Origin of the sequence: Micromonospora musae (assembly GCF_003626635.1) — a bacterium.
Taxonomy (GTDB): domain Bacteria; phylum Actinomycetota; class Actinomycetes; order Mycobacteriales; family Micromonosporaceae; genus Micromonospora; species Micromonospora musae.
Genome location: NZ_RAZT01000002.1, coordinates 115,003 through 171,643 on the forward strand (window position 1 = coordinate 115,003; position 56,641 = coordinate 171,643).

Here is a 56,641-nt window from a genome sequence, read left to right on the forward strand (position 1 = left end):
AGCCGCGCGTCGGCCTTCGGGTGGTTCTCCCGATGCATCGCGATGAGCGGCTCGAGCACCTCGCTGACCTGGGAGGTCTGCCAGGGCGCGTTGAACCGGGCCAACCGCGCCCGCACCCGACGCCCGGTGGGCGCGCTGGCCAGCGCGAACCCGGCGCTCGGCACCGGCTCCCCGTCGCCGCGGGCGGCGCTCAGGAGATCGGGACGGACCGCACCCGGGCCGTGCCCCTCGTCGGGGCCGGCCACGCCGGTGTCGGAACTCGTCACCCGGGCCGTCGCGTCACCGTTGCGGTCGGCAACCGAGCCGTCCGCGTCGCCTGTCGGGTGCACCGTGCCCTCCATCGGAGGGACGACATCGTGGGACACCGGCCTCCTCACCGCTCGCCGGGATCACGCCGACCGTACGGCCGGCCTGGTCGCGTACCGCCGGACGGATCACCGTCGGCGTCAGCAAAGGGCAATGCTACTCGCACAGACGGTGTCGTGCCGCTCCCGTCGGGCCGGCCGCGCCGCGTCCCTCCGGCGGCTGGAGCCGTCAAACGGTCAGCAGGGCATGGACCGGACGCGGGGCGAGCCGCTGCCGTCCACCCAGTGCGGCGAGCTCCAGCAGCACGGTGAAGCCGGCGACCGTACCGCCGGCCCGCTCCACCAGGTCGAGGGTCGCCGCCGCGGTGCCGCCCGTGGCGAGCACGTCGTCGACCACGAGCACCCGGTGCCCGGCCGTGAACGCGTCCTGGTGCACCTCGAGGGTCGCCTCGCCGTACTCCAGCGCGTACGAGGCCGAGTAGGCGGCTCGGGGCAGCTTGCCGGCCTTGCGTACCGGCACCACACCGACCCCGGTCGCGTACGCGATCGCCGCGGCCACCACGAACCCGCGCGCCTCGATGCCGACCACGGCGTCGAACGAGCCCCGCCCGTGGTGGGCCACGATCCCGTCGATCACCTGACGGAACACCGGACCGTCGGCGAAGAGCGGCATCAGGTCCTTGAAGACGATTCCGGGCTTGGGGAAGTCCGGCACGTCCAGCACCCGGCTGGCCACCAGGCGGGCGACGTCAGCGCCGCTGTCCCCGCGCGCCTCGATGTGGTGGGTCTCCGTCACGACAGGTCCCGTATCCCTTCCGACGACGACGGCGTCCTGCTTGCTGCTCGCACAGCATGCAGGACGCCGTCAGGTCGTTTCCTACCGGGTCGGCCCCGGTACGCCGGTCAGCGCCGCTTCGCGCCGCCCGGCCGGTTTCCGCCGCCGCCGGTCGGCCGCCCGCTCCGGGCGCCGGTCGGCCGCTTGCCCGCCGGACGCGCACCCACCTTCGGGGCGGCGCCGGCCAGCGCGGCGTCCTCCGCCTCGGTGGACTCGCCGCGACCCGCCGGCCGCGGAGCGCCCTTCGGGCTCAGCTCGCCGCGGGCGATCGCGCCGCGCCGGGCCAGGACGCGCTTGTTGTGCGCCTGGATCCGCGGCTCGAAGTCCTTCAGCGTGCTCAGCACCGGGGTGGCGAAGAAGATCGACGAGTAGACCGCGATGAACATACCGACGAAGAGCACCAGGCCGAGGTCCTTCAGGGTGACCGCGCCGAGCGGAACACCGATGAAGAGCAGACCACCGACGGGCAGCAGCGCCACCAGACCGGTGTTGATCGACCGCATCAGGGTCTGGTTGATCGCGAGGTTCGCCGCCTCGCCGTACGTCTGGTTGTTGTTCGCCGTGATGCCTCGGGTGTTCTCCTGGACCTTGTCGAAGACCACGACGACGTCGTAGAGCGCGAAGCCCAGGATGGTGAGGAACCCGATGATCGTCGACGGCGTGACCTCGAACCCGACCACCGAGTAGACGCCGGCGGTGAGGACGAGGTTGAGCAGCAGCGAGGAGACCGCGCCGACCGCCATCCGCCACTCGAACCGGATGATCAGGTAGAGCATCACCAGCGCGATGAAGATGACCAGACCGAGCATGGCGCGCTCGGTGTACTGGCCGCCCCAGGCCGCGCTGACCTGGTTCGCGCTGATCTGGTCCTCGTTGAGGTTGAACTCCTGCGCCATCGCGACCTTGGCGGCGTTGGCCTCGTCGGAGCTCAGCACCGCGGTACGGAACTCGTAGAACTCGCCGCCCGCGCCGCCGACGGTCTGGGCCGACTCGACCTCGGCGCCGCCGGCCTCGTTGCCCAGGATCCCGTTGACCCGGTCCTCGGTCTGGGTCAGCGTGCCGACGCTCGCCGGCACCTGGAAGGAGTTGCCGCCCTCGAACTCGATACCGAGGGTGAAGCCCCGGACGAAGAAGCTCAGCACCGCGGCGAGCACCAGCAGCCCGGCGATGGAGAACCAGAGCTTGCGCTTGCCGATGATGTCGAGACCGGCCTCGCCCCGGTAGAGGCGGGTGGCCAGACCGCTGTGGGCCATGTCAGGCCTCCTTCACACGGGACGGGCGGGTGGTGTTGCCCTCGGTCTCGGCGGTCCGCAGGACGCGGCCCAGACCGCTGACCCGCGGCGACAGGAATGCCTGCGTCCGCGCGAACATCGTCATGATCGGGTGCCGGAAGAGGAACACGACCACCAGGTCGAGCACCGTGGCCAGGCCGAGCGCGAAGGCGAAGCCCTTCACCGTGCCGACCGACACGATGTAGAGCACGACCGCCGCGAGGATCGAGATGGCGTTGGCCGAGATGATCGTCCGGCGGGCTCGGGCCCAGGCGCGCGGCACCGCGCTACGCGGGCTGCGCCCCTCTCGGATCTCGTCCTTCAATCGTTCGAAGTAGATGACGAACGAGTCCGCGGCGACACCTAGCGAGACGATGAAGCCGGCGATACCGGCGAGCGTCACGGTGAAGCCGATCGTCCGCCCGAGCACGATCAACGCGCCGAAGACCAGCAGCGCGGAGAGGAGCAGGCTCAGGAAGATGACCGAGCCGAGCAGGCGGTAGTAGAAGAACGCGTAGATGATGACCAGCAGCATGCCGATGCCGGCCGCGAGCAGACCGGCCCGCAGGTGGCTGGCGCCCAGGGTGGCGGAGACGTTCTGCTGCTCCTGCTGCTCGAAGGTCGCGGGCAGCGCGCCGTAGCGGAGCTGACCGGCCAGCGTGCTGGCGTCCTGCTGGGTGAAGCTGCCGGTGATCTGCGAGTCGCCGGTGAGGACGCCCTGGATCTCCGGCGAGGAGACGATCTCGTTGTCCAGCACCACGGCGACCCGGCACTTGCCGTCCTGGCCGAGGGCGGACGCGTCACAGGCGTTGCCGTCGTTGTTGAACGCCTCGCGGGTCAGGCCGGTCCACTTGTCCTGGCCGCCGCCGGTGAAGTTGAGGCTCACCACCCAGGCGTTGGTCTGGTCCATGACGGCGCTGGCGTCCTCGACGTCGGTACCGAGCACCTTGGCCTGGTCGAGCAGGTACTTCGCGGCGCCACCCTCGCAGGCCACGGCCTGCTGCTTCGGGTCGGTGATCGAGCCCGGCGGGCGCTTGTCGAGCTGCTCGCAGCTGATCGTCGGCACGTTGAACTGCGTCTGCGCCGGCAGGACGGCGATCTCCTGCGGGCTCAGCGTGCTGAACGGCTTGAGCTTGTCGGCCAGCGACGGGTCGGTGCTGAGGTCCGCCGGGCCCTGCAGGCCGTTGGCGGCCGCCCAGGCGGCGGCGCCGACCTTCTGCTCGACCGCCTTGCGCTGCTCCTCGACGCTCGCCGGGACCGGCGCCTCACTGGCGCTCGCCGAGGGCGAGGCGCTCGGGGAGGCCGACGCCGACGGGGTCGGGGTGGCGCTGGTGCTCGGCGTGGGCGCCATGCCGCCCTGCCCGCCGGAGGACGAGGCGGTCACCTTCGGCGAGGCGCTCGTCGAGGGGGACGCGCTGCCCGACGGCGACGCGCTGCCCGACGGGTTCGGGCTGGCGCTGCCGGACGGGGTCGGCACCGGCGCCGGAGCCGCCGCCGCACCGCTGCCGTCGGCCGCCTTGAGCACCTTGCGGAAGCGCAGCTCGGCGGGGGTGCCCACGTCGGTCAGGTCGCGGTTCTCGCCGGGCAGGGAGATCACGATGTTCCGGTTGCCCTCGGTGACCACCTCGGCCTCGGCCACGCCGAACGCGTTGACCCGGTTCTCGATGATCTGGCGGGCCTCCTCGAGGTTCTCGGCCGTCGGCGCTCGGCCGTCGACGCTGTTCTTGGCCTCGAGTGTCAGCCGGGTACCGCCGACCAGGTCCAGGCCGAGCCGAGGCTCGAGCCGGTCCATGACGCTGCCCTTGGCGCCTCCCGCGAAGAACACCAGAAGATAGAGGACCACGAAGATGCCCGCCAGCACGGCCAACTGCCGGCCGGGGCGCATCTGTCCCTGAGGTGGTGCCACGGCTGTCCTGTCTCCCTGTAACGGTCGCGCCGCCGCACGGCGGCGACGGGGTCGGCCGGGGTCACCGGCCGACGGGTCCACCCGGGCCGCCTACAGGGCAGGCGGCACCGCGCTCCGGCGGACGGCGCGGGGCGCCGACCGGTCCGGAGCCGTGCCGACGCCCGGCGTCGACCCGACTATCCAGTTATCACGTCGTGATCCGCTGGCCCCGCCCCGGGCGGCCCCAGCCGCCCGGACGAGGGGCGGCTCACTCCTTGACCGTGTCCGCGTCCTCGGTGACCGGCGTCGCCGGAAGCTCGGCCCGGGTGACCACCCGGGCGATGGCCGGCCGGGCATACCGGGTCTGCACCCCGGGGGCGACCTCGAGCAGGACCGTCTCGTCGTCGACCCCGGTGACCGTGCCGTAGAGCCCGCCGATGGTGACCACCTCGTCGCCCGCGGAGAGCCCGGACTGCATGGACTGGGCTTCCTTACGGCGCCGCTGCTGCGGACGGATCATCATGAAGTACATGACGCCGAAGAGCAGAACGATCATCAGGATCGGCATCAGACTGCCGGACCCGCCTGCCGCTTGTGCGTGAAGCACGATGTTGACCTTCCCATTGGCCCCCACACCGAGCGCGAACGCCGGAGCGGAAGCGGATTCTCACATCCTGTACAGACCGCGGCGAGTCTAATCCCTGCACCTGGGAACGCCGAATGCGGCACAGATCACGTTCGGATCACGGCTGATCGGGCGCGCTCGAGAACAGATCGGGCACGGGAGGGGTATCGGCACCAAATGTACCATTCGGTGGCGTGCGACCCAGATGGCGCCAGGCGGCCTCGGTGGCCACCCGGCCCCGGGGCGTACGGGCCAGCAGACCGGCCCTGACCAGGAACGGCTCGCAGACCTCCTCGACCGTGTCCGGCTGCTCGCCCACCGCCACGGCCAGCGTGGAGAGGCCGACCGGGCCACCCCGGAACGAATCGACGAGCGCGGAGAGCACGGCCCGGTCCAGCCGGTCCAGACCGAGCGCGTCCACGTCGTAGACCGTCAGGGCCGCCCGAGCGGTCTCCAGGTTGACCACACCGTCGGCTCGTACCTCGGCGAAGTCCCGCACCCGGCGCAGCAGCCGGTTCGCGATCCGGGGCGTGCCCCGGGACCGCCCGGCGATCTCCACCGCGCCGTCGTCGGTGATCGGCACGCCGATGATCCGCGCGGAGCGGTGCAGCAGCGCCTCCAGGTCGGCCGGGGAGTAGAAGTCGAGATGCGCGACGAAGCCGAACCGGTCCCGCATCGGGCCGGTCAGCAGGCCCGACCGGGTGGTCGCGCCGACCAGCGTGAACGGCTCGACGTCGAGCGGGATCGCGGTGGCCCCCGGCCCCTTGCCGACCACCACGTCGACCCGGAAGTCCTCCATGGCGCTGTAGAGCAGCTCCTCGGCCGGCTTCGCGATCCGGTGGATCTCGTCGATGAAGAGCACGTCGCCCTCGGCGAGGCTGGTGAGGATCGCCGCCAGGTCGCCGGAGCGCTCGATCGCGGGGCCGCTGGTGACCCGGATGCCCGAGCCCAGCTCGGCGGCGACGATGTTGGCCAACGTGGTCTTACCCAAGCCAGGCGGTCCCGACAAGAGGATGTGGTCCGGCGGGCTGCCGCGCCGCATCGCGCCCTTGAGCAGCAGGTCGAGCTGGTCGCGGACCCGATGCTGGGCGATGAACTCCGCCAGCCGCTTCGGCCGTACGCTGGCCTCGGCGTCGAGCTCCGCCTCGTTGACGTAGGCCGAGACCAGGCCGTCGCCCGTCATCGGGTCCGGCCCAGCAGCCGGATGGCCTGCTTGAGCAGGACCGGCACGGGCGGGGTCGGACCGTCGATCGTCTCGGCGACCGCCGCCACGGCCTGGTCGGCCTGCGGGGCGGTCCAGCCGAGCCCGACGAGCGCCTGACGCACCTGGTCGGGCCAGGCGCCGCCGGTGACCCCGGCGGCGCCGTCCACGCCCACCGGCACCGGGCCGATCCGGTCGCGCAGCTCCAGCACCAGCCGCTCGGCGCCCTTCTTGCCGATGCCGGGCACCCGGGTCAGAGCCGCCGTGTCCGCGTTGGCGATCGCCTTGCGTACGGCGTCGGGGGTGTGCACCGCGAGCACCGCCTGGGCCAGCCGGGGCCCGACCCCGCTGGCGGTCTGCAGCAGCTCGAAGAGCTGCTTGGCGTCGTCGTCGGCGAAGCCGTAGAGGGTGAGCGAGTCCTCCCGGACGACGAGGCTGGTGGCGAGCCGGGCCGGCTCACCGACCCGCAGCTCGGCCAGGGTGGCCGGCGCACAGTGCACCGCCAGCCCCACCCCGCCGACCTCGATGACGGCCTGGTCGGGCCCGGTCGCGGTCACCACGCCGCGCACGCTGGCGATCATCTGACTCCTCCTCGTCTGGCCCGGTCGGCCGCGGCGGCCAGCTTCGAGCGCGTACCGCCGCGCCAGATGTGGCAGATGGCCAGCGCCAGCGCGTCGGCGGCGTCGGCCGGTCGGGGCGGCTCGGGCAGCCGCAGCAGCCGGGTGACCATGGCGGTGATCTGCGCCTTGTCGGCCTGACCGGAGCCGGTCACGGCCGCCTTCACCTCGCTCGGGGTGTACGTCTGCACGGGCAGCCCGGCGCGCGCCCCGGCGAGCACGGCGATCCCGCTGGCCTGGGCGGTGCCCATCACCGTGCGGACGTTGTGCTGGCTGAACACCCGCTCCACCGCCACACTCTCCGGCCGGTGCTCGGCCACCAGGTCGGTGAGGGAGCGGTCCAGGTGCAGCAGGCGGATCGGCAGGTCGTCGGCCGGGTCGGTGTAGACCACGTAGTAGGCGACCAGGGTGCACTGGCGCCCCGGCATCCCCTCGACCACGCCGACCCCGCACCGGGTCAGCCCCGGGTCGACGCCGAGCACCCGCACGCCGCCTCCTCCCCCAAACCGCCAGCAGTACGTGTGTTCGACACCCTACCGATGGGCGGTAACAGCGGCCCCACCGGACACGCCGGCACCGGAGGTCGCCCCCGTCACGCGCGGACCGGGGCGGCCCGCGGCGGTGTCCCGTCCCTGGGAGACCCCGACTTCACGAAGTTCGAGTGCACCCTCTCCCCACACACCTTGGGGACCGAGTATGTGTCGCCGCCCCATGTGCGCCCGACCACACAGCTCGTAACTTTGTGCGCCATGACGGCAGAACCCGTGGCGGTCCCCCACGTCGTGAACGTCGACCTGACCGGTCGGACCGCCCTGGTCACCGGGGGCGGCAGCGGCATCGGCCGGGCCTGCGCCCTCCGGTTGGCGGCGGCCGGGGCGGCCGTGCTGGTGGTGGACCGCAACGTCGAGGCCGCGAAGGCGGTGGCCGCGGAGGCCGGCGGCCGGGCCGAGGGGATCGACCTGGCGGACGCCGAGGCGGTGGACCGGCTCGACACCGATGTGGACATCGTGCTGAACAACGCCGGGCTGCAACACGTCGCCCCGCTGCCGGACTTCCCCGCCGAACGCTTCGCGTACCTGCACCGGGTCATGGTGGAGGCGCCGTTCCTGATCATCCGGCGGGCCCTGCCGCAGATGTACGACCGGGGCTGGGGACGGATCATCAACATCTCCTCGGTGCACGGTCTGCGTGCCTCGCCGTACAAGGCCGCGTACGTCTCCGCCAAGCACGCCCTGGAGGGGCTGTCGAAGGTGGTCGCGCTGGAGGGGGCCGCGCACGGGGTCACCGCCAACTGCATCAACCCGTCGTACGTACGCACCGCCCTCGTGGAGAGCCAGATCGCCGACCAGGCGGCCACCCACGGCATCCCCGAGTCCGAGGTGATCGAGAAGATCATGCTGGCCCGCGCGGCGATCAAGCGGCTGATCGAGCCGGAGGAGGTCGCCGAACTGGTCGCGTACCTCTGCACCGCGCCCGCGGCCTTCATCACCGGCGCGTCGATCGCCCTCGACGGGGGCTGGACGGCGAACTAGTGGTGCGCAGCACAATGGGCGTCATGTCCTCGCCGGTGGAGTTCCTCGAACTGCTCGCCCGGGAAGCGGCGGCTGTCGAGTTCGAGGGACCGCTGGTGGCGGCCCGCGCCGCCGGTCTCCCCGCCGACCAGCTCGCCGAGCTGGAGCAGGCGAAGACCGTGGCGCTGCGGGTACGCGCGTTGCTGGAGCGGCGGCGTCGCCGCGAGACCGAGCTCTCCGGCCTGTACGACACGGCCAGCGACCTGGCCGGCCTGCGCGACCTGGACGACGTGCTGCGGGCCATCGTGCACCGGGCGCGGAACCTGCTCGGCGCCGACGTCGCGTACATGACCCTCAACGACGACGAGCGCGGCGACACCTACATGCGGGTCACCGACGGCTCGGTCTCCGCCCGGTTCCAGCGGCTGCGGTTGCCGATGGGCGCGGGCCTCGGCGGGCTGGTGGCCCAGTCCGGCGCGCCCTACGTCACCGCGAACTACGCCGAGGACGAGCGCTTCCACCACACCGGTGAGATCGACGCCGGCGTACGCGAGGAGGGGCTGGTCGCCATCCTCGGTGTGCCGCTGCGCCTCGGCTCGACCTCGATCGGCGTGCTCTACTCGGCCAACCGCTCGGCCCGGCCGTTCGCCCGGGAGGAGGTCGCCCTGCTGGTCTCCCTCGCGGCGCACGCGGCGGTGGCGATCGACACCGCGCGGCTGCTCACCGAGACCCGCTCGGCGCTGGCCGAGCTCTCCGCGGCGAACACCACCATCCGGGCGCACAGCAGCTCCGTGGAGCGGGCGGCCGCCGCGCACGACCGGATGACCGCGCTGGTGTTGCGCGGCGGCGGCGTGGAGGACGTCGCGGCGGCCGTGACGGAGGTGCTCGGCGGGGCGCTGCTGGCGCTGGACGCCGAGGGCCGGCTGCTGGCCCGGGTCGGCGAGATCGACGAACCCGAACGGTCGGACATCGTGGAGGCCGTCGCCGCGTCCCGCACGGAGGGGCGCAGCGTACGACGGGGTTCGCTCTGGTACGCCGCAGTGGTCGCCGGGGCGGAGAACCTCGGTGCGCTGGTGCTACGCCCCGACGAGGAGCTGGTCGACGCCGATCAGCGGATCCTGGAGCGGGCGGCGCTGGTGACCGCGCTGCTGCTGCTGTTCCGGCGTACCGCCGCCGAGGCGGAGGGCCGGGTCCGGGGCGAGCTGCTCGACGATCTGATCGCCCGGCCGCTGCGGGACACCGACGCCCTGCGCAGCCGCGCCCGCCGGCTCAACGTGGACCTGGACGCGCCGCACGTGCTCGTGGCCGTCGGCGACGACGCGATCGCCGCCACCGGCTCGGCGCGGCAGCGGGTGCTCTCCTGGGCCACCACGTACGCCTCGACCCGGGGCGGCCTGGCCGCGGCGCGCGACGGTCGGGTGGTGCTGATGCTCCCCGGCCAGGACGCCGGCGGCGCGGCCCGGGCGGTGGCCCGCGACCTGTCCCGGGTGACCGGCCGGCCGATCACCGCCGGAGCGAGCGGCCCGACCACCGGGCCGGCCGCGCTCGCCACCGCGTTCCGGGAGGCCGACCGCTGCCTCACGGCGCTCGTCGCGCTGGGCCGGGCCGGTCAGGGCGCGAGCACTGCCGAGCTGGGCTTCGTGGGCCTACTGCTGGGCGCGGTCGGGAACGGCGGCGACCGGGACGTGGAGGGCTTCCTCACCGCGACCGTGGGTCCGGTGGTCGACTACGACGCGCGGCGCGGCACAGCGCTCATCCGGACGCTGGAGGCGTACTTCGGGGTGGGCGGCAGCCTGGCCCGCGCCGCCGAGCAGCTGCACGTGCACGTGAACACGGTGACCCAGCGGTTGGAGCGGGTCGGGCAGCTGCTCGGCGGGGACTGGCAGCGGCCCGACCGGGCGTTGGAGGTGCAGCTCGCGCTCCGCCTGCACCGGCTGCGCTCCCCCGGCCGCTGAGGCCGACCCCGCACCGGTCGCCAGACGCGGGTGTGCCAGGCGCGGTGCGCCGGGCACGGCCCGGCTCAGCGGGCCCGGATGCCCTCCAGCACTCCGTCGACCACCCGCTCGGGCAGCGCGTCGTCGTCCAGCTCGGGATGCCAGCGCAGCACGCGCTGGATCAGCATCGGCCCGGTCAGTAGCGCCAGCGCCAGCTCGACGTCGAGGTCGGCGCGGAGCTCGCCGGTCCGTATGCCGCGCTCCAGTACCTCACGCAGCCGGGCCCGCCGCGGCTCGACGATGCCCTGGTAGAGCTCGTAGCGGTCCTGGTTGCGGTTCACCTCGGGCAGCAGGCAGGACATGATCTTCTCGCTCCGCGGGTCGGTGTTGCGGCCGACGGCGCCGAGCAGCAGCACGAGGTCCTCCCGGACCGAGCGGCCGATCGGCGTCGGCGGGGTGCCCTTGAGAATGACCAGGGCGTCGCGCAGCAGCGCGTCCTTGCCCGACCAGCGGCGGTAGATCGTCGCCTTGCCCACGCCCGCGCGGCTGGCGATCGCCTCGATCGAGAGCGTTTCGATCTTGGCGCCCTCGGCGAGCAGGTCGAGGGTGGCCTCGATGATCGCCTCGTCGGCGCGGGTGCTCCGCGGTCGCCCGGGCGACCGCGGAGCCTCGGCTTGCGACGTCATGTCGGACATTGTCGCCGAACCTATGCGGTGCCGGCCAACTCCGGTTCGGTGGTGGTGACCTCCCGAACCGGGGCCGAGGCCGATCGACCCGGCAGCCAACGCGCCGCGACGACGATGCCGAGCGCGGCGATCAGCGCGGAGAGCGCCGCCGCCCAGTGCATGGCGGTGATGAAGGAGTCGTTCGCCGCCGCGAGCACCTTCGGCGCCACCGGCCCGAGCTCACCCGCCGCCGCGTACGCCCCGGAGATGGACTCCGTCGCGGCGTCCCGGGCCTGGGCCGGCAGGCCGTTCAGGGCCGGCTCGACGTCGCCGCGGTAGACGGCCGACAGCACCGAACCCAGCACCGCCACGCCGAGCGCGCCACCCACCTGCCGGATCGTGTTGCTGATCGCCGAACCGACACCGGCCTTCTCCCGGGGCAGCGACGACATGATCGACTCGGTGGCGGGCGGCATGATGTTGGCCATCCCGACGCCCTGGATGAAGTAGAAGATCAGCACGATCCAGATCGGGGTCTTCGCGTCGATGAAGGCGAACGCCGCCAGCGAGATCACGGTCAGCGTCAGACCGACCACCGCGACCGCCTTGCCGCCGTACCGGCGGACCATCGCCGCGCTACGCGGGGCGAAGATCAGCTGGGCGCCGGCGAAGGGCAGGAAGAGCAGGCCGGTCTCCAGCGGGGTGTAGCCCCGTACCAACTGCAGGTAGAACGAGCCGAAGAACATCACGCCCATCGCGGCGAAGAAGATCAGGCCGATGATGGCGACCGGCCCCGCGAACTGCGGCACCTTGAAGAGCCGGACGTCCAGCGACGGGTGGCTGCTGCGCCGCTCGACCGCGATGAACCAGGCGAGCACCGCCACGCCGCCCAGGATCGCCACCCACACCAGCGGCCGGCCGAAGCCGTGCTCGCCGCCGTCGATGATGCCGTACGTCAGCCCGACGAGACCGACGACGGACAGCAGCACGCCGAAGACGTCGATCCGGCCCGGCTTCGGGTCCCGCGACTCGGGCACCAGGAGTGCCACGAGGATCACGCCGACCACGATGACCGGGACGTTGATCAGGAAGACCGAGCCCCACCAGAAGTTCTCCAGCAGCGCTCCGCCGAGCACCGGGCCGATCGCCACGGCGAGACCGACGGCGCCGGCCCAGACGCCGATCGCCCGGCCCCGCTCCCGCGGGTCGAAGACGTTCGAGATGATCGAGAGCGTCGCGGGCATGATCGCCGCGCCACCGATACCCATCAGGGCGCGGGCCGCGACCAGCTGTCCGGGGCTCTGCGCGTACGCCGAAGCCAGCGACGACAGACCGAAGACCACCAGCCCGATCAGCAGGAAGCGCTTCCGGCCAGCGCGGTCCCCCAGCACGCCGAAGGTGAAGAGCAGCCCGGCGAAGACCAGGGTGTACGAGTTGATCGCCCACTCCAGCTGGCCCTGACTGGCGCCCAGACCGTGCACCGGGTCGGCGAGCGTACGCAGCGCGACGTTGAGAATCGTGTTGTCGAGGACCACCACGAGGAGGCTGATCACCAGCACCCCGAGGATCGCCCACCTCCTCGGGTGGCCCGTGTTGTCGCGGATCTCCATGTCCGTCATTCCCCCCGGTTAGTTCCCGCACAAATACGATACGGGCCATACTCGAAACGCCCGTCAGCCTACGACGCCGATTAACGATACGGAACCGATCCGTATCGTTAGTGTCCCGCGTCACGGCCCGCACCGGGTTTCCAATCCCGGCAACTCTCGACCCCGGAACGCCACCACCCGCCCAGCGAGGGCCCACAGAACCGACATCTGACACTGATCGCCCGCTGGGCCGGTGATCGACTCGGCTTCCTCGATGTCGGGGTGTCCTGGCCGCGTAATGCCCCGACTTCATGGAACCCGAGTCGATCACCGGCATTGCCTGGGCTGATTGGCGAACGGTGTCCGGTTTGCGGCCCGCACGGGCCCTCGAATGGACCTTCGCGCGGACTCAGGCCGGCATCCCCGCGCAGAGCCCGGTCGCTGGGCAACTACCCGCCGCCCCCAGGCGCGCAACCCGGACACATCGCGTTCATCGCCCCGTGTGTACCGATGATCGACTCGGTTTTCTTGATGTCGGGCTGTCCCGGCCGCGTGATGCCCCGACTTCGTCCGCACCGGCCCTCGAATGGACCTTCGGCGGATCGGGCCGGCACCCCCGGGCAGGGCCCGGCGCTGGGCACTACCCGCCGCACCCAGGCACACAAACCGGACACATCGCGCTCATCGCCCCGTGCGCGCCGACGATCGACTCGGCTTCCTTGATGTCGGGCTGTCCCGGCCGCGTGATGCCCCGACTTCAAGGACCCCGAGTCGATCACGAGCGGCGCCTAGGGTGATTGGTGAACAGTGTCCGGTTCGCGGCCGCGCGGGCCCTCGAACGGACCTTCGCGCGGATCGGGCCGGCGCCCCCAGGCAGAGCCCGGTCGCTGGGCACCCCCGGCCGGAGGCCCGGTCGCTGGGCACTACCCCGCCGCCCCCAGGCGCGCGAACCGGACACATCATCCCGACCACCCCATGCGCGCGGATGATCGACTCGGTTTCCCTGATGTCGGGCTGTCCCGGCCGCGTGATGCGCCGACTTCAAGGACCCCGAGTCGATCACGAGCGGCGCCTGGGGTGATTGGCGGACAGTGTCCGGTTCGCGGCCACACGACCTGGCACGCGGCCACCCACGCTGGGCGGTTCCGGGCGGTTTCGGGGTGTGACCGGTGGCATCCTCAGGCCGGAATCGTGGCCGGGCCGCGGGCGTTGAACACCCCCGACGGCCGAGGTAGCAGCCCGCCGCCCGGTAGCGCATCCGACCGGGCCGGGCACGGCAAAGGCCCCCGGGAATGACGGTGGGCCGCCGGTCGTTGAACACGGTCCCGCCGCACAACCCCCTCCCGGGTCGCGGCGGACCACGGTCAGTCACCAAGCCCCCCGGGCATGTCGCCGGGAATGATGGCGGGCCGTCGACCGTTGAACACCGTCCCGGCGCGGTGAAGCCCCCCAACTTCGCCCCGGGACACCGGGCCCCGCGAACCCCCTCTCGCGCAAGCGCCCACTCAGACTTTCCCCCCTTTCTGTGAAGCGCCCGAGCGTGGCGCTGACCTGCACACCCCCCCGGGTGTGGGTCATCACCCCCGAAGGAGCTTTGACATGAACACGATCATGCGTAAGAGCGTTCTCGGTATCGCTGGTCTCGCGTTCGCCGGTGGTGTCATCGGCGGCCCCGTCGCCGCCCACGCCGCCACCCCCACCATCGACACCAAGCCCGTCGCTGTCGTGCAGGCTGACAAGCCGGGCGTGGACAAGGGCAAGCTGATGCCCAACGGCACCCACGGCACCCAGTCCCGCATCGACCTGAACGACGAGCAGACGGCCAATGTGAAGGCGATCATCGCCGCCACGAAGAAGTCGGACATGAACGAGCGGGCCGCGGTCATCTCCATCGCGACGAGCCTGCAGGAGTCGAAGCTGCACAACCTGGGTCACCTGGGTGACGCCAACGACCACGACTCGCTGGGCCTGTTCCAGCAGCGCCCGACCTCGGGTTGGGGTACGCCGGAGCAGATCACCGACCCGCAGTACTCCACCACCGCGTTCCTCAAGGGCCTCAAGCAGGTCGACGGCTGGCAGGACATGCCGCTGACCGACGCCGCCCAGACCGTCCAGGTCTCCGCCTACCCCGACGCCTACGCCCAGTGGGAGCAGCAGGCCGCCGACCTGGTGAGCCAGTACTGGAACAGCTGACAACCACAAAGCAACACCTGACCGCTGGCCGGCACCCCACACGGGTGCCGGCCAGCGGCGTATCCAGCCGCGGCGCCGAGGCAGGACCGGGAGCGGAACGGCGCGTATCGGGATGCAGAGCAAGACCGACCGCAGAGCAAGACCAGGCGCAGAGCAAGACCGCCTCAAACGCTGCGCGACGCGGACCGGCGCGTATCAGGGTGCAGAGCAAGGCGAACCAGACCACCCCGGGCTGGCCGCAAGCAAGCGGCGAAAGCCCCCAAGCGACGAACGCCCGCAAGCGGCGAGCGCCGACGCGCGGCCCGGGGTCGCAGCGCTGAACACCGGACGCCGAGCACCACCCCGGGGAGGCGTCAGCGCTGGCTGCGGGCCAGCCAACGCCGGGCCAGGACGACCGCGCTTCCCCAGATGCCGCGCCGGAAGAGCAGTACGACGAGGACGAAGATGCCGCCGGTGACCAGGCCGATCGCCTCGAAGCCGGAGAAGGAGAGCCAGTCCTCCAGCCGTACGACGAGGGCCGCGCCGAGCACCGCACCCCAGAGCGTGCCGATCCCGCCGAGCACCACGACGATGACGGCTTTGCCGGAGGTCGTCCAGTGCAGCACGTCGAGGGAGACGAAGCGGTGCCCGACGGCGAAGAGTCCACCGCCGAGTCCGGCGATGAAGCCGGAGAGGACGAACGCAGTGAGCTTGTACCGGTGTACGGGGTATCCGAGCGCCCGGGCGCGGGCCGGGTTGTCCCGGATGCCGACGAGCACCCGGCCGAAGGGCGAGTGCACGATCCGCCAGGCGGCGGCGAGGCCGAGCAGCACGATCGGCAGGATCGCGTAGTAGAAGTAGTAGTCGTCGGTCAGGTCCAGCCCGAAGAGGGATCGGGGCACGCCTTGCAGGCCGTTCTCGCCCTGGGTCACCGACCGCCACTCGTTGGCCACGTAGTAGACCATCTGCGCGAACGCCAGGGTGACCATGGCGAAGTAGATGCCGGTCCGCTTCACCGCGAGGTAGCCGATGGGCACGGCGAGCAGCGCCGCGGCGAGCGCCCCGGCCAGTACGGCGGCCGGGAACGGCAGCCCGGCGTGGATGGCCACGAGTCCGGTGACGTACGCGGAGGCGCCCCAGAAGGCGGCGTGCCCGAAGGACATCAGCCCGGTGAAGCCGAGCAGCAGGTCCACGGCGACGGCGAAGAGCGCCCAGCAGAGGATGTCCACCGCCACGGCCGGGTAGAGCCCGTTCGGCAGCCACAGCGCGGCGACCAGTCCGACGGCGAGCAGCGCGTACCGGACCCAGCGGGGAGCGCGGGCCGCGGCCACCAGGCCGGACGGTGGCGTGGGCCGGCCGGCCTGCGCGGCGGGGGTGTCGACGGTGCTGGTCATGCCGGTGCCTCCTCACGGCCGAAGAGCCCGGCCGGGCGCCAGAGCAGCACGACGGCCATCACGACGAAGACGATCGTCTGGGAGACGATCGGGAAGCTGGAGAGGTACGCCTCGCCCCACGCCTGGACGAGGCCGATGCCGAAGCCGGCGGCGACGGAGCCGAAGATGGAGCCGAGCCCACCGATCACCACCACGGCGAAGACCACGATGATCAAGTCGGCGCCCATCAGCGGGTTGACGGCCCGCATCGGCGCGGCGAGCACCCCGGCGAGCCCGGCGAGCGCGATGCCGAAGCCGAAGACGGGGGTGACCCAGCGTCCGACGTTGATGCCGAACGCCGGGGTGAGTTCGGGCCGCTCGGTGGCCGCGCGGACGACCATGCCGACCCGGGTCCGGGTCAGTGTCCACCACACGGCGACGCAGACCAGCACGGCGAAGCCGAGGATGAAGACCCGGTAGGTCGGGAAGTCGAAGAGCCCGAAGTCGACCGAGCCGCTGAGCGCCGACGGGGTGGCGTACGGGCTGGACTGCACGCCGTACCGGGATTTGACCAGGTCCTGGAGGATCAGCGTCAGACCGAAGGTGAGCAGGAAGTTGTAGAGCGGATCGAGCCGGGTGAGCCGGTGGACGACCGCCCGTTCCAGCGCCATGCCGAGCAGGCCGAGCCCGAGCGGCATGATGACCAGCGCCGCCCAGAACGGCACGCCCGCCTCGCTGAGCAGCACGTACGCGCCGAAGGCGCCGAGCATGTAGAACGCGCCGTGGGCGAAGTTCACCACCCGCAGCATGCCGAAGATGACGGCGAGCCCGAGGGCGAGCAGGGCGTAGAACGCCCCGCTCACCAGCCCGTTGAACGTGTTCTGCAGGAAGCCGGTCATCGTGCCGCCCTCGTTCGCGACTGCGGGGCTCGCAGAACCGGCTCACTCCTCGCGCTCACAGCTTGCAGTCCGGCGAGGGGGCGGCGAACGCCTCCGCCGCCGGGATGGTCTCGAGCACCTTGACGTAGTCCCACGGCTCGGTGACCTCGGCCTGCGGCTTGACCTGCGCCAGGTACGCGTCGTGGATGACCCGGTGGTCCTCGGCGCGGATCTTGCCGTTGCGCAGGAAGACGTCGTTGACCTCCTTGCCCTCCAGCCCCTTGACCACGGTGTCCGCGTCGTCGGTGCCGGCGGCCTGCACGGCCTCCAGGTACTGCATGGCCGCCGAGTAGTTGGCGGCGTGGGCGAAGGAGGGCCGGGTGCCCGTCTCCTTCTGGAACCGGTCGGCGAATTCGCGGTTGGTCTGGTCGAAGTTCCAGTACCAGGCATCGGTGTAGGTGGTGCCGGCGAGCGCGGCCGGGGTGAGCGAGTGGATGTCGGTGATGAACATCAGGCCGACGGCGAGGCCGACACCCTTGTCTCGCAGTTTGAACTCGTTGTACTGCTTCACCACGTTGACCAGCTCGGCGCCGGCCTGCATGGTGCCGAGCACCTGCGGCTTCGGGTTCAGGCCCGGCGCCTTGAGCAGGTACGTCGAGTAGTCGCCGCTGGTGTTCGGGAAGGGCGCGCCGTCCTTGCCGACGACCTGCCCGCCGGCGGCGGTGATGGCGGCGGAGAAGCTCTTCTCCATGTCCTGCCCGAAGGCGTAGTTCGGGTAGAGGATGTACCAGTTCTTGCCCACCTGCTCGGTGGTCACCCGGCCGGTGCCGTTGGCGAGCATGTACGTGTCGTACGCGTAGTGGAACGTGTACTTGTTGCAGCTCTTGCCGGTCAGCTCGGTGGTGGCGGCGCCGATGTTGAAGTAGAGCTTCTTCTTCTCCTTGGCCACGTCGGCGACCTTCAGCGCGGCCGAGGAGGTGGGCACGTCGAGGATGAGGTCGACGCCCTTGCGGTCGTACATCTCGGCGGCCTTGCTGTTGGCGACGTCCGGCTTGTTCTGGTGGTCGGCGGTCTCCACGGTGATGTCCTCGGTGACCGCCTGGTCGCCGTGCTTGGCTTTGAAGTCGGCGATGGCCATCTCCACGGCCTTCACCGAGTTCCGCCCGGACAGCTCGGAGTACGCGCCGGACTGGTCGTTCAGCACCCCCAGCACGATCTTGTCGCCGGTCAGCTTCTGGTCGCCGCCCGACTGGGGGCCGCCGCCACCGCAGCCGGTGATCAGCAGCACGGTGGCCGACGCCGCGGCCACACCCACGGTCCTACGCATGCCATTCCCTCCATCCGCGCCGGAACGCGGTCAGCAGTCGACGTCAGATCCCGAGGTACGACAGCAGTTCGCGCTCCCGCGAACGCACCTCGGAGTTCTCCATCGCCTCCACGACGCGCCCCTCGGCCAGCAGGTAGTGCCGGTCGGCGACGCCGGTGGCGAAGTGCAGGTTCTGCTCGACCAGCAGCACGGTGACCCCGTGCCGCTTGGCCTCGTGTAGCAGGTCGCCGACCTGCCGCACCAGCAGTGGGGAGAGCCCCTCGGTCGGTTCGTCGCAGAGCAGCAGCCGGGCGCCCATGCGCAGCACCCGGGCCAGGGCGAGCATCTGCTGCTCACCGCCGGAGAGGGTGGTGGCGGCCGAGTCCCGCCGCTGGTGCAGGGCGGGGAACGCCTCGTACACCCGCTCCAGCGGCCACGGGTCGGGGCCGACGGTGGGCGGCAGTGTGAGGTTCTCCGCGACGCTGAGCGTGGCGTAGCTGCCCCGGTCGTCCGGCACCCAGCCGAGCCCGAGCCGGGCCCGCCGGTACGCCGGCAGCCGACCGATGTCGCGTCCGTCCAGCTCGACAGTGCCCCGCTGCCCGGGGTGCAGCCCCATGACGCAGCGCAGCAGGGTGGACTTGCCGGCGCCGTTGCGACCCACCAGGGTCACCACCTCACCGGCGGCGACGTCGAGGCTGACGTCCCGCAGCACCTGCGCCTCGCCGTACCAGGCGCTGAGGTTGTCAATGCGCAGCATCGGTGGCTCCCAGGTAGGCGGTGATGACCCGCTCGTCGGCGCGGACCTCGTCGTACGGGCCCTCGACGAGGACTTTTCCGGCCTGGAGCACGGTGACGGTGTCGGCGAGGCGGCCGACCACGCTCATGTTGTGCTCGACCATCACCACGGTGCGGCCCGGGCGCACCCGGGCGATCAGTTCGACGGTGCGGTCGACGTCCTCCAGCCCCATGCCGGCGGTGGGCTCGTCGAGCAGCAGCACCTTCGGGTCCAGGGCGAGCGCGATGGCCAGTTCGAGGGCCCGTTTGCGCCCGTACGCGAGGGCCTCGGCGGGGGCGTGGGTGAGGTCGGCGAGCCCGACCATGTCGAGCAGTTCGGCGGCGCGGTCGTGGTAGCGGGCCATCAGCTTCGCCGACCGCCAGAACCGCCAGCCGAGCCCGCTGGGCGACTGCAACGCCAGCTCGACGTGCTCTCCGGCGGTGAGTTGGGGGAAGAGGCTGGTGATCTGGAACGAGCGGGCGACACCGAGGCGGGCCACCTGCTCCGGGGGCAGCCCGGTGACGTCCCGGCCGGCCAGTTCGATGCGCCCGGCGGTGGGGCGCAGGAAGCCGGTGAGCAGGTTGAACAGGGTCGTCTTGCCGGCGCCGTTGGGGCCGACGAGCGCGTGGACGGTCTCCGGCGCGATGTCGAGGTCGACGCCGTCGACCGCCCGGAAGCCCCGGAAGTCGCGGGTCAGCCCGCGAGCCGACAGGAGCGCTTGCCCGGCCATCGCCATCTCCTCCGACGTCTCCGGCGACGGTCGGATGGGTGACAGTCGTCACATGGCCGTCGCGTTCAGGAAACGTACGGCGGCGCACATGAGTCGAGCCATGTCGATGTCCCACACATTCCCGGGCATCGACACGGCTCCATCCGCCACATCGAGCGCCCGGCACCGACTGTCCGGCGGCCCGTCCGGGCAACTCACCCACATCGATGCCTGGTCGCATGTGCGGGACCCACCCGGTTCGGGGTGCGCCTCGGCCGGGCCCACCACGGGCGCCCGGAGAGCCGGGACGCCGGGTCCGCGCGTCGGAGGGCGTACCGGCGGTCAGTCCAGCAGCGCCGCCAGGGCCAGGTCGACGTCCTCGTCGGTCGAGTAGAGGTGGAACGAGGCGCGGATCCGACCAGCCCGCACCGCCGCGCGGACGCCGGCCCGGGCCAGCCGCTCCTGCGCGTCCGGCACCTCGACGGTCACGATGGCGCTCTCCCCCGGCGTCCGGCCGAGCCCGGTGAGCAGCCGGTTGGCGAGCGCCACGTCGTGCGCCCGGATCGCCGGCAGCCCGATGTCGAGGAGCAGCTCCATGGCGGGCGCGAGACCGACCCAGCTGAACCAGGCCGGGGAGATGTCGAACCGGCGGGCGTCGTCGGCCAGCCGCAGCGGCGGCCCGTAGTAGGAGGCGTGCGGGTCGTCGCCCGCGTACCAGCCGGCCGCGTCGGGTCGCAGCCGCTCGCGCAGCGCCGGGGCCAGGTAGGCCAGCGCCGCCCCGCGCGGCCCCATCAGCCACTTGTAGGCCGCGGCCACCACCACGTCGGCCCGGGTGCCGTCGAAGGGCAGCCAGCCGGCGGCCTGGGTGGCGTCCACCACGACCTGCGCGCCGTACGCCCTGGCCGCGGCCACGATCTCGTCGTACGCGGCGATCGTGCCGTCGGCGGACTGCACGAGGCTGAACGCGACCAGGTCGGTGTCGGCGTCGATCGCGTCGACCAGCCCGGCGAGCGGCACCGTGCGCACCTGAACACCGCGCTCGGCCTGCACCAGCCAGGGGAAGAGGTTGGAGGTGAACTCCACGTCGGGCACCACCACGGTGGCCCCGGCGGGCAGCGCCGCCGCCACGGGCGCGAGCAGCTGGGAGGCGCTGGCGCCGATGGCCACGTCCCGGGCGGGCACGCCGCCGATCAGCCGGGCGAAGGCGGCCCGGGACCTGTCGACGGACTCGCCCCACCCCTCCCAGGAGGTACGCCCCACCCGCCAGTCGGCGAGTGCCTCCTGCAGGGCGGCCCACGCCGGCTCGGGCGGCAGCCCGTAGCTGGCGGTGTTCAGCCAACCGGGCTCCGGCTGCCACAGCTTCTGCGCGGTGTCGAGTTCCATGTGGCCGACGCTAGCCGCGCGGGCCGGCGCGGTGGATGGCCAAAGCGCGGCCGGCGGCCTGCGCCCTGGCGGGTGGCCGGTCAGGCTCGCGCGGCGGCGCTGATCGCGGCGGCGACCCCGTCGAGGATCAGGTCGAGTCCGACGTCGAAGTCGGCCTGGTCGGGGTCGTCGGCGGGCGGCTGTTCGAAGAGCCCGGAGGTGAAGAGCGCGGCGACCTCGGGGAAGCGCTCGGCGTCGACGAGGCCCGCCAGCGCCCGGCCGTACTCCTGCTCGACCTGGGGCTGGTCGAGGCCGCTCTCCCGCCGCCCCTCGGCCATGTCCACCCGCAGTTGGGAGGAGCTGCGCACGTAGCCGGAGAGCAGGGTCAGGATGCCGACCTTCGCGCCCCAGTCGAGGGCGGTGTCGCGGAGGGCGGTCAGGCAGGCGTCCATCCAGCTGATCGCGTTCGGGCCGCTGGGTGGGCCGCTGATCGGCAGGTGGGGCAGCCAGGCGTGGCGGGCATGCACGGCCCGGAGGGCGTACGCCCAGGCGTGCAGGGCGGCCCGCCAGCCGCCGGGGCCGGCCGGGAGCTCCGGTGCGGGGCCGGTGGCCGCGTCGCCCATCAGCACGAGCAGCTCCTCCTTGGAGCCGACGTACCGGTAGAGGGACATCGAGGTGACCCCCAGCTCCTTGGCGATCTTGCCGAGGGTGACGCCCGCAAGCCCGTCGCGGTCGGCCAGCGCCACGGCGGCCTGGACGACCTGGTCGACGTCGAGGGCGGCCGGTCGGCCGAGGCGGGACTCCGCCGGCAGTCGCCACAGCCGGGCCAGCCCCACCGGAATCTCGTCGCCCATGACCGGCAGCCACCTCCATTCGGGTCCGAGCCGAGCCCCCATCATCGCTCAGCGCCGGGGCGGGGCCGCGCCCCGACGCGACTTTGTTTACGCCATATAGTTTAGGGCGTATGGTTAGTGCTTCCAACCGGAAGAGGGGGAGACGATGACTCTCGACGTGCAGGCGCGCACCGGGGAACGGGCGGCGCCACCGGTCTCGGGCGGGAGACGGATCCTCGCGCCGGACCTGGCCCGCGGCGCCATGCTGCTGCTCATCGCGCTGGCCAACGCCACGGGGGTGTTCCTGGCCTCGACCCCGGGGGTGGACCCGACGCCGCACGGCCCCGAGCGGGTCTGGAACGTCTTCCTCTTCCTCTTCGTGCACGCCCGCGCGCTACCGCTCTTCGCCCTGATGTTCGGCTACGGCCTCGTCCAGTTCGCCCGCCACCAGGACGAGGCCGGACGCCCACCGGGGAAGGTGCGCGCGCTGCTGCTGCGCCGCAACGCCTGGCTCTTCGCCTTCGGCCTGGCGCACGGCGTGCTGCTCTACTCCGGTGACGTGCTCGGCGCGTACGGCCTCATCGGGATCGCGTTCACCGTGCTCCTGCTCCGGCGCGGCGACCGGGTCCACCGCCTCGCGCCCGGGTACCTGATCCTCGCCGCCCTCTACGTCCTCGGCCTCGCCGCGCTGGTGCTGCACGGCCTGGCGACGGGGTCCGGCGGCGCGGCCGGCGTGCCGACCAGCGACTTCCCGTCGGTGACGGAGCCCAGCTACGGCGCGTCGCTCGCGGCCCGGGTGGGCGAGCGGCCGGCGACCGTGCTCAGCATGCTCCCGATGATCCTGTTCATCTGGATCGGCGCCTGGGCGGCCCGCCGCCGGCTGCTCGACGAGCCGGCGAAGCACCGCCGCCTGCTGCGCCGGGGTGCCACCGTCGGGCTCACCGTGGCCGTCCTGGGCGGCCTGCCGATGGGCCTGCTCGCCGCTGGCTTCCTGCACGCCGACGCCGACACCGCCGGGTACGCCAAGATGCTCTACGAGACGGCCGGCTTCTTCGGCGGCATCGGCTACGGCTGCCTCTTCGGCCTGCTCGCGCTGCGGGTGTCGAGCTGGTCGGCGGCCTCCCGGCGGCAGCTGCCCGTCACCGCGCTCGCCGCGCTGGGCCGGCGCTCACTCAGCGGCTACCTGGTGCAGTCCGTCGCCTGGCTGGTGCTGGCCTCCCCGTACGCCCTCGCGCTCGGGGACCGGCTCGGCAGCCCCACCTTCGTCGCGGCCGGCAGCGCGCTGCTGGTCTGGCTGGGCACGCTGGTCGGCGCGTACCTGATGCACCGCCGGGCCCGGCGCGGGCCGGCGGAAGTCCTGCTCCGCCGCCTCGCCTACGGCCGGCGAGGCTGACCCGGCCGCCCCGCCCCCGGCAACCCGCGTCGATCATGAGGTTTGCGGCGCCGACGGTGATCGACTTCGCCGCAAACCTCATGATCGACGTCAGCGGGGGCCGGGGCGGTCAGCTCACGTTCGCCGGGCCGAGGACGCTCTTCAGGTCGGCCATCAGGGCGGTGGTGGCCGCCACCCGGAACGGACCGAGCCGCAGGGTCGTGGTCTTGCTGCCGTTGAGGAGCTTGACGTGCACCTCGGCGTCGCCGGGGTGCAGCACCAGCGTCTCCTTGAGCCGCTCGACCAGGGGCGGGGTGCACCGGGTCACCGGGATGGTGAGGGTGACGGGCTTGTTCGCCGCGCTGGTGCTGACGTCCGGCATCGACATGTCCATCGCCATGATGCGCGGCGTGTCGTCGCGGCGGTCCACCCGCCCCTTCACCACCACGATCGCGTCCTCGGCGATGTACTGGCCGATCACCTCGTAGGTGTTCGGGAAGAAGAGCGTCTCCACGCCACCCGCGAGGTCCTCGAGGGTCGCCGAGGCCCACGCCCGCCCCTGCTTGGTGACCCGGCGCTGCACGCCGGAGAGGATCCCGGCGAGGGTGACGACCGCCCCGTCCGGCACCGCGCCCTCCTCGGCGAGGGCGGTGATGGTGGTGTCCGCCGCCGCGTTGAGGATGTGCTCCAGGCCGAAGAGGGGGTGGTCGGAGACGTAGAGGCCGAGCATCTCCCGTTCGAAGGCGAGCTTGTCGCGCTTGTCCCACTCACTCTCGCCGATCACCGGCATGACGTTGACGCTGGTGGTGGTCTCCACGTCGCCGAAGCCCGCGCCGAACAGGTCGTACTGGCCGGTGGCCTCCTTGCGCTTGACGTCGGCGTACGCGTCGATGGCGTCCGCGTGCACCTGGAGCAGCCCCTTGCGGCTGTGCCCGAGCGAGTCGAACGCACCGGCCTTGATCAGCGATTCGATGGTCTTCTTGTTGCAGGCGACCGCGTCCACCTTCGAGAGGAAGTCGTAGAAGTCGGCGTAGGCGCTCTTCTCGTCGCGGCACCGCATGATCGAGGCGACCACGTTCGCGCCGACGTTGCGCACCGCGGCCAGCCCGAAGCGGATGTCCTTGCCGACCGGGGTGAACGGGCCCGCGGAGGTGTTCACGTCCGGGGGCAGCACCTGGATCCGCATCCGCCGGCACTCGGAGAGGTAGAGCGCCATCTTGTCCTTGTCGTCGCCGACGCTGGTCAGCAGCCCCGCCATGTACTCGGCCGGGTAGTGCGCCTTGAGGTACGCGGTCCAGTAGGAGACCAGCCCGTACGCGGCGGAGTGCGCCTTGTTGAAGGCGTAGCCGGCGAACGGGACGAGCACGTCCCACACCGCCTGGATCGCCTCGTCGGAGTAGCCGCGCTCGCGGCAGCCGTCGCGGAACGGCACGAACTCCTTGTCGAGGATCTCCTTCTTCTTCTTGCCCATCGCCCGGCGCAGCAGGTCGGCCTGGCCGAGGGTGTAGCCAGCGAGGATCTGCGCGGCGCGCTGCACCTGCTCCTGGTAGACGATCAGGCCGTAGGTGGGGGCGAGGATCTCCCGCAGCGGCTCCTCCAGCTCCGGATGGATCGGGGTGATCTCCTGGAGGCCGTTCTTGCGCAGCGCGTAGTTGGTGTGCGAGTCGACGCCCATCGGGCCGGGCCGGTAGAGCGCCAGAACGGCGGAGATGTCCTCGAAGTTGTCCGGCTTCATCAGCCGCAGCAGCGAGCGCATCGGCCCGCCGTCGAGCTGGAACACGCCCAGCGTGTCGCCCCGGGCCAGCAGCTCGTAGGCGGCCTTGTCGTCCAGCGGCAGGGCCAGCAGGTCCAGCTCCTTGCCGTGGTTGAGCTCGATGTTCTTGACCGCGTCGTCGATGATCGTCAGGTTGCGCAGGCCGAGGAAGTCCATCTTCAACAGCCCGAGCGACTCGCACGTCGGGTAGTCGAACTGGGTGATGATGACCCCGTCGGAGTCCCGGCGCATCAGCGGGATGTGATCGATGATCGGCTCGGCGGACATGATGACGCCGGCGGCGTGCACGCCGGTCTGCCGGATCAGCCCCTCGATGCCCTTCGCGGTGTCGATGACCTTCTTGACGTCCGGGTCGGACTCGTAGAGGCCGCGGATCTCACCGGCCTCGGCGTACCGGGGGTGCTTCGGGTCGAAGATGCCGGTGAGCGGGATGTCCTTGCCCATCACCGCCGGGGGCATCGCCTTGGTGATCCGGTCGCCGACCGCGTACGGGAAGCCGAGCACCCGGGCCGAGTCCTTGATCGCGGCCTTCGCCTTGATCGTGCCGAAGGTGGCGATCTGCGCGACCTTGTCCTCGCCCCACTTGTCGGTGACGTACTTGATCACCTCACCGCGCCGGCGCTCGTCGAAGTCGATGTCGACGTCCGGCATCGAGACGCGCTCGGGGTTGAGGAACCGCTCGAAGATCAGCCCGTGCGGGATCGGGTCCAGGTCGGTGATGCCGAGCGCGTACGCCACCAGCGAGCCGGCGGCCGAGCCACGGCCGGGGCCGACCGCGATGCCCTGGCTCTTCGCCCACTGAATGAAGTCCGCGACCACGAGGAAGTACGACGGGAAGCCCATCTGGTTGATGACGCCCAGCTCGTACTCGGCCTGCTTGAGGTGCCCCTCCGGAATTCCGTTCGGGTAGCGGCGGTGCAGGCCGGCGAAGGTCTCCTTGCGGAACCAGGACTCCTCGGTCTCCCCCTCCGGGACCGGGAAGCGGGGCATCAGGTTGTGGAACTCGAACATGCCCGCCGGGTCGACCTTCTCGGCCACCAGCAGGGTGTTGCGGCAGCCCTCAAGCCAGAGCTCCGAGGTGTTGACCCCGCGCATCTCGTCGGCGGACTTGATGTAGTAGCCGCCGCCCTCGAGGCGGAACCGGTTGGGGTCGGCGATGTTGCTGGCGGTCTGCACGCAGAGCAGCACGTCGTGCGCCTCGGCCTGCGACTCGGTGGTGTAGTGCGAGTCGTTGGTGATCACCGGCGGGATGTCGAGCTTCCGGCCGACCTCGATCAGCCCGTCGCGGACCCGCTTCTCGATGTCCAGGCCGTGGTCCATCAGCTCCAGGAAGTAGTTCTCCTTGCCGAAGATGTCCTGGTATGCGCCGGCGACCTTGAGCGCCTCGTCGAACTGCCCGAGCCGCAGCCGGGTCTGCACGGCGCCGGAGGGGCAGCCGGTGGTGGCCATGATCCCCTGGGCGTACTCGGCGATCAGCTCCATGTCCATCCGGGGCCACTTGACGTAGTGGCCCTCCATGGAGGCGCGCGAGTTGAGCTTGAAGAGGTTGTGCAGCCCGGTCTTGTTCTGCGCCCACATGGTCATGTGGGTGATCGCGCCGTTACCGGAGACGTCGTCGCTCTTCTGCTCCGGGCGACCCCACTTGACCCGCTGCTTGTGGAAGCGTGACTCCGGCGCGACGTACGCCTCGACGCCGAGGATCGGCTTGACCCCGGCGGCCATCGCCTGCTTGTAGAAGTCGTTGGCGCCGTGCATGTTGCCGTGGTCGGTCATCGCCACCGCCGGCATCTCCTGCCGGCTGACCTCGGCGAACAGGTCCTTGAGTCGGGCCGCTCCGTCGAGCATCGAGTACTCGGTGTGTACGTGCAGATGCGCGAACGAATCGCCCATGCGAGGCGCCCCCCAGGTGTGGATCTTGGCGGTCGGAGCCGACCGGGAACCACCCTACCGAGGTCAACTCCGAGGCTCCACCGTCCGCGCCGGGGCCCGTGGCCGGTGTCTCCTTTCCCTGCCCGCCGCAGCCGCACGCCTACCGCGTGTGCGACCGGTTGCAGTGGGTAATGGTCGCCGGCGCGCCGGGCCTCGACGCAGGAACCAGCCTGCGTACTTCACGGTGATCGCCGAGATGCAGCTCAGTGCGCGGCCGAACGGAGATGAGCGTGCAACCGACATGGCTCGTGATGCTCTCGTGGGCAGCGCTCTCCGTGGGATTCGCCAGCACCGCGGCCATCGTCGTCGACCACGTTGTTCTCCGATATCGTCAGCCGTCCAGGGTAATGGAGATAGTCTGGCCGACCACCGCGCTCTACTTCGGCCCGGCAGCCGTGCTGACCTACCACAAATGGGGTAGACCCCAATCTCGCCGGTGGCTGGAGCGGTACGGCAACCCGCCCAAGAGGTCGCGACACGCCGCCGGAGTGATCGAGACGTTTCACTGTGCGACACACTGCACCCTGGGCGCCATCATTGCGACGGTTACCGTCTTCAGCCTTGACCTCGAGATATTCGGTAGTGCCCGGTGGCCCGAATTCGTCGGGGACTATCTGGGCGCAGTGGCGATCGGAATCGCATTCCGATACGCCACCGAGGCTCGCACGGGTGGCCGACGAGCGCTGGCCGCGATGCGGAAGTTCTTCGCCGGCGATCTGCTGAGCGTGTCCTTCTTCGAGTTCGCGCTAATAGCCTGGCTGGTGCTGGCGGAACATTTTGTCTTCCACGAGACCCTTCGGCCCAGCAGTCCGGTGTTCTGGCTCATGGTCCAGATCGGGCTGCTCATCGGCCTCCTGGTCGCCTGGCCGCCTACCTTGTGGCTGATTCGCCGCGGCGTCAAACCCGACGTGCTTGGCACGCCTGCATAGGTAGCCGCGCCGGGCGCGCGGCGTCGATGCTCGGGCCGGTCCCGCCGAAGCCGCGCGCCGCCACCACAAGCCCACCAGGCCGCACAACATCGCCCGGGGCACACCGTTGTCAGTCACACGACACTGCATGGCTAGACATTAGTGTGTGGCACACAGTATCGTGTGATGCATGGCCAGCGACGAAGTGCTACGGACCCATCTCCAGGAGCTACGCCGGGGAACGGTCGTGGTGGCGAGCCTGATCGCATTGCGCCACCCCGACTACGGCTACTCACTGCTGCAACGGCTCACCGGGCACGGCTTCCCGGTGGACGCGAACACCCTCTACCCGCTGCTGCGCCGCCTCGAGGAACAGGGGCTGCTGACCAGCGAGTGGAACACCGAGGAAAGCCGGCCGCGCAAGTTCTACCGCACCAGCGACGAGGGCGAGTCGGTGCTCCACCGGCTCCTCGACGACCTCGCCGCCGTACAGACCTCTCTCACCGGGCTGATCGAAGGAGTAGAACGATGACCTCCCTGACCGACCGCTACCTCGCCGCCACCCTGCGGACCGTGCCGGCCGCGCGGCGCGAGGAGATCGCGACCGAGCTGCGCGGCTCGATCGAGGACATGATCGACGGCCGCCGCGCCGACGGGCGGGACGCCGAGGCCGCCGAGCGTGAGGTCCTCACCGAGCTGGGCAACCCCGCGAAGCTGGCGGCCCGCTACGCCGACCGGCGGCTCCAGCTCATCGGCCCGACCTACTACCTGGCCTGGGAGCGGCTGATGAAGCTGCTGCTCAGCTTCGTCCCGGCTGTGGTCGCGCTCGCCGTCGGCCTGGCGGAGGGGACCGACGGCAACGGCGGTGACGCGATCGGCAAGGCGGTCGTCGCCGCGATCCAGACCACTGTCAACATCGGCTTCTGGGTCACCCTGGTCTTCGCGGTGCTGGAGCGCACCAACGCCAAGCTCGACCTGCCGGAGTGGACCGTCGACCAGCTGCCCGAGGACCACACGAACCGGCAGATCGGCCTGGTCGACCTGGCCGCCTCGGTCGGCTGGCTGGTGCTGGTCATCGCCTACCTGCCGATCCAGCACTTCCGCTCGTTCGTGCCCGACAACGACGGCGGCAACCTGCCGATCCTCGACCCGGCGCTCTGGAGCTTCTGGCTGCCGTTCCTGATGGTGGTGCTGGTCGCCAGCGTCGGCCTGGAGTTCGCCAAGTACCGCGCCGGCCGCTGGACGTGGCCGCTGGTCGGGGTGAACGCGGCTCTGAACGTCGCGTTCTCGGCCCCGCTGATCTGGCTGATCTCGACCGACCGGCTGTTCAACCCGGACTTCGTCAACCGGTGGGAGTGGCTCTCCCAGCCGGAGAACCTGAACAACGTCGCCACGCTCGTCGTCGTCGGCACGGTGCTGATCGCCGGCTGGGACATCATCGACAGCTCGATCAAGGCGTACCGCAACCGGCACTGACGCGCTCCGGCGCGACGCGGCCCGGCACTCACGGGGGTGCCGGGCCGCAGCGCGTCCAACGCTAGTCGGGGGCGTGCAGGGCTCCAGTGGTGGCCGCGGCGAGGAAACCGGTCCAGGCCGCGGGGCCGAAGGCCAGCACCGGCCCACCCCGGTCCTTGCTGTCGCGTACGGCCACCACGTCGGCCAGGTTCGTCGCCACCTCGACACAGGTGGACCCGCCGTTGCTGCTGCGGGTCGACTTTCGCCAAACGGCGCCGCTCAGGTCCACCACTGCGCCACCTCCCGTATCAGTTCGCGAGACGCGCGACGGGGCAACGTCTCGCCTCGCACCCGCTCCCACGCCCGTTGAAGGCTGTTGACGTCATCAGGTCGATCAGTCACATGCGCACGTAACTGGTTATCAAGATGGGCCACCTCCGCGCCATCTGTCGTGCGCGCCAGGATGAACGGCCCGGCGAGCCCAGGATGCATGCCCGCGTCGGCAGGCACCACATGAATATCGATCTGAGGAAGTTCGCTCATCTCCACCAGATGGTTGAACTGCTGCGCCATCACGGCCGGTTCACCGATGCGCCGCCGCAGCACCGCCTCGTCGACGACGAAGACGACCTCCGGCGGGGACTCCCGGGTCAGCACCGCCTGGCGGGACAGCCGGGAGGTCACCCGCTGCTCCACCTCGGCCGCACGCAGCATGCCGCCGCCGGTCAGCACCGCGCGGGCGTACGCCTCGGTCTGCAGCAGGCCGGGGATCAGCGACGGCTCGAACCAGCGGATCAGCGTCGCCTCCGCCTCGACGGCGATCCACTCGCGTAGCCACGGCGGCGCGGCGTCGGCACGGACGAGGGTGAGCAGCCGTTCGAAGAAGCCCCGGGACTCCAGGGCCGCGTCGACGCGGGCCACGAAGTCCTGCGACGGCGTCCGGTGGCCGATCTCCACCATGCCGATCAGCGACGACGAGTAGTTGACCCGCTGGGCGAGCTCCTCCTGGCTCAACCCGCGATCCCGGCGGGCGCGGCGCAGCTCGCCGCCGAGGAACTCCAGCGTGGACAGTCGCTCGTCGCCCATCACACCTCCACCACAGCCCGGCCACCGGTCACCACCGGACGCCACCGGCGGCCGCCTCGACGCCCACCACCGGCCGGTGACCTGTCGACGCCTTCCGACCGTAGTCGGCCGGGCAGCAGAGTGTGAACAGGCACGGCGTGGAGGAGGGCGACATGGGCGGTGACGTGGTCCGTACCCCGGGAGGAGCGGTGAGCGCCGTGCGCCGACACGTCGCCGCGCGGCCGGCGTGGCGGTGCCGGGTGTGCGCGGCCCCGTGGCCGTGCCAGCCGGCGAAGCTGGCCCTGCGCGTCGAGTACGCGCACGACCCGGTGGGACTCTCCGTCTACCTGTGCGTGCTGCTGCACGACGCCGCCGCCGACTGGCTACGCCTCAACCCCCGCCCGCCGGACCCGGCGGAGCTCTTCGCCCGGTTCATCGCCTGGACGCGACCGTGCGGGGCGCACGTCGAGCGCAGCCGGGTGGAGGTGCTGCTCGCGCGGGTGGCCGCCGTGACCCGCACACCGGTGGCTCCGCCACGCCGGGGCGTCCGCCCCGGAGAAACACCCGGGCGACGAAGACCGATGGGATGACATCCTTGGCCAGGTGAGCACCCCCACACCCGGCGACGGCTGGCGCCGCCCCGGCCCCACCCCGCACCAGCAGCGGCTCGACCTGTACGCCGGACTGGCCCTGACCGTGCTGGCGCTGTTCAACCTCACCCTCACCCGCAGCACCGGGTCGTTCCTGCTGGGGCCACCGCCCTCGGTGCCGGAGCAGATCTTCTGGACGGTGGCGGTGCCGCTGCCGCTGATCTGGCGGCGGCGGCACCCGGCCGTCACCATCGTCGTCGTCTCGGCCATGTTCATCGCCGCCCAGGCGCGCTCCGCCCCGGAGGCGCAGCTCTCCTCGTGGGCGCTCTTCGCCGCGATCTACTCCCTCGGCGCGTGGGGGCCGGACCGGCGGCTGTCCCGGCGGCTGCGGATCGGGGTGATCGTGACCATGTTCGCCTGGCTCGGCGTCTACTACGCGGTCACCGTCGGCAGCATCCCGCCCGACGCGTTCGCCCAGGCGGTCGGGCCGGTGCCACCGGTGCTCGCCGCCCTGGTGAGCGGGGTGCTGGTCAACGGGCTCTACTTCGGCTTCGCGTACTTCTTCGGGGAGACGTCGTGGCTGGCCGCGTATCGGCAGCACGAGCTGGCGGAGCAGGCCGAGGAGCTGCGCCGCACGCAGGCCGAGGCGCGCGGGCAGGCCGTCGTCGGGGAGCGGGTACGCATCGCCCGCGAGTTGCACGACGTGGTCGCCCACCACGTGTCGGTGATGGGCGTGCAGGCCTCGGCGGCCCGCCGGGTCTTCGACCGGGACGCGACCAAGGCCCGCACCGCGCTGACCGCGATCGAGGAGACGGCCCGAACGGCCGTGGACGAGCTGCGCCGGATGCTCGGTGTGCTGCGCGCGAGCGAAGGCCCGCCGGAGCACGTCGAGGCGCCGGCCGGCGTCGACCGGGTCGAGGAGGTGGTGGAGCGGGCCCGCGACGCCGGGCTGCGGGCGACGTTCGCGGTCTACGGGGAGGCGACGCCGCTGCCGGAGTCGGTGTCGCAGGCGGTCTACCGGGTCGTCCAGGAGGCGGTGACCAACGTGCTCAAACACGCCACCGGCGCCGGGGTGCTCGACGTGCGGCTGCGCTACCTGGCCATGGAGGTGGAGGTCGACGTGACCGACGACGGGCGGCCCACCCGAGCCCCCAATCCGGACGGGCTGGGCCTGATCGGCATGCGCGAGCGGGTCGCCACGCACGGCGGAGTGCTGGAGGCCGGGGAACGGGTCGGCGGTGGCTGGCGCATCCGCGCCCGCTTCCCGCTCGCGGTCGTCGTGGCGGAGCCGGTATGAGCGCCGTGAACGGAGTCACCGGCGCGGACCGGCCGATCCGGGTGCTGCTCGCCGACGACCAGCACCTCGTGCGTACCGGCTTCCGGGTCATCCTCGAGGTGGAGGATGACATCGAGGTCGTCGGTGAGGCCGCCGACGGCGAGCGCGCGGTGGGCATGACCCGGGCGCTGCACCCCGACGTGGTGCTCATGGACGTGGAGATGCCCGGAATGGACGGGTTGGAGGCGACCCGGCGGATCACCGCCCCGGACGCCCCGGACGGGCCGGCGGTGCTGATCCTCACCACCTTCGACCGGGACGACTACCTCTTCGCCGCGCTGAGTGCCGGGGCGAGCGGGTTCCTGCTCAAGAACGGCACCCCGGAGTCGCTGATCGAGGCGATCCGGGTGGTGGCCCGCGGCGACGGGCTGCTCGCGCCGGAGCTGACCCGAAAGGTGATCGCCACCTTCGCCCGGCCCGGTGCGGCGGCCGGTGGGACGTCGAGGGCCGGCAGCTCTGCGGCATTGGAGGACTTGACGCCGCGTGAGCAGCAGGTGCTGGTGCTGATCGCCCGCGGTGCCAGCAACGCGGAGATCGCCGTCGACCTGAGCCTCGGCGAAGCCACGGTGAAGACGCACGTGAGCCGGGTGCTCGCGAAGCTCGGCCTGCGCGACCGGGTGCAGGCGGTGGTCTTCGCGTACGAGCACGGGGTGGTTCGCCCCGGCGGCTGACCGCCATCCGCCGCCAGACGGACGCCGGGTCTCCGTCCGCCGACTGACGGCGGGCGGCGCCCGGCGATCTAGCGTGTTGACCGTGACCAGTGTGCTTCGCCTCGACGGCGTCGACCGCAGCTTCGGCGACCGGCAGGCACTCAAGAACGTGTCCTTCGATGTGGTGGCCGGTCGGATGACCGGCTTCGTCGGCGGTAACGGCGCCGGCAAGACCACCACCATGCGGATCATCCTCGGGGTGCTCGCCGCCGACGCCGGTCGGGTGACGTGGCGGGGGGCGCCGCTGACCCCGGAGGTCCGGCGACACTTCGGCTACATGCCGGAGGAGCGTGGCCTGTACCCCAAGATGAGCGTCCGCGAGCAGGTGGTCTACCTGGGTCGCCTGCACGGCATGACCGCCGCGGCCGCCGAGCGCGCCACCGAGGCGCTGCTGGAGCGGGTGGGGCTCGCCGAGCGCGGCGGTGACCTGCTGGAGACGCTCTCGCTCGGCAACCAGCAGCGCGCGCAGATCGCCGCCGCGCTGGTGCACGATCCCGAGGTGCTCGTGCTCGACGAGCCGTTCTCCGGCCTCGACCCGCTGGCCGTGGACACGGTCGTCGGCGTGCTGCGGGAACGGGCCGCGGCCGGTACGCCGGTGCTCTTCTCCAGTCACCAGCTCGACGTGGTCGAGCGGCTCTGCGACGACCTCGTGATCATCGCGGACGGGGTGATCCGGGCGGCGGGCGACCGGGAGCAGCTGCGCAAGACGTACACCTCGCCCCGCTTCGAGCTGGTGGTGGAGACCGACGCCGGCTGGCTGCGGGACCAGCCCGGCGTGACCCTGGTCGACCTGGACGGCGCCCGCGCCGTCTTCGACCTGGCCGTCGGCACCGACGAGCAGCCGGTGCTGCACGCGGCGCTGGCACGCGGCCCGGTACGCGCGTTCCGGCCGGTCACCCCGTCCCTCACCGAGATCTTCCGAGAGGTCGCCCAGTGAACACCGTGCAGGCCACCCGCCTGGTCGCCGCCCGGGAGATCCGGGTCAAGCTGCGCGACAAGACCTTCCTGTTCAGCACCCTGTTCTTCCTGCTGATCGCCGCCGCGGCGACCATCCTGCCGCCGCTGCTCTCCGGCGGACCGTCCACGGTGGCGGTCACCGAGCAGTCGGCCGGCCCGCTGCGGGCGGCCGGGCTGGAGGTGCGGACGGTGCCCGACGACCGCGCCGCCGAGCAGGCGGTCCGCGACGACGAGGTGGACGCGGCCGTCGTCTCCGGCCCGGCCGTGCTCGCCATGGACGAGGCCCCCGACGACGTGGTGGCCGCGCTCAGCAGCCAACCGCAGGTGCGGCTGCTTGACCCGGACGCGCTGGATCCGGTGGCCGCCTTCCTGGTGCCGTTCTTCTTCGCGTTCATCTTCTACGTCACGTCGCAGGTCTTCGGCGTGCAGATCGCGCAGAGCATCATCGAGGAGAAGCAGACCCGGATCGTGGAGATCCTGGCCGCCGCGGTGCCGGTCCGGGCGTTGCTGGCCGGCAAGATGGTCGCCGGCACGCTGCTGGCCCTCGGGCAGATCGTGCTGGTGGCCCTCGTCGCGGTCGCCGGCATGGCCTTCGGGGACGGCGGTGGCCTGCTCCCCCTGCTGGGTCCGGCGATCGGCTGGTTCGTGCCGTTCTTCATCGTGGGCTTCGTGCTGGTGGCGGCCATGTGGGCGGCGGCCGGGGCACTGGTCAACCGGCTGGAGGACATCGGCGGGGTCTCCACGCCGGTGCAGCTCGCGGTGATGCTGCCCTTCTTCGCGGTGATCTTCCTGAAGGACAACGCGACGGCCATGCAGGTGCTGTCCTACGTGCCGTTCTCCGCGCCGACGGCGATGCCGCTGCGACTGTTCAACGGGGACGCCGCCATCTGGGAACCGGTGGCGGCGCTGGTCCTGCTGCTGCTCACGGCCTTCGCGTTCCTGCTCGCCGGGGCCCGCGTGTACCAGGGGGCGCTGCTGCGCACCAACGGCCGCACCTCGATCCGGACGGCCTGGCGGTCCCGCGAGAGCGTGAGCTGACCGGGTCGACCGGCTTCGGGTGGCCGAGGTGGTGGCGTTCGGGCCACCACCTCGGCCACCCGGCGGTTCAGCAGGGAACGGTGTGCCAACCGTCGGGCAGCCGGGGCACCAGCCAGGACGGGTCGGGCGTCCACGCCGCCCAGCTCTCGTCCCACCAGCGTTGCCCGGCGTCCAGCAGCGCGGCGATCCGGTCGCCCTCGGCACGGATCGCCTCGGCCATCCCCGGGTAGCGCCCCTCGACGAGGCGCTGCGCGAACAGCTCCACGTCCTTCCAGACGTACCGCTCGGCGTCCGCGCCCCACCACAGATCCAGCTCGTGGTCGAGGGTGTCCACCCCGATCGGTGTACGCCGCAGCGGGTCCTGGAGGTTGAAGTACCAACCGGTGAAGGCACGCTCCGGCCCCGACCAGAAGAGGTCCACCGAGTGCGCCTCGCCGGGGTGGTGCAGCATCAGCTTGCCGTGCCCGCTCCAGGCCTGGTGGCCGGCGAGCTGCCACGGGTGCCGGCCGGCCGGGAAGACGCCCGACTCCGGGAACCCGAACGCGGCGCCCGAGGGCAGGTAGAGGGCGAGCAGCTCCGGTGAATCCTCGACGCAGATAGTCGGGACGGCGAACCAGACCTCGCCGAGAAGCACCTCGCGCCGGACGACCACGTCGCCCGGCGCGAATCGCTGCGTGGTCACGGCCGGCTCAGCCCACCGCCTCCATGACCTCGTCGCTGACGTCGAAGTTCGCGTAGACGTTCTGCACGTCGTCGCAGTCCTCCAGCACGTCGATCAGCTTGAAGATCTTGCGAGCGCCCTCCTCGTCGAGCGGGACGTTGACGCTCGGGATCAGCGACGACTCGGCCGACTCGTACTCGATGCCGGCGTCCTGCAGCGAGGAACGAACCCCGAGCAGGTCGGTCGGCTCGGAGACCACCTCGAACGCCTCACCGAGGTCGTTGACCTCCTCCGCGCCCGCGTCGAGGACGGCCATCATCACGTCGTCCTCGCTGGTCCCCGCCTTCGGGACGATCACGACGCCCTTGCGGGAGAACATGTACGAGACCGAGCCGGCGTCGGCCAGCGAACCGCCGTTGCGGGTCAGCGCGGTGCGCACCTCGGTCGCCGCGCGGTTGCGGTTGTCGGTCAGGCACTCGATCAGCATCGCCACGCCGTTCGGGCCGTACCCCTCATACATGATCGTCTGCCAGTCGGCGCCGCCGGCCTCCAGGCCGGAGCCGCGCTTGACCGCACGGTCGATGTTGTCGTTGGGGACCGAGTTCTTCTTCGCCTTCTGGATGGCGTCGTAGAGGGTCGGGTTGCCGGCCGGGTCACCGCCGCCGGTCCGGGCCGCCACCTCGACGTTCTTGATCAGCTTGGCGAACATCTTGCCGCGCTTGGCGTCGATGACGGCCTTCTTGTGCTTGGTGGTCGCCCACTTTGAGTGGCCGGACATCTGCTACCTCCGTGTGTCGTTCCACGCCTGCGTCGACTGCCACGCCGATCAAGTGCCGCATCCGGTGATCCGGCGGCCGTCGGCTCCCGCGGGAAACGCCACGCGGGCGGATGGCCCTGCCGGACCGCGGCAATCCTACCGAGCCCGCGCCCTACCTTGTCACACCCGGTCAGCACCGTCGGGCTGCGCCGGGCGGTCGGGGCGCACTCAGAGCACAACGCCCGGCGACCGGAATCCATGCCCGCCGGGGAGAACCGGCCGTAACGTCCGGGGTACCCGGACAGGACCGCCCGGACCGGCGGCCCGGGTAGCCGCAGACAGGGCGGTCCCGGGAGGGAGATCGACTCGGGCTCCTTGAAATCGCGGTGTCCGGGCGCGCGGGACACCCCGACATCCAGGAAGCCGAGTTGATCAGCCCGACCGTCGACGCCGGGCCCGGCCACCCAGACGGCGCACCCGGTCTGCCGCCGGTCGGCGGCGGAGCCCCCGGGGATGCCGCCGCTCAGGCGGTGGCGCGCACCAGGTCGACGAAGTAGCGGTGCAGCCGCGCGTCGCCGGTCAGCTCGGGGTGGAACGAGGTGGCGAGCAGGTTGCCCTGCCGCACCGCGACGATCCGCCCGGCCGAGGGGCCGTCGGCGACCTGGCCGAGCACCTGCACGCCCTCGCCGACCCGCTCCACCCACGGCGCCCGGATGAAGACCGCGTGGAACGGATCGCCCGCGATGCCGGTGATCGTCACCGGCGCCTCGAACGAGTCGACCTGCCGGCCGAACGCGTTGCGCCGGACGGTCATCGAGATGCCGTCGAACCCACGCTGGTCGGGGCGGCCGTCCAGCACCTCGGTGGCGAGCATGATCATGCCGGCGCAGGAGCCGTAGACCGGCATCCCGCCGACGATCCGCTTGTCGATCGGCTCGCGCAGCTCGAAGACGTCCACCAGCCGGCTCATCGTGGTGGACTCGCCGCCGGGAATCACCAACCCGTCGACGGCCTCCAGTTCCCGGGGCCGGCGCACCGGGACGGACTGCGCGCCCGCCGCGGTCAGCGCCGCGACGTGCTCGCGTACGTCGCCCTGGAGGGCGAGCACCCCGATCACGGGTGTCCCACTCATCGCACCGCTCCTTCCGGGCTCCGGGTGCGCGGGGCCCCCAGCGAGGGGCCTCCTCCCACCGTCACCAGCCGCGCTCGGCCAGGCGGTGCGGCTGCGGGATCTCGTCGACGTTGATGCCGACCATCGCCTCGCCGAGGCCCCGGGAGACCTTCGCCAGCACGTCGGGGTCGTCGTGGAAGGTCGTCGCCTTCACGATCGCGGCGGCCCGCTGAGCCGGGTTGCCGGACTTGAAGATGCCCGAACCGACGAAGACGCCCTCGGCGCCGAGCTGCATCATCATGGCCGCGTCGGCCGGAGTGGCGATCCCACCGGCGGTGAAGAGCACCACCGGCAGCTTCCCGCTCTCGGCGACCTCCTTGACCAGCTCGTACGGCGCCTGCAGCTCCTTGGCCGCGACATAGAGCTCGTCGGCCGGCAGGGAGCTCAGCCGACGGATCTCCTGGCGGATCTTGCGCATGTGGGTGGTGGCGTTGGAGACGTCACCGGTGCCCGCCTCGCCCTTGGAGCGGATCATCGCGGCGCCCTCGGTGATCCGGCGCAGCGCCTCACCCAGGTTGGTCGCGCCGCAGACGAAAGGCACGGTGAACGACCACTTGTCGATGTGGTTGCTGTAGTCGGCCGGGGTCAGCACCTCGGACTCGTCGACGTAGTCGACACCGAGCGCCTGGAGGATCCGCGCCTCCACGAAGTGGCCGATGCGGGCCTTGGCCATGACCGGGATGGAGACGGCGTCGATGATCCCCTGGATCATGTCGGGGTCGCTCATCCGGGCCACGCCGCCCTGGGCGCGGATGTCCGCCGGCACCCGCTCGAGCGCCATCACCGCGACCGCGCCGGCGTCCTCGGCGATCTTGGCCTGCTCGGCGTCGACCACGTCCATGATCACGCCACCCTTGAGCATCTCGGCCATGCCCCGCTTCACGCGGGCGGTGCCGACGACGGGGCTGCCGCCGGTGTTCTGGGGGGTGTTCTCGGGCATGGGTTATCGCTCCTCGGAGGGCGCTCAGGGGGTGACAGCGGAAAGGCTACGCCCGGCTCAACGCCGCTCCGACAGCCAATCAGACCCACGGTGGCCTGCACTGTGTCCGCCGTCACCGGCGCTTACGAGGGATTGACGACTCATCGTCCGCCTGCGCCGAACGTCCGGTTCCGGCACTGATGACGGGTGCCGCTCAGCCGGTGGGGACGTCGGCCGGAACCGTCAGGATCGGGTCGTCGATGTCGAAGTACCGCGGCCACTCCCGGCCGCGTCCCATCCGCAACAGGCGCACCAGCGTACGGCCGCGCACCGCCCGCGCGTCGCGGACCAGATCGGTGTGCACCTGCCGGGCCAGGGCGAGGCGACGGCTGGCCGCGACCACCGCCTCGCAGTCCGGGTCCACGGGGTCGAGCTGAACCGCCCGCAGCTGCCGGGTCAGGTCGTTCTCGGCCGCCTCCCGCTCGTCCGGATGCGCGTCGAGGGCGATCCGCGCCGCCGCGTACAGCTCGACGCCGTAGCGCCGCTCGGCCAGCACCGCGGCGGCCGCCGCCCGGCGCAACAGGTGGGCGTCGAGCGCCCGGGCCGCCGACTGCGCGCGGGCGTGCAGCCGCTCGACCCGACCGGCGGTCCAGACGAGATACGTCGAGACGAGCCCGACGAGCACGATCGCGCCCACCGCCCACCACATGCCCGGCATCGTAGTGCTGCTCCGTTCCCGTCCCGCCGGGCCCGGTCGGCCGCGGCGATCTGATCACGTTCCCGGGCGCCGGCTCAGCCGGGTCCCACCCACTCCTCGTCGATGACCCGACCGTCGGTGGCCTCGATCGCCGCCGCGTACACCTCGAGCACCCGCCGGGCCACCACAGGCCAGTCGTAGCTCGCCACCACCTGGTCACCACAGTCGGTCAGCGTGGCCCGCGCAGCCGCGTCGTCGAGCAGGTCGACCAGCGCGTCGCGCAGCGCCACCGGGTCGCCGGTGGCGAAGAGCCGGCCGGCCCGGCCGCCGTCGAGCACCCGGCGGAACGCGTCGAGGTCGCTGGCGACCACCGTGGTGCCGGCGGCCAACGCCTCCGTGAGGATCATGCCGAACGACTCGCCGCCGGTGTTCGGCGCCACGTAGAGGTGGACGCTGCGCAGCATCCGCGCCTTCTCCTCCTCGGAGACCAGGCCCAGGAAGGTCACCCGGTCGCGTAGCCCCGCGGGAAACTGCCCGAACAGGTCGTCCGGGTCGCCCGGGCCGGCCACCAGCAGCCGCAGCCCGGGGCGGCTCGGGGCCAGGTCGACGAAGGCGTCGCGCAGCACGGAGAAGCCCTTGCGCGGCTCGGTGAAGCGGCCCAGGAAGCCGAGCGTCCCGCCGGTGCCCGGCCCGCACTCCCCCGGCCAGCCGGGCAGCGGCTCGGCGTGGGCGAACTTGGCGACCGCCACCCCGTTCGGGATCTCCACGGCTCCGCCGTCCATGTGCTCCACCTGGACCTTGCGGGCCAGCGCGCTGACCGCGATCCGGGCGGTGATGCGTTCCAGCACAATCTGAAGCACGCCCTGCGCCGCGGCCAGCGCCCGGGACCGGGTCATCGCCGTGTGGAAGGTCGCCACCACCGGCCCCCGCGCCGACAGGACCGCGAGCAGCGACAGGCTCAACGTCAGCGGCTCGTGGACGTGCAGCACGTCGAAGTCGCCACGGGTGATCCAGCGTCGTACCCGGGCGGTGGAGACCGGACCGAACGCGATCCGGGCCACCGAACCGTTGTACGGCAGGGGAACCGCCCGCCCGGCCGGCACCACGTACGACGGCAGGGGCGAATCCTCGTCGGCCGGGGCGAGCACGCTGACCTCGTGGCCGAGGGCGATCAGCGCCTCGGCGAGGTCCATGACGTGGTTCTGCACCCCGCCCGGAACATCGAAGGAGTACGGGCACACGATGCCGATCCGCACGTCATCGCCCTCTGTCCGCGCCTACCGCGCTCCGCTGGTCGAGCCACATGCGTTGCAGCATGTGCCAGTCCTCCGGGTGGCGGGCGATGCCCGCGGCGAACTCGTCGGCGACGCGCTGGGTGAGCGTCCGGACGCGCTGGTCGAGCGGGCCCTCCTCCGGGTCCGGCACGGCTACCGGGCCCTTGAGCGCCGCGCAGGCCCGCTCCGGCTCGAACCACATCGAAGCCACGTAGAGCGGCGCCCCGGTACGCAGGGCCAGCAGGGCCGGCCCGGCGGGCATCCGGGTGCGGGCGCCGAAGAAGTCGACCTCCACCCCGCGGGCGGAGAGGTCCCGGTCGGCCAGCAGCGGCACCACCGCGCCGGCCCGCAGCCGGTCGACCAGCACGTCGAACGCGGGCCGGTCGCCGCCGCGGTTGGGCAGGATCTCCATGCCCAGGCTCCGACGGAAGGCCAGGAACCGCCCGTAGACGCCGTCCGACTCGAGCCGCTCGGCGACGGTGGTGATCGGCCAACCGTTGGCGGCCACCCAGGCGCCTGCGGCGTCCCAGTTGCCGGCGTGCGGCAGCGCGACGACCGCACCGGTGCCGGAGGCCACGTCCGCCGCGAGCTTCTCCGCACCGTCCAGCCAGAAGGTGGCCAGGATCTGCTCGCGGCTCAGCGACGGCAGCCGGAACGCCTCCAGCCAGTAGCGGGCGTACGAGCGCATACCCCGCTTGACCAGGTCGTCGAGCTCGGCCTCGGGCAGTTCGGGCCCGACCACCCGGCGCAGGTTCGCGCGCAGTCGGGTCGTACCCGCGCCGCCCCTGCGGGCCGCGCGGTCCGCGCCGGCCCGGAACGCCGCCGCCACCACGGGCCGCGGCAGCGCGCGCACGACCCGCCAGCCGGCGACGTAACCGAGCTCGGTGAGATTCACCCGTTCGCACCCGGCGCGGGGAGCTGCCGCGCCTGCCGGTAGACGTGCCGCATCCGCTGCCCGACCGTGAAGATCGACACGGCGGCGAGCAGCCAGAGCGCGATCTGCAGCGCCATCGGCACACCGAACCCGGTGAGCAGGCCGCCGACCCCGACGATCAGCAGCCGCTCGGTGCGCTCGGCGATGCCCACGTTGCTGGTCATGCCGAGCCCCTCGGCCCGGGCCTTGACGTACGAGACGACGCTGCCGGCCGCGAGACAGATCAGGGCGGCGGCCACCCCGGCGTGGTCGCCCTCGGTGGCCAGCCAGTACGCGACCGCGCCGAAGACGGCGCTGTCGGCGATCCGGTCCATGCTCGAATCGAGGAAGGCACCGAACCGGGTCGAGCCGCCGCTCATCCGGGCCATCGTGCCGTCGAGGAGGTCGGTGAGCGCGAAGACCGTGACGATCAGCGCGCCGGCGACCAGGTCACCGCGGGCGCCGAAGCCGAGCGCGCCGACCAGTACGCCGATGGTTCCGGTCACGGTGACCGCGTTGGGAGTGACGCCCGCCCGAAGCAGGCCGCGTGCGATTGGCTCGACGACGCGGGTCATCCCCGCGCGGGCCGACACTTGGAAGATCTTCGCCATGGCGGTCCCACGATAACGGTCCACCCAGGTGCGGCGATACGGGCCGGTCAGCGTGGCGGCGCGGCGAGGCTTGTGCCCGCTCGGGAACGGGTGTCTGATCGGGTCAGGAAGGTGACTCAGGTCACCTGCTCGCCCGTCCGAGTCCCGCTGTGCAGCAGCCCACCGGAGGATATCGCCGCGCACCTGCCCCGGGCCGCTGTCCCGTCGCGCGCGGCGGTTCGCCACCACCACCGGCTGAGGGAGGTGCGCCCGATGGCGCAGAAGAGTCAGGAGAAGGGTCACACCGGCGTCACGCCGGTGGCGACGGAGCCCGGTAGGGTTCGCAACGTCGTGCTCGTCGGGCACTCCGGCGTCGGCAAGACGACTCTGGTCGAGGCGCTGCTCAGAGCCAGCGGCACGATCGATCGCGCCGGCGCGATCACCGACGGCACGACCGTCTGCGACCACGACCCCGCCGCCGTACGCCAGCAGCGGTCGGTGAGCCTGGCCTGCGCGCCGCTGCTGCACGAGGGCATCAAGGTCAACCTTCTGGACACCCCGGGCTACGCCGACTTCGTGGGTGAGCTGCGCGCCGGGCTGCGGGCCGCCGACGCCGCGCTCTTCGTCGTCTCCGCGGTCGACGGGATGGACGCGGCCACCGCGGCGCTCTGGGAGGAGTGCGCCGCGGTGGACATGCCCCGGGCGGTCGCGGTCTCCCGGCTGGACCACCCCCGCGCCGACTTCGACGAGGCGGTGGCGCTCTGCCAGCGCGTCTTCGGCGACAACGTGCTCCCGCTCTACCTGCCGATGCTCGGCGACGACGGGGTCTCCACCGTCGGCCTGCTCAGCCTGATCACCCGCCGGGTCTTCGACTACACCGGCGGGCTGCCCGCCGAGATCCGGCAGCCGGACCCGGAGCACCTGCCCGCCATCGTCGAGCCCCGCGACGAGCTGATCGAGGGGATCATCGCGGAGAGCGAGGACGAGTCCCTCATGGACCGTTACCTCGAGGGCGAGGAGATCGGCACCGACGTGCTCATCGACGACCTGGAGAAGGCCGTCGCCCGGGGGCACTTCTATCCCGTGATTCCGGTCTGCGCGGAGACCGGCGTCGGGCTGGACACCCTGCTGGAGGTACTCACCGCCGCCTTCCCCTCGCCGCTGGAGCACGAACTGCCCGTGGTGACCGGCGTCGACGGCGCACCGCGTCCACCGCTCACCTGCGACCCGGACGGACCGCTGGTCGCCGAGGTCGTCAAGACCACCATCGACCGGCACGTGGGGCGGGTCTCCCTGGTACGGGTCTTCTCGGGCACGCTCCGCCCCGAGCAGGTCGTGCACGTCTCCGGGCACGGTCTGGCCGAGCGTGGGCACCCCGACCACGACGCCGACGAGCGGGTGGGGCACATCTTCACCCCGCTCGGCGCCGCCCTGCGGGAGGTGTCCGCCTGCGTCGCCGGGGACATCTGCGCGATCACCAAGTCGGGTAGCGCGGAGACCGGCGACACCATCTCCGCCAAGGAGAACCCGCTGCTCATCGCGGCCTGGGAGATGCCCGAGCCGCTGCTGCCGGTGGCCGTCGTGGCGAAGAGCCGGTCGGACGAGGACGCGCTGGCCCGCAACCTGTCCCGGCTGGTCGCCGGGGATCCGACGCTGCGGCTGGAGCGCAACCCGGAGACCCACCAGCTGGTGCTCTGGTGCATGGGCGAGGCGCACGCCGACGTACTGCTCGACCGGCTGCGCGCCGGTGGCGTCGCGCTGGACACCGAGCCGGTGCGGGTGGCGCTGCGGGAGACGTTCGGCAGCACGGCCCGGGGCCACGGGCGGCACGTCAAGCAGTCCGGCGGCCACGGCCAGTACGCCGTCTGCGACATCGAGGTGGAGCCGCTGCCGCGCGGCGCCGGCTTCGAGTTCGTGGACCGGGTGGTCGGCGGGGCGGTGCCGCACAACTACATCCCGTCGGTGGAGAAGGGCGTACGGGCCCAGATGGAGCGAGGGGTGGTCGCCGGCTATCCGGTGGTGGACCTGCGGGTGACCCTCGTCGACGGCAAGGCGCACAGCGTCGACTCCTCCGACGCCGCGTTCCAGACCGCCGGGGCGCTGGCCCTGCGGGACGCCGCCGAGAAGGCCCAGCCGACCCTGCTGGAGCCGGTCGACGAGGTGACCATCCGCGTGCCGGACTCCTCGGTCGGCGCGGTGCTGGGCGACCTCTCCGGCCGGCGCGGCCGGGTGTTGGGCACCGAGTCGGATCCGGAGAGCGACGGGCGGAGCCTGGTCCGCGCCGAGGTGCCCGCCACCGAACTGCTCCGCTACGCCGTGGAGCTGCGCTCGATGACGGCCGGCACCGGCACCTTCCGGCGCAGCTTCGTGCGCTACGACCCGATGCCGGCCCACCTCGCCGAGCAGATCCGCAAGGAACACCCCACCCCGTAACCCCCACCCCGCCCTCCCCCCTCCCCCGCGCCCTGGCAGCGCCTCGTTCACGGAAAGAGTGGCTATTTCCGCTGGGATAGCCACTCTTTCCGTGAACGAGTGGCCGGGGCGGCCCGAAGGGGGGCGAGGGGTGGGGTTGGGGGTTAGGGCTGGGTGGCGGGGGCGGTGGGGCTGGGGCGGCCGGGGTGGTCGGCGTGCCGCAGGGCGGCGCTGCGCAGGGCCGCGAGCTGGCGCTCCACCTCCGCGAACTGGTCCGGCGCGAGCGGCCCGTGGCGCAGCGCGGCGGCGTTCTCCTCCACCTGGGCGACGGTGCGGCAGCCGGGAATCGGGATCGTCCGCCCGCTGCGCGCCCAGATCCAGCCGAGCGCGCCCTGCGCCAGCGTGCGCCCGTCGGCGGTCAGCGCGTTCCGCACCGCCGCCACCCGACGCAGCCACTCCGGCGCCGGCCGGCCGCCGCGGAACCACTCCAGCCAGCCCGGGGCGAGTCCGCGTACGTCGTCGCGGGGCAGCGTCGAGGTGGCCGTGTACTTGCCGGTCAGCAACCCCATCCCGAGCGGCCCACGGTTGATGCTGGCCAGGTCGTACTTGTCGCAGACGGTCAGCAGCTCGGGCGCGTCCCGGAGCACCGAGAGGGAGTGCTGCACCGCCGTCGCGCCGGGAGCGGAGTGGCCGAACGTCTGGGCCCGGTCGGGCCGGTCGGTGCTCCAGCCGTACGACCGGATCAGCCCCTCGGCGACCAGCTCCTCGAGCGTGCCGATGAGGGCCTCCGCGCGCGGCACCGACAGGTCGGCGAGGTGCAGCTGGTACAGGTCGATCCGGTCGGTGCCGAGCCGGCGCAGCGAGTCGGTGACCGCCCGGCGCAGGTACCCGGGCGAGGCGTCCTCCCCCGTCGCCTGCCGGGTCGCCTCGTCGAAGGTGTAGCCCCACTTGGTGGCGATCACCGCCTCGTCGCGTCGACCGGTCAGCGCGCGCCCGAGGAGCCGCTCGCCGTGCCCCGCGCCGTACGTGTCGGCGGTGTCGAAGAGCGTCACGCCCAGGTCGAGGGCCCGACGGACCGCCCGGATCGACTCGTCGTCGTCGACGGCGCCCCAGCCGAGCGGCTGGACGCCCTCCGCCCACGGGCCGCTGATCGCCCAGCAACCCATCCCCAGCGCGCTGACCTCGATGCCGCTGCGCCCCAGGGTTCGCGTCGTGACTGCCACCGGCAGATCGTGTCACCTCCAGCGCGCTCGAACGCAAGAAGGGGCGATACCCGCCGGTTGCCTCCCGTGCCCGAGGTGTTCCCCGCGCTGCCGTCCGGGCGGAGGACCCGGGCCGGTCGGGGTACGGCCGGTTTCCGGCGCACCGCCGATGCGCGATGATCGGTCACATGCGACGGCTCGGGGTGGACATCGGCGGCGTGATCATCCAGCCGTCCGACGACGACGCGGACACCTCCTTCTTCGGCGACCACTACCTGCGTACCCCGCAGGTCACCGGGGCGTTCGACGCCCTGGCCGCGCTGACCGGCGGCTTCGACGAGGTGCACCTGGTGAGCAAGTGCGGCGAGGACACGCAGCGGCGGACCGTCGAGTGGCTGGCGCACCACGACTTCCACGCCCGCACCGGGGTCCCCGTGCGGCGGGTGCACTTCTGCCGTACCCGACCGGCGAAGGCCCCCATCGCCCGGCGGCTCGGGCTGACCCACTTCGTCGACGACAAGCTCGAGGTGCTGAGCTACCTCGACTCGGTGCCGCACCGGTTCCTGTTCCGCCCCCGGCCCGCCGAGGTGGCCGCGCACGTGGCGCACCTGCCCGGCGTGCACCGGGTGGAGGGCTGGCCGGAGCTCGTCACGGCGCTGCGTGGCAGCTGACCGGCGTACGCCGGGACCGGCCGGCCCGCTCCGGACGGCGGGCCGACCGGGGAACCGGGCGGGGCGGGCCGCCGGGAAGCCGGGTGCGGTCAGGACGGCCAGGCGCGGGCGAGCAGCTCGCGGGTGTCGCCGAGCAGCTGCGGAAGGACCTTGGTACGCCCGATCACCGGCATGAAGTTCGCGTCGCCGCCCCAGCGCGGCACCACGTGCTGGTGCAGGTGCGCGGCGATGCCGGCGCCGGCCACCCCGCCCTGGTTCATGCCGAGGTTGAACCCGTGCGCGTTGCTGACCTTGCGGATCACCCGCATCGCGGTCTGGGTGAACTCGGCCAGCTCGACGGTCTCCGCCTCGTCCAGCTCGGTGTAGTCGGCCACGTGCCGGTACGGGCAGACCAGCAGGTGACCCGGGTTGTACGGGTAGAGGTTGAGCACCGCGTACACCCGTGCGCCCCGCGCCACCACCAGGCTCTTCTCCGGCGGGGCGTGCGGTGCCCGGCAGAACGGGCAGCCGCTCGGCTCCTCGTAGCCCTCGGCCGGGCGGTCGTCGCCCGAGATGTAGGTCATCCGGTGCGGCGTCCAGAGCCGCTCCAGGCCGTCGGCCATTCCGTCGCTGTCCGTGTGCCGCTCCGCCCCAGTCACAGAGGCGATCCTACGGACTCTTCGGGCTCTGTTGGTGGCTGCGTCCGGCGCACCGGCCACGAGCGGAATGTCCGCTGTTCAGGAACGCGTCAAATGGAAGTTGTTGACGAGGCGTGACCTAGATCTGAAACTTCCATACATTCATGTTCTTACATGTAGCGATGGAGGACCCCCTGTGATCCGACGAATCGGCACACTTCTCGCGGCCGTCACGCTGACCCTCGTCAGCACCGTGGCCGGTGTCACCCTCACCGCGGGCGCAGCGCACGCCGACGGCTGCTACACCTGGGGCCGCACCCTCTCTCAGGGGATGTCCGGCGAAGACGTCCGGCAGCTGCAGGTCCGCGTCGCCGGCTACCCGGGCAACGGCGCCGTGCTCGGCATCGACGGGGCGTACGGCCCCGCCACCCGCGCCGCGGTGAGCCGCTTCCAGCAGGCGTACGGGCTGTCGGCCGACGGGATCGCCGGACCGCAGACGTTCAACCGGATCTACGCGTTGCAGGACGACGACTGCACCCCGGTCAACTTCAGCTACGCCGAGTTCAACGACTGCAACAGCGACTGGTCCGGCGGGGCGGTCTCGGCCAGCACCGCGCGGTTCAACGCCCGGGTCTCGATGTGGAAGCTCCAGGCGATGCGGCACGCCCTGGGCGACCAGCAGATCGTCGTGACCAGCGCGTTCCGCAGCCGCGCCTGCAACAGCGCCGTCGGCGGGTCGGCGACCAGCCGGCACCTCTACGGCGACGCGGTGGACCTGGGGGCCGGGCCGCACTCGCTGTGCCGCCTCGCCCAGCAGGCCCGCAACCACGGCTTCAACGAGATCCTCGGCCCCGGCTTCCCCGGCCACAACGACCACACCCACGTCGCGCACAAGGCCAGCCGCACCTGGTCCGCACCGAACTGCGGCATCTGAGACTCGACGCAGGTAGCCGGGTGAGCTGCCCCGGAGGGGTCCTCGCCGCGCGGGCGGGGACCCCTTCGACAGCTCGGCGCTACAGCTCGGCGGAGGGGCCGATGTTGGTACGGGAACCGACCACGTCGAGAACGTGGGTCACCGCCTCCGACATCGGCACCCCGTTGCGCTGCGAACCGTCCCGGTAGCGGAACGACACGGTACCGGCGGCCACGTCGTCGTCACCGGCGATCACCATGAACGGGATCTTCTGCTGCTGCGCCGTACGGATCTTCTTCTGCATCCGGTCGTCACCCGCGTCCACCTGGGCGCGGATCCCCTCGGCGCGCAGCGCGGCCACGAAGCCGTGCAGGTAGTCGGTGTGGTCCTCGCGGATCGGGATGCCGACCACCTGCACCGGCGCCAGCCAGGCCGGGAACGCGCCCGCATAGTGCTCGGTGAGCACCCCGAAGAACCGCTCGATCGAGCCGAAGAGCGCGCGGTGGATCATCACCGGCTGCTGCCGGGTGCCGTCGGCGGCCTGGTACTCCAGCCCGAACCGCGCCGGCTGGTTGAAGTCGACCTGAATCGTCGACATCTGCCAGGTCCGGCCGATGGCGTCCTTCGCCTGCACCGAGATCTTCGGCCCGTAGAAGGCCGCGCCGCCCGGGTCGGGCACCAGTTCGAGGCCCGACTGCTCGGCGGCGCTGCGCAGCGCCTCGGTGGCCTCCGCCCAGTCCTCGTCCGCGCCGATGAACTTCGGCGAGTCGTCCCGGGTGGAGAGCTCCAGGTAAAAATCGTCCAGGCCGTAGTCCCGGAGCAGGTCGAGCACGAAGGTGAGCAGGGTGACCAGCTCGCCGGCCATCTGCTCCCGGGTGCAGTAGATGTGCGAGTCGTCCATGGTCAGGCCACGGACCCGGGTCAGCCCGTGCACCACCCCGGACTTCTCGTACCGGTAGACGGTGCCGAACTCGAACAGCCGCAGCGGCAGCTCCCGGTAGGACCGCCCGCGCGCTTTGAAGATCAGGTTGTGCATCGGGCAGTTCATCGGCTTGAGGAAGTAGTCGGCGCCCTCCAGCTGGATGGGCGGGAACATGGTGTCCGCGTAGTAGGGCAGGTGACCCGAGGTCTCGAAGAGGTGCCCCTTGGTGATGTGCGGCGTGTTGACGAACTCGTAGCCCGCATCCTCGTGCCGGCGGCGGGAGTAGTTCTCCATCTCCCGGCGGATGATGCCGCCCTTGGGATGGAAGACCGCGAGGCCGGAGCCGATCTCGTCCGGGAAGCTGAACAGGTCGAGGTCCGCGCCGAGCTTGCGGTGGTCGCGCCGGGCGGCCTCCTCCAGCAGCTTCAGGTACGCCTTCAGCCCGTCCCGGGTCGGCCACGCGGTGCCGTAGACCCGCTGCAGCTGCGGGTTCTTCTCCGACCCCCGCCAGTACGCGGCGGCCGAACGCATCAGCTTGAACGCCCCGATGAGCCGGGTGTTGGGCAGGTGCGGACCACGGCAGAGGTCCGACCAGCAGACCTTCTCCTCGTTCGCGGCGAGGTTGTCGTAGATGGTCAGCTCGCCCCCGCCGACCTCCATCACCTCGGAGGAGTCCAGCCCCTCGCCCTTGACGTCGATCAGCTCGAGCTTGAACGGCTCGTTGGCCAGCTCGGCCCGCGCCTCGTCCAGGCTCGCGAACCGGCGCCGCCGGAACCGCTGGCCCGACTTGATGATCTCCTGCATCCGCTTCTCGAGCTTCGACAGGTCGTCGGGCTGGAACGGCTTCTCGACCGCGAAGTCGTAGTAGAAGCCGTTCTCGATCGGCGGCCCGATGCCGAGCTTCGCCTCGGGGAAGACGTCCTGCACGGCCTGCGCGAGCACGTGCGCGGTCGAGTGGCGGAGCACGTTCAGCCCGTCGGGCGAGTCCAGGCTGACCGGCTCGACCGAGACGTCGGTCGCCGGTCGCCAGTCCAGGTCGTGCAGCCGGCCCTCGGGATCGCGGACCACCACGATCGCCTTCGGGCCGTTCATGGGCAACTCGGCCGCGGCCACCGCGTCGGCCGCCGTCGTCCCGGCGGCGACGACGACGGGGTCGGCCACGGCGGGGGTACGGGGTGCGGACACGGTGACTCCTCGCAGCAGACGGCATTGAACGGGCCGGTACGGCCCCCGCCGATGCTATCGGTCCTCCCTCGCGCCCCGACCGCCGACGCCTCGGCCGGCGGAATGCTCACCGGTCGACACCGCGCGCGGCGTTGAACCTTTCGCCGCCGGGAGCCGAACTACCGGGTGCGGCCGGAATCCGCTGCCGGCCGAGTCGACTGGGATGGGGACGCGAGATGGCGATGACCCGAGGTGACCGGCGCCGGGCGGCAACGACTGCCGCCCTGGTCACGGGTGCGGTGCTGAGCTGGCCCACCGCCGCGTACGCGGCGGAGGTGACGACCACGCCGAGCCAGGCACGGCAGGGTGACGCCGTCCGGCTGGAGTTCGTGGTGCCCGAGGAGCGCTCCGGCAGCCCCACCCGGCAGGTCGAGATCCAACTGCCGACGCGGACGCCGATCGCCGAGGTGTACCCGATGTCGGTGACCGGTTGGGCGCCCCGAATCCAGTCCCGCACGCTCGACGAGCCGGTCTCCGGCATGCACTCGGCCGGGGTGAGCACGGTCACCACCTCGGTGACCTGGATCCGGGTCGACGGGGCGGCTTCCGGTCCGGCCCGGCTGTCGCTCTCCATGGGCCCGCTGCCCCGCACCGACCAGCTCACCTTCCCGGTGGTCCAGACGTACGCCGACGGCACAGTGGTGCGCTGGACCGGCCAGTCCGGCCCGCACCCGGCACCGCGACTCACCCTGCTCCCGCCGGCACCGGAGGCGGCGGGCGGAACGGCCGGGCACGCGGGTCACGGCGGCGGCCCGGGTGCTCCGGGGGCCGCCGGCGCGGACGTCTCCGGTGGCGCGTACGGGGCCGGCGGCGCGTACGGGGCCGGCGGCGCGCAGGTCGCCGGCGGCGGGGAGACGGGCGGCGGCTCCGGCGGGAACGCCGACGCGCTGCTCGGCGCGGGCCTGCTCGCGGGGCTCGGCGGCGGTGCGGCGGTCGGCTGGCTGGCGAGCCGCTGGCGCCGCCGTCCCCTCGACGGCCAGGCCGCCGGGCCGGCGCTCACGCTGACCCACCCGGACCCGGCGAAGTCGGACTGATCGGCCCGGGCAGGGTCGACGCCCGGGGTCAGGGAAGCCAGTCGGGGAGGGGCTCGCGGGCCGCCAACCAGTCGGCCGGTACGCCACCGGGCACGCCCACCCCCGCGTACGCGGCCACGATCCCGCCCACGATCGCGGCCGTGGTGTCCACGTCCCCGCCCGCCTGCACGCACGCCCGGATCGCCGCCGGGTAGTCAGTCAGGTGGGTGGCCGCCACCCAGAGCGTGAAGGCCACGGTGTCCTGCGCGGTGACCTGAGCGCCGTTGCCGAGCACCGCGACGACCTGCGGCAGCGGATGGCCGATCAGGTCGACGGCGCGGCGGGTCCGGCGGTGCACCTCGGTCGCCGGGTCCAGCCCGGCCGCCACCCCGGCGAGGAGTCGGTGGGGAGCGGGCGGGTCACCGTCCAGCCGGCCCCGCGCGGCCAACGCGGCGGCGACGGCCACCGCGACCGCCCCGGCGATCCCCTCCGGGTGCGCGTGGGTCACCTCGGCCGACGCGCGGGCCTGGGCCGCCGCGCGAGTGGTCGAGTCCGCGAAGTACGCCCCCACCGGCGCCACCCGCATCGCCGCCCCGTTGCCGCAGGAGCCCTGCCCGCCGAAGGCCGACGCGGCGGCGACCGGCCACGGCGTGCCGGTGCGGATCAACCGCAGAATCGTCACCGCCCCGGGCCCGTACCCCCGGTACGGCTCGGCGCGCTCGGCGAAGCCGAGCGCCAGCCGGTCCCGGTCGATCCGGCCCGACTCGACCAGCTCCACCAGCACCGAGCAGGCCATCTCGGTGTCGTCGGTCCACTCCCAGGGCACGGGCGGGAGGCGCCCGGCGATCAGATCCTCCGGGCGCCGGCCCGGTACGAAGAACTGCGAACCGAGCGCGTCGCCGACCGAGAGGCCGGCGAGGCTGTCCCGGGCGAGCGCCACGCGGGCGTCGGCGAAGAGCGTGAAGGACATCGTTGTACCAGCTTGCCCGGTTCGCAGGTGCGGCGCAACGCGATCAACTTGCCACGTCAAGTACCGTCTGTGCGTGGCCACCGTCCTCCTGGTCGAAGACGATCACGTCGTACGCGGTGCGATGCTCCGCTCCCTCGCCGATCGGGGGCACGCGGTGCATGCCGTCGGCACGGCGCTGGACGCACTGCGCCGGGTCGCCGCGGAGACTCCCGACCTGGTGGTCCTCGACCTCGGCCTGCCCGACCTGGACGGCTCGGACGCGCTGCGCATGCTGCGCGGGATAACCGACGTGCCGATCATCATCGCCACCGCCCGGGACGACGAGCAGTCCGTGGTGCGGCTGCTGCGCGCCGGCGCCGACGACTACATGGTCAAGCCCTTCACCGGCGCGCACCTCGACGCCCGGATCACCACGGTGCTACGCCGGGTCGGCCGGGCCAGCCGCACCGTCCAACCGGCCGTGCACGTGGTGGGTGGGCTGCGGATGGACGTCGGCGAGCGTAGCGCCCACCTCGACGGGGAGGCGCTGTCTCTGACCCGCAAGGAATTCGACCTGCTGGCGTATCTCGCCGCACGTCCTGGCCGGGTAGTGTCCCGGCGGGAGCTCTTGGAGGAGGTATGGCGGCAGCCGTCGGTCGGCGAGGATCAGACCATCGACGTTCACCTGTACTGGCTACGCCGCAAAATGGGCGAGTCCGCAGCGAAGCCGCGTTACCTGCGCACCGTGCGGGGGGTCGGCTTCCGGTTGGTGGCGCCGGACTGAGGGCCTCGCTGACGCTGCTGACCGGCGGCGTCTGCGCGCTGGTGGCGCTCGCGTTCCTGCTGCCCCTCGCGGTGAGCCTCGGCGACCGGGTCCGTGCGGAGGCGATCGCCGACGCGGCCCGCCGCAGCGCGCTGGTCACGGGGGCGCTGGCGGTCAGCACGGAGCCCGCGGCGGTCGAGCGTGCGGTCGCGGCCAGCGGTGGCGATGTGACCACTCGTCCCGTGGTGCACGGCCTCGACGCCGGCTCCGGCACCGGCCGGGCCACCGCCGCCGACCTCGACCGGGCTCGTGCGGAGAAGCGCTCGGTCGTCGTGGAGGTGAGCGGCGGCGCCGCCCGGCTCGACCCGGTGGTGCTGGGCGACCGGGTCGCGGTGGTCGAGGTGTTCGTGCCCGACGCAGCCCTGAACCGGGGCTCCGGCCTCCGGTGGCTCCTGCTCGGCGCGGTCGCCGCGGCCCTGGTCGGCTCGGCGGTCGTGGTGGTCGACCGGGTCGCCACGCGTACCGTGTTCGCCACCCGGGGGCTCATCGACGGGGCGCTCGCCATCGGCGACGGTGACCTGGCGGCCCGGGTGGAGCCGACCGGGCCACGCGAGCTGGCCGAAGCCGGGCACGCGTTCAACCAGATGGCCGAGCGGCTCGACGCGGCCCGCACCGACGAGCGGGAGCTCGTCGCCGATCTGTCGCACCGGCTGCGTACGCCGCTGACCGTGCTTCGGCTCGACGCGGAGGCGCTGGAGTCGGACGACACGAGCGTCGGCACGTTCAGCCAGGCCGAGCTGGACCACCTGCGCGGGATCCGGCGGATCCGGCAGGCGATCGTCACGCTCGAGGGCGAGATCGACGTACTGATCAAGACCACCCGCAAGGCGGTCACCCACGACGCCGGGCCGGCGATGTGCGACGTCAGCGAGGTGGTCCGGGACCGGATGGTGTTCTGGTCGGCGCTCGCCGGCGACCAGAACCGGCCGCACCGGGTGAGCGGGGCTCAGCTGCGCATTCCGGCGCCGGTGCCACGGGCGGAGCTGGCCGCCGCGCTGGACGCGGTGATCGGGAACGTGTTCCGCTACACCCCGCAGGGCACCGCGTTCGAGGTGGCCGTCTCCCGCCGGGACGGGTACGTGGCGATCCGCATCGACGACGCCGGGCCGGGCATCGCCGACCCGGACCGGGCGTTGCGTCGGGGCGCCAGCGACCGGGGCTCCACCGGGCTCGGGCTGGACATCGCCAAGCGGGTGGCGATGCAGGCGAACGGCTCGGTGAGCATCGACCGGGCGCAGCTGGGCGGGGCGAGCGTGGTGATGCTGCTCGCCGATCCCGAGGCGACGCCCCGGCAGGTCAACCGGTTCGGTCTGGTCGGGCGGATGGCGCGCGATTCCCGCGATCAGAAGAGCGCCGAGCGCCGCCGCTGGCCCCGCCGTCGACCGACGGATCGCTGAGCCGCACACCGCCTTTTGCCTGGCGTGGCCGCGCTCTCCTCGCGTAATCATCGAGGCCAATCCGACGAAGAGCGAGCGCATTAGTCACTGACAGTAGCTGGCGCTCATCGGGGTGCAGAACAGATGGCGGCGAGGGCACGGTCCCACGCCGACGCTTTGGAGCTGATGACGCGGACGATTCAGCACGAGCCGGCGCCCGCTAACCGCCGGCCCTGCCGACCGCTCCTACCCGCCCACCACCACACCGGCGGCTCGCCGTGCCGGTCGGCCGTAGGCGTGGCGGGCCAACGACGGCCCGGCGAAGCGACAGCCCGACAGACCAGCAGAGCGGCGCGATGACGTCGACGGCTCAGCTCCAAAGGAGCCGGCCAAGACATCCACCCCCGGGCCCGTTCGCCCGCCCGATGGCATCTCCGACCGGGAGGCGGTCGGCTCCGCTCGCCACCGTGCGCGGCGGCCCGGGGCGGGGCCGGCTGTGCGGTTGCGCAAGTCTTCCTTAGATCCGACTTAACGGTGGCCCCGGCCCCGCCGGCGCCTGACAGGATCTTCGTACGAACCCATCAGCTCCACCGGGGGGCGCAGCCGCGCACCCACTCCTCCGGTGGAGCCGTGCGCGCGGCGGGAGATACGGTCCCCCCACACCTGCTCCCGCCGCGCGCCCTTCGTACGAACCGCCACCGCGAGCCGGAGTCAGCGCCCGGCGACCGCCAGGTACGCGTCGATCTCGCCGACGATCCGCTGCTTCTCGGCCGGTTCCAGGAACGAGGCGGCCACCGCGTCCCGGGCCAGCCCCGCGACCCCGTCCGCCCCGACGCCCAGCAGCCGGGCCGCCACGGCGTACTCGTCGTCGAGGGTGGTGCCGAACATCGGCGGATCGTCGGAGTTGATCGTGACCAGCAGCCCCGCCTCGACGAGTCGCGGCAGCGGGTGCTCGTCGAGGTTGGCCACCGCACGGGTACGCACGTTGGAGGTGGGGCAGACCTCCAGGGCGATGCGGTGCTCGGCCAGGTACTCCATGAGTTCCGGGTCCTGCGCGGCGGCGATGCCGTGCCCGATCCGCTCCGCGCCGAGATCACGCAGCGCGTCCCAGATCGTCTGCGGGCCGGTGGTCTCCCCGGCGTGCGGCACCGAGCGCAGCCCGGCCGCGCGGGCCTGGTCGAAGTACGGCTTGAACTGCGGCCGGGGGACGCCGATCTCCGGCCCGCCCAGCCCGAAGCTGATCAGCCCGTCCGGGCGCTCCTCCAGCGCGATGCGCAGCGTCTCCTCGGCCGCCGCCAGGCCGGCCTCGCCCGGAATGTCGAAGCACCAGCGCAGCTCGATGCCGAAGTCGGCCGCGGCCCGCTTGCGGGCGTCCTCGATCGCCTCGCAGAAAGCCGGGGCGGGGATGCCCCGCCGCACGTGCGAGTAGGGCGTGATGGTCAGCTCGGCGTACCGGACCTGCTGGCGGGCCAACTCCCGGGCCACCTCGTGGGTGAGGATCCAGACGTCCTCCGGGTCACGGATCAGGTCCACGACGCTGAGGTAGACCTCGATGAAGTGGGCGAAGTCGCGGAACGCGAAGTAGTCGACCAGTTTCGCCGGGTCGGCCGGCACCGGGCTGCGCCCCTCGTGCCGGGCGGCGAGCTCGGCGACGATCCGGGGTGAGGCGGAGCCCACGTGGTGCACGTGCAGCTCCACCTTGGGCAGCCCGGCGATGAAGGTGGAAAGGTCGGTCACAGGTTCTCCTCGGCACGGCCGCCGGTACGGGCGACGACGAAGACGCGGCGGAACGGGAAGTACACCTGACCTTGGCGGACCGGGTACGCCTCCGCGAGGCGTACCTCCAGCTCGGCGCGGAAGTCGGCCCACCGGTCCGGGGCGAGAGCCGCGCGGACCGGGCGCAGCGCCGTGCCCTCCATCCAGGAGAGCACCGGATGCGCGGCGTCGGCGCGGGCCGGGAGCAGGTGCACGTAGGTAGTTTCCCAGGCGTCCACCGCGCAGCCCGCGTCGGCCAGCAGCGCAGCGTAGTCGGCGGGGTCGTCGACTGGGGCCTCCCGCAGCAGCGGCAGCAGCTCACCCCGCCAGGGCGCGGCGGCGGCCACCGCACGCAGCGCCCGGTGCGACGGGGCGTCGAAGTTCCCCGGCACCTGTGCCGCCAGCCAGGCGCCGGACGGCAGCTGCCGCGCCCACCGCCGGAGCAGTTCCTGGTGCCCGGGCACCCACTGGAGCAGCGCGTTGGTGACCACCACGTCGACCTCGGCAGTGGGCCGCCAGTCGCGTACGTCGCCGACACCGAACTCGACGGGGACGCCCAGCTCCGCCGCCCGCTCGATCATCTCCGGCGACGAGTCCAGCCCGACCACCCGGCTTCCGGGCCAGCGCTCGGCCAGGACGGCGGTGAGCTGGCCGGGGCCGCAGCCGAGGTCGACCACCGCACGGGGCGCTCGCGCCGAGATGCGGGCGATCAGGTCGTGGAACGGCCGGGACCGCTCGTCGCCGTAACGTAGATACGTCGTCGGATCCCACATGACGCCTCCCAAACCGTACGTCCGTCTTG

General features: G+C 72.1%; 51 protein-coding genes and 1 pseudogene (1 of these 52 cut by a window edge). 18 read left to right on the forward strand and 34 right to left on the reverse strand.

All coding sequences use genetic code 11. The features are described from left to right. From D7044_RS03510 to ruvC, 8 genes are all read right to left on the reverse strand, one after another. Positions 1–365, reverse strand: the 5' portion of a protein-coding gene (locus tag D7044_RS03510; RefSeq protein WP_407663404.1) for a RelA/SpoT family protein. The gene continues 2,119 nt to the left of window position 1, outside the view; 365 of the gene's 2,484 nt are visible here — the first part of the coding sequence; its start codon is at positions 363–365; the stop codon falls past the left edge of the window. A gap of 169 nt (positions 366–534) precedes the next feature. Then, positions 535–1,101 carry an adenine phosphoribosyltransferase gene (locus D7044_RS03515; protein WP_120687965.1) on the reverse strand — a complete coding sequence of 189 codons (567 nt, stop codon included), beginning with the start codon at positions 1,099–1,101 and terminating at the stop codon, positions 535–537. 107 nt (positions 1,102–1,208) lie between these two features. Continuing rightward, positions 1,209–2,393, reverse strand: coding sequence for a protein translocase subunit SecF (gene secF / locus D7044_RS03520; protein WP_120687966.1), 1,185 nt, complete (start codon positions 2,391–2,393; stop codon positions 1,209–1,211). Position 2,394: 1 nt separating this feature from the next. Continuing rightward, positions 2,395–4,317: a protein translocase subunit SecD gene (gene secD, locus D7044_RS03525; RefSeq protein WP_199716457.1), complete on the reverse strand. Its 1,923-nt coding sequence runs from the start codon at positions 4,315–4,317 to the stop codon at positions 2,395–2,397. Positions 4,318–4,564: 247 nt separating this feature from the next. Beyond that, positions 4,565–4,903: a preprotein translocase subunit YajC gene (yajC, locus tag D7044_RS03530; protein WP_120688213.1), complete on the reverse strand. Its 339-nt coding sequence runs from the start codon at positions 4,901–4,903 to the stop codon at positions 4,565–4,567. Between the two features lie 136 nt (positions 4,904–5,039). Continuing rightward, positions 5,040–6,104 carry a Holliday junction branch migration DNA helicase RuvB gene (gene ruvB / locus D7044_RS03535; protein ID WP_120687968.1) on the reverse strand — a complete coding sequence of 355 codons (1,065 nt, stop codon included), beginning with the start codon at positions 6,102–6,104 and terminating at the stop codon, positions 5,040–5,042. Then, complete coding sequence (gene ruvA / locus D7044_RS03540) at positions 6,101–6,703, reverse strand: Holliday junction branch migration protein RuvA (protein ID WP_120683974.1); 603 nt, start codon at positions 6,701–6,703, stop codon at positions 6,101–6,103. Before ruvA ends, ruvB begins: the two co-directional genes overlap by 4 nt. Continuing rightward, complete coding sequence (gene ruvC / locus D7044_RS03545; RefSeq protein WP_120683976.1) at positions 6,700–7,227, reverse strand: crossover junction endodeoxyribonuclease RuvC; 528 nt, start codon at positions 7,225–7,227, stop codon at positions 6,700–6,702. Before ruvC ends, ruvA begins: the two co-directional genes overlap by 4 nt. Before the next feature lie 261 nt (positions 7,228–7,488). On the opposite strand from ruvC, the gene D7044_RS03550 reads away from it, so the two are divergent. Together D7044_RS03550 and D7044_RS03555 are read left to right on the forward strand one after the other, a co-directional pair. Then, entirely contained in the window at positions 7,489–8,271 is a 783-nt protein-coding gene (locus D7044_RS03550; protein WP_120687969.1) for a 3-hydroxybutyrate dehydrogenase, read from the forward strand. Positions 8,272–8,285: 14 nt separating this feature from the next. Next, positions 8,286–10,205, forward strand: a complete 1,920-nt coding sequence (locus D7044_RS03555; RefSeq protein WP_120684016.1) for a helix-turn-helix domain-containing protein — start codon at positions 8,286–8,288, stop codon at positions 10,203–10,205. A gap of 65 nt (positions 10,206–10,270) precedes the next feature. On the opposite strand, the gene D7044_RS03560 is transcribed toward D7044_RS03555, so the two are convergent. Together D7044_RS03560 and D7044_RS03565 are read right to left on the reverse strand one after the other, a co-directional pair. After that, positions 10,271–10,879 carry a TetR/AcrR family transcriptional regulator gene (locus D7044_RS03560; RefSeq protein ID WP_120683980.1) on the reverse strand — a complete coding sequence of 203 codons (609 nt, stop codon included), beginning with the start codon at positions 10,877–10,879 and terminating at the stop codon, positions 10,271–10,273. Between the two features lie 11 nt (positions 10,880–10,890). Then, positions 10,891–12,459 (reverse strand): MFS transporter, encoded by a 1,569-nt coding sequence (locus tag D7044_RS03565; protein ID WP_120683982.1) that lies wholly within the window; start codon positions 12,457–12,459, stop codon positions 10,891–10,893. A gap of 1,578 nt (positions 12,460–14,037) precedes the next feature. Between D7044_RS03565 and D7044_RS03570 the strand changes: the two genes are divergently transcribed. Further along, positions 14,038–14,631 carry a hypothetical protein gene (locus tag D7044_RS03570; RefSeq protein ID WP_120687970.1) on the forward strand — a complete coding sequence of 198 codons (594 nt, stop codon included), beginning with the start codon at positions 14,038–14,040 and terminating at the stop codon, positions 14,629–14,631. 353 nt (positions 14,632–14,984) lie between these two features. Here the strand turns inward: D7044_RS03570 and D7044_RS03575 are convergent, their stop codons facing one another. From D7044_RS03575 to D7044_RS03605, 7 genes are all read right to left on the reverse strand, one after another. Further along, positions 14,985–16,004 carry a branched-chain amino acid ABC transporter permease gene (locus tag D7044_RS03575; protein WP_120687971.1) on the reverse strand — a complete coding sequence of 340 codons (1,020 nt, stop codon included), beginning with the start codon at positions 16,002–16,004 and terminating at the stop codon, positions 14,985–14,987. Continuing rightward, a complete protein-coding gene (locus tag D7044_RS03580; protein ID WP_120687972.1) occupies positions 16,001–16,882 on the reverse strand; it encodes a branched-chain amino acid ABC transporter permease in 882 nt (293 codons plus the stop codon). Before D7044_RS03580 ends, D7044_RS03575 begins: the two co-directional genes overlap by 4 nt. Positions 16,883–16,937: 55 nt before the next feature. After that, a complete protein-coding gene (locus D7044_RS03585) occupies positions 16,938–18,188 on the reverse strand; it encodes an ABC transporter substrate-binding protein (RefSeq protein ID WP_120681435.1) in 1,251 nt (416 codons plus the stop codon). Positions 18,189–18,231: 43 nt separating this feature from the next. Continuing rightward, positions 18,232–18,924, reverse strand: a complete 693-nt coding sequence (locus D7044_RS03590) for an ABC transporter ATP-binding protein (RefSeq protein WP_120687973.1) — start codon at positions 18,922–18,924, stop codon at positions 18,232–18,234. Further along, on the reverse strand, positions 18,911–19,672 hold the full coding sequence (locus tag D7044_RS03595; RefSeq protein WP_120681431.1) for an ABC transporter ATP-binding protein: 762 nt from the start codon (positions 19,670–19,672) through the stop codon (positions 18,911–18,913). Before D7044_RS03595 ends, D7044_RS03590 begins: the two co-directional genes overlap by 14 nt. 321 nt (positions 19,673–19,993) lie before the next feature. After that, positions 19,994–21,034 carry an aminotransferase class V-fold PLP-dependent enzyme gene (locus tag D7044_RS03600; protein ID WP_120687974.1) on the reverse strand — a complete coding sequence of 347 codons (1,041 nt, stop codon included), beginning with the start codon at positions 21,032–21,034 and terminating at the stop codon, positions 19,994–19,996. Positions 21,035–21,114: 80 nt separating this feature from the next. Then, positions 21,115–21,867, reverse strand: coding sequence for a TetR/AcrR family transcriptional regulator (locus D7044_RS03605; protein ID WP_233564864.1), 753 nt, complete (start codon positions 21,865–21,867; stop codon positions 21,115–21,117). Between the two features lie 145 nt (positions 21,868–22,012). On the opposite strand from D7044_RS03605, the gene D7044_RS03610 reads away from it, so the two are divergent. Beyond that, positions 22,013–23,239 (forward strand): DUF418 domain-containing protein, encoded by a 1,227-nt coding sequence (locus tag D7044_RS03610; protein WP_120687975.1) that lies wholly within the window; start codon positions 22,013–22,015, stop codon positions 23,237–23,239. A 109-nt stretch (positions 23,240–23,348) separates the two neighbouring features. Here D7044_RS03610 and dnaE read toward each other — a convergent pair whose 3' ends face one another. Next, complete coding sequence (dnaE, locus tag D7044_RS03615) at positions 23,349–26,882, reverse strand: DNA polymerase III subunit alpha (RefSeq protein ID WP_120681425.1); 3,534 nt, start codon at positions 26,880–26,882, stop codon at positions 23,349–23,351. 263 nt (positions 26,883–27,145) lie between these two features. Here dnaE and D7044_RS03620 point away from each other — a divergent pair, with 263 nt between their 5' ends. The 3 genes from D7044_RS03620 to D7044_RS03630 all read left to right on the forward strand — a co-directional run bounded on the left by D7044_RS03620 (position 27,146) and on the right by D7044_RS03630 (position 29,305). Beyond that, entirely contained in the window at positions 27,146–27,850 is a 705-nt protein-coding gene (locus D7044_RS03620; RefSeq protein WP_120687976.1) for a DUF4396 domain-containing protein, read from the forward strand. 169 nt (positions 27,851–28,019) lie between these two features. Then, positions 28,020–28,361 carry a PadR family transcriptional regulator gene (locus tag D7044_RS03625; protein ID WP_120681421.1) on the forward strand — a complete coding sequence of 114 codons (342 nt, stop codon included), beginning with the start codon at positions 28,020–28,022 and terminating at the stop codon, positions 28,359–28,361. Next, positions 28,358–29,305 (forward strand): permease prefix domain 1-containing protein, encoded by a 948-nt coding sequence (locus D7044_RS03630; RefSeq protein WP_120687977.1) that lies wholly within the window; start codon positions 28,358–28,360, stop codon positions 29,303–29,305. Before D7044_RS03625 ends, D7044_RS03630 begins: the two co-directional genes overlap by 4 nt. Positions 29,306–29,366: 61 nt before the next feature. On the opposite strand, the gene D7044_RS03635 is transcribed toward D7044_RS03630, so the two are convergent. Together D7044_RS03635 and D7044_RS03640 are read right to left on the reverse strand one after the other, a co-directional pair. After that, the gene (locus D7044_RS03635) at positions 29,367–29,576 is read right to left on the reverse strand and encodes a DUF397 domain-containing protein (RefSeq protein WP_120687978.1); all 210 of its coding nucleotides are present in this window, start codon (positions 29,574–29,576) and stop codon (positions 29,367–29,369) included. Further along, positions 29,564–30,370 carry a helix-turn-helix domain-containing protein gene (locus D7044_RS03640; protein WP_120687979.1) on the reverse strand — a complete coding sequence of 269 codons (807 nt, stop codon included), beginning with the start codon at positions 30,368–30,370 and terminating at the stop codon, positions 29,564–29,566. Before D7044_RS03640 ends, D7044_RS03635 begins: the two co-directional genes overlap by 13 nt. A gap of 152 nt (positions 30,371–30,522) precedes the next feature. Between D7044_RS03640 and D7044_RS03645 the strand changes: the two are divergent. From D7044_RS03645 to D7044_RS03665, 5 genes and pseudogenes are all read left to right on the forward strand, one after another. Then, positions 30,523–30,795: pseudogene (locus D7044_RS03645) on the forward strand (hypothetical protein); the annotation flags it as partial. 157 nt (positions 30,796–30,952) lie between these two features. Next, entirely contained in the window at positions 30,953–32,236 is a 1,284-nt protein-coding gene (locus tag D7044_RS03650) for a sensor histidine kinase (protein WP_120687980.1), read from the forward strand. After that, positions 32,233–32,946 carry a response regulator gene (locus tag D7044_RS03655; protein ID WP_120687981.1) on the forward strand — a complete coding sequence of 238 codons (714 nt, stop codon included), beginning with the start codon at positions 32,233–32,235 and terminating at the stop codon, positions 32,944–32,946. Before D7044_RS03650 ends, D7044_RS03655 begins: the two co-directional genes overlap by 4 nt. An 82-nt stretch (positions 32,947–33,028) precedes the next feature. Next, positions 33,029–33,922, forward strand: coding sequence for an ABC transporter ATP-binding protein (locus D7044_RS03660; RefSeq protein ID WP_120681629.1), 894 nt, complete (start codon positions 33,029–33,031; stop codon positions 33,920–33,922). After that, positions 33,919–34,980: an ABC transporter permease gene (locus D7044_RS03665; protein WP_120687982.1), complete on the forward strand. Its 1,062-nt coding sequence runs from the start codon at positions 33,919–33,921 to the stop codon at positions 34,978–34,980. The genes D7044_RS03660 and D7044_RS03665 overlap by 4 nt, the downstream gene beginning before the upstream one ends. A 67-nt stretch (positions 34,981–35,047) precedes the next feature. On the opposite strand, the gene D7044_RS03670 is transcribed toward D7044_RS03665, so the two are convergent. The 8 genes from D7044_RS03670 to pgsA form a co-directional block, all read right to left on the reverse strand. Continuing rightward, positions 35,048–35,662: a ribonuclease FAU-1 family protein gene (locus D7044_RS03670; RefSeq protein WP_233564865.1), complete on the reverse strand. Its 615-nt coding sequence runs from the start codon at positions 35,660–35,662 to the stop codon at positions 35,048–35,050. A 7-nt stretch (positions 35,663–35,669) separates the two neighbouring features. Continuing rightward, a complete protein-coding gene (locus D7044_RS03675; RefSeq protein ID WP_120687983.1) occupies positions 35,670–36,419 on the reverse strand; it encodes a YebC/PmpR family DNA-binding transcriptional regulator in 750 nt (249 codons plus the stop codon). A 502-nt stretch (positions 36,420–36,921) separates the two neighbouring features. Further along, a complete protein-coding gene (pdxT, locus tag D7044_RS03680; RefSeq protein WP_120687984.1) occupies positions 36,922–37,530 on the reverse strand; it encodes a pyridoxal 5'-phosphate synthase glutaminase subunit PdxT in 609 nt (202 codons plus the stop codon). 61 nt (positions 37,531–37,591) lie between these two features. Beyond that, positions 37,592–38,509 (reverse strand): pyridoxal 5'-phosphate synthase lyase subunit PdxS, encoded by a 918-nt coding sequence (gene pdxS, locus D7044_RS03685; protein ID WP_120681403.1) that lies wholly within the window; start codon positions 38,507–38,509, stop codon positions 37,592–37,594. A 193-nt stretch (positions 38,510–38,702) separates the two neighbouring features. Continuing rightward, complete coding sequence (locus D7044_RS03690; protein WP_120681401.1) at positions 38,703–39,206, reverse strand: hypothetical protein; 504 nt, start codon at positions 39,204–39,206, stop codon at positions 38,703–38,705. 74 nt (positions 39,207–39,280) lie between these two features. After that, positions 39,281–40,441 (reverse strand): glycosyltransferase family 4 protein, encoded by a 1,161-nt coding sequence (locus tag D7044_RS03695; RefSeq protein WP_120687985.1) that lies wholly within the window; start codon positions 40,439–40,441, stop codon positions 39,281–39,283. Position 40,442: 1 nt separating this feature from the next. Beyond that, positions 40,443–41,354, reverse strand: coding sequence for a phosphatidylinositol mannoside acyltransferase (locus tag D7044_RS03700; protein WP_120687986.1), 912 nt, complete (start codon positions 41,352–41,354; stop codon positions 40,443–40,445). Next, positions 41,351–41,983 (reverse strand): phosphatidylinositol phosphate synthase, encoded by a 633-nt coding sequence (pgsA, locus tag D7044_RS03705; protein WP_120681395.1) that lies wholly within the window; start codon positions 41,981–41,983, stop codon positions 41,351–41,353. The genes D7044_RS03700 and pgsA overlap by 4 nt, the downstream gene beginning before the upstream one ends. 252 nt (positions 41,984–42,235) lie before the next feature. Between pgsA and D7044_RS03710 the strand changes: the two genes are divergently transcribed. Further along, the gene (locus tag D7044_RS03710; protein ID WP_120687987.1) at positions 42,236–44,395 is read left to right on the forward strand and encodes an elongation factor G-like protein EF-G2; all 2,160 of its coding nucleotides are present in this window, start codon (positions 42,236–42,238) and stop codon (positions 44,393–44,395) included. A 143-nt stretch (positions 44,396–44,538) separates the two neighbouring features. Here the strand turns inward: D7044_RS03710 and D7044_RS03715 are convergent, their stop codons facing one another. Continuing rightward, on the reverse strand, positions 44,539–45,597 hold the full coding sequence (locus D7044_RS03715; RefSeq protein ID WP_120687988.1) for an aldo/keto reductase: 1,059 nt from the start codon (positions 45,595–45,597) through the stop codon (positions 44,539–44,541). A 167-nt stretch (positions 45,598–45,764) separates the two neighbouring features. Here D7044_RS03715 and D7044_RS03720 point away from each other — a divergent pair, with 167 nt between their 5' ends. Continuing rightward, entirely contained in the window at positions 45,765–46,247 is a 483-nt protein-coding gene (locus tag D7044_RS03720) for a hypothetical protein (RefSeq protein ID WP_233563372.1), read from the forward strand. A gap of 89 nt (positions 46,248–46,336) precedes the next feature. Here D7044_RS03720 and D7044_RS03725 read toward each other — a convergent pair whose 3' ends face one another. Next, positions 46,337–46,849, reverse strand: a complete 513-nt coding sequence (locus D7044_RS03725; RefSeq protein WP_199716496.1) for an HIT family protein — start codon at positions 46,847–46,849, stop codon at positions 46,337–46,339. Between the two features lie 211 nt (positions 46,850–47,060). Here D7044_RS03725 and D7044_RS03730 point away from each other — a divergent pair, with 211 nt between their 5' ends. After that, positions 47,061–47,798 (forward strand): D-Ala-D-Ala carboxypeptidase family metallohydrolase, encoded by a 738-nt coding sequence (locus D7044_RS03730; protein ID WP_233564866.1) that lies wholly within the window; start codon positions 47,061–47,063, stop codon positions 47,796–47,798. A gap of 79 nt (positions 47,799–47,877) precedes the next feature. On the opposite strand, the gene thrS is transcribed toward D7044_RS03730, so the two are convergent. Beyond that, complete coding sequence (gene thrS, locus D7044_RS03735; protein ID WP_120687990.1) at positions 47,878–49,884, reverse strand: threonine--tRNA ligase; 2,007 nt, start codon at positions 49,882–49,884, stop codon at positions 47,878–47,880. A gap of 215 nt (positions 49,885–50,099) precedes the next feature. On the opposite strand from thrS, the gene D7044_RS03740 reads away from it, so the two are divergent. Continuing rightward, complete coding sequence (locus tag D7044_RS03740) at positions 50,100–50,957, forward strand: YcnI family protein (protein ID WP_120687991.1); 858 nt, start codon at positions 50,100–50,102, stop codon at positions 50,955–50,957. Positions 50,958–50,985: 28 nt separating this feature from the next. Here D7044_RS03740 and D7044_RS03745 read toward each other — a convergent pair whose 3' ends face one another. Further along, positions 50,986–51,906: an ADP-ribosylglycohydrolase family protein gene (locus tag D7044_RS03745; protein WP_120687992.1), complete on the reverse strand. Its 921-nt coding sequence runs from the start codon at positions 51,904–51,906 to the stop codon at positions 50,986–50,988. Positions 51,907–51,979: 73 nt separating this feature from the next. Between D7044_RS03745 and D7044_RS03750 the strand changes: the two genes are divergently transcribed. Together D7044_RS03750 and D7044_RS03755 are read left to right on the forward strand one after the other, a co-directional pair. Beyond that, a complete protein-coding gene (locus D7044_RS03750) occupies positions 51,980–52,669 on the forward strand; it encodes a response regulator transcription factor (protein WP_120687993.1) in 690 nt (229 codons plus the stop codon). A 17-nt stretch (positions 52,670–52,686) separates the two neighbouring features. Next, positions 52,687–54,105: a HAMP domain-containing sensor histidine kinase gene (locus tag D7044_RS03755; RefSeq protein WP_120681625.1), complete on the forward strand. Its 1,419-nt coding sequence runs from the start codon at positions 52,687–52,689 to the stop codon at positions 54,103–54,105. Positions 54,106–54,795: 690 nt separating this feature from the next. Here the strand turns inward: D7044_RS03755 and D7044_RS03760 are convergent. Both D7044_RS03760 and D7044_RS03765 read right to left on the reverse strand, forming a co-directional pair. Beyond that, positions 54,796–55,821 carry an adenosine deaminase gene (locus tag D7044_RS03760; protein ID WP_120681375.1) on the reverse strand — a complete coding sequence of 342 codons (1,026 nt, stop codon included), beginning with the start codon at positions 55,819–55,821 and terminating at the stop codon, positions 54,796–54,798. Continuing rightward, positions 55,818–56,612, reverse strand: coding sequence for a trans-aconitate 2-methyltransferase (locus D7044_RS03765; RefSeq protein WP_120687994.1), 795 nt, complete (start codon positions 56,610–56,612; stop codon positions 55,818–55,820). Before D7044_RS03765 ends, D7044_RS03760 begins: the two co-directional genes overlap by 4 nt. Between the last annotated feature and the right edge of the window lie 29 nt (positions 56,613–56,641).

What these genes read in the sequence shown, in the direction of transcription:
- D7044_RS03740 (WP_120687991.1), top strand. Translation starts at nt 50,100, where the DNA reads ATGGCGATGACCCGAGGTGACCGGCGCCGGGCGGCAACGACTGCCGCC.
- D7044_RS03640 (WP_120687979.1), bottom strand. Translation starts at nt 30,370, where the DNA reads ATGGGCGACGAGCGACTGTCCACGCTGGAGTTCCTCGGCGGCGAGCTG.
- D7044_RS03610 (WP_120687975.1), top strand. Translation starts at nt 22,013, where the DNA reads ATGACTCTCGACGTGCAGGCGCGCACCGGGGAACGGGCGGCGCCACCG.
- D7044_RS03765 (WP_120687994.1), bottom strand. Translation starts at nt 56,612, where the DNA reads ATGTGGGATCCGACGACGTATCTACGTTACGGCGACGAGCGGTCCCGG.
- secF (WP_120687966.1), bottom strand. Translation starts at nt 2,393, where the DNA reads ATGGCCCACAGCGGTCTGGCCACCCGCCTCTACCGGGGCGAGGCCGGT.
- D7044_RS03585 (WP_120681435.1), bottom strand. Translation starts at nt 18,188, where the DNA reads ATGCGTAGGACCGTGGGTGTGGCCGCGGCGTCGGCCACCGTGCTGCTG.
- D7044_RS03655 (WP_120687981.1), top strand. Translation starts at nt 32,233, where the DNA reads ATGAGCGCCGTGAACGGAGTCACCGGCGCGGACCGGCCGATCCGGGTG.
- D7044_RS03620 (WP_120687976.1), top strand. Translation starts at nt 27,146, where the DNA reads ATGAGCGTGCAACCGACATGGCTCGTGATGCTCTCGTGGGCAGCGCTC.
- D7044_RS03570 (WP_120687970.1), top strand. Translation starts at nt 14,038, where the DNA reads ATGAACACGATCATGCGTAAGAGCGTTCTCGGTATCGCTGGTCTCGCG.
- D7044_RS03590 (WP_120687973.1), bottom strand. Translation starts at nt 18,924, where the DNA reads ATGCTGCGCATTGACAACCTCAGCGCCTGGTACGGCGAGGCGCAGGTG.
- D7044_RS03745 (WP_120687992.1), bottom strand. Translation starts at nt 51,906, where the DNA reads ATGTCCTTCACGCTCTTCGCCGACGCCCGCGTGGCGCTCGCCCGGGAC.
- pdxT (WP_120687984.1), bottom strand. Translation starts at nt 37,530, where the DNA reads ATGAGTGGGACACCCGTGATCGGGGTGCTCGCCCTCCAGGGCGACGTA.
- D7044_RS03555 (WP_120684016.1), top strand. Translation starts at nt 8,286, where the DNA reads ATGGGCGTCATGTCCTCGCCGGTGGAGTTCCTCGAACTGCTCGCCCGG.
- D7044_RS03580 (WP_120687972.1), bottom strand. Translation starts at nt 16,882, where the DNA reads ATGACCGGCTTCCTGCAGAACACGTTCAACGGGCTGGTGAGCGGGGCG.
- D7044_RS03550 (WP_120687969.1), top strand. Translation starts at nt 7,489, where the DNA reads ATGACGGCAGAACCCGTGGCGGTCCCCCACGTCGTGAACGTCGACCTG.
- ruvB (WP_120687968.1), bottom strand. Translation starts at nt 6,104, where the DNA reads ATGACGGGCGACGGCCTGGTCTCGGCCTACGTCAACGAGGCGGAGCTC.
- D7044_RS03720 (WP_233563372.1), top strand. Translation starts at nt 45,765, where the DNA reads ATGCGACGGCTCGGGGTGGACATCGGCGGCGTGATCATCCAGCCGTCC.
- D7044_RS03690 (WP_120681401.1), bottom strand. Translation starts at nt 39,206, where the DNA reads ATGCCGGGCATGTGGTGGGCGGTGGGCGCGATCGTGCTCGTCGGGCTC.
- D7044_RS03595 (WP_120681431.1), bottom strand. Translation starts at nt 19,672, where the DNA reads ATGGCCGGGCAAGCGCTCCTGTCGGCTCGCGGGCTGACCCGCGACTTC.
- D7044_RS03560 (WP_120683980.1), bottom strand. Translation starts at nt 10,879, where the DNA reads ATGTCCGACATGACGTCGCAAGCCGAGGCTCCGCGGTCGCCCGGGCGA.
- D7044_RS03630 (WP_120687977.1), top strand. Translation starts at nt 28,358, where the DNA reads ATGACCTCCCTGACCGACCGCTACCTCGCCGCCACCCTGCGGACCGTG.
- ruvA (WP_120683974.1), bottom strand. Translation starts at nt 6,703, where the DNA reads ATGATCGCCAGCGTGCGCGGCGTGGTGACCGCGACCGGGCCCGACCAG.
- D7044_RS03575 (WP_120687971.1), bottom strand. Translation starts at nt 16,004, where the DNA reads ATGACCAGCACCGTCGACACCCCCGCCGCGCAGGCCGGCCGGCCCACG.
- D7044_RS03710 (WP_120687987.1), top strand. Translation starts at nt 42,236, where the DNA reads ATGGCGCAGAAGAGTCAGGAGAAGGGTCACACCGGCGTCACGCCGGTG.
- D7044_RS03605 (WP_233564864.1), bottom strand. Translation starts at nt 21,867, where the DNA reads ATGGGCGACGAGATTCCGGTGGGGCTGGCCCGGCTGTGGCGACTGCCG.
- pdxS (WP_120681403.1), bottom strand. Translation starts at nt 38,509, where the DNA reads ATGCCCGAGAACACCCCCCAGAACACCGGCGGCAGCCCCGTCGTCGGC.
- D7044_RS03675 (WP_120687983.1), bottom strand. Translation starts at nt 36,419, where the DNA reads ATGTCCGGCCACTCAAAGTGGGCGACCACCAAGCACAAGAAGGCCGTC.
- D7044_RS03725 (WP_199716496.1), bottom strand. Translation starts at nt 46,849, where the DNA reads ATGGCCGACGGCCTGGAGCGGCTCTGGACGCCGCACCGGATGACCTAC.
- D7044_RS03625 (WP_120681421.1), top strand. Translation starts at nt 28,020, where the DNA reads ATGGCCAGCGACGAAGTGCTACGGACCCATCTCCAGGAGCTACGCCGG.
- D7044_RS03565 (WP_120683982.1), bottom strand. Translation starts at nt 12,459, where the DNA reads ATGGAGATCCGCGACAACACGGGCCACCCGAGGAGGTGGGCGATCCTC.
- dnaE (WP_120681425.1), bottom strand. Translation starts at nt 26,882, where the DNA reads ATGGGCGATTCGTTCGCGCATCTGCACGTACACACCGAGTACTCGATG.
- D7044_RS03600 (WP_120687974.1), bottom strand. Translation starts at nt 21,034, where the DNA reads ATGGAACTCGACACCGCGCAGAAGCTGTGGCAGCCGGAGCCCGGTTGG.
- pgsA (WP_120681395.1), bottom strand. Translation starts at nt 41,983, where the DNA reads ATGGCGAAGATCTTCCAAGTGTCGGCCCGCGCGGGGATGACCCGCGTC.